Annotated in this window: 48 protein-coding genes (2 of these 48 only partly in view); 24 read left to right on the top strand and 24 right to left on the bottom strand. The window is 68.8% G+C overall.

Annotation, left to right across the window (positions count from 1 at the left end; translation table 11 throughout):
• From ACVCL3_RS12840 to ACVCL3_RS12810, 7 genes are all read right to left on the bottom strand, one after another.
• On the bottom strand, positions 1-1,050 hold the 5' end (the start) of the coding sequence (locus ACVCL3_RS12840) for a hypothetical protein (protein WP_447101492.1). The gene continues 1,926 nt to the left of window position 1, outside the view; 1,050 of the gene's 2,976 nt are visible here — the first part of the coding sequence; the start codon lies at positions 1,048-1,050; its stop codon lies beyond the left edge, outside the window.
• Between the two features lie 221 nt (positions 1,051-1,271).
• Positions 1,272-2,672 (bottom strand): TIGR03013 family XrtA/PEP-CTERM system glycosyltransferase, encoded by a 1,401-nt coding sequence (locus tag ACVCL3_RS12835; RefSeq protein ID WP_447097920.1) that lies wholly within the window; start codon positions 2,670-2,672, stop codon positions 1,272-1,274.
• 307 nt (positions 2,673-2,979) lie between these two features.
• Positions 2,980-3,867, bottom strand: a complete 888-nt coding sequence (locus ACVCL3_RS12830; protein ID WP_395120385.1) for a cytochrome c oxidase subunit 3 — start codon at positions 3,865-3,867, stop codon at positions 2,980-2,982.
• Positions 3,868-3,977: 110 nt separating this feature from the next.
• Positions 3,978-4,109 (bottom strand): hypothetical protein, encoded by a 132-nt coding sequence (locus tag ACVCL3_RS12825; RefSeq protein ID WP_395120386.1) that lies wholly within the window; start codon positions 4,107-4,109, stop codon positions 3,978-3,980.
• Between the two features lie 20 nt (positions 4,110-4,129).
• The gene (gene ctaD, locus ACVCL3_RS12820) at positions 4,130-5,746 is read right to left on the bottom strand and encodes a cytochrome c oxidase subunit I (protein ID WP_395121266.1); all 1,617 of its coding nucleotides are present in this window, start codon (positions 5,744-5,746) and stop codon (positions 4,130-4,132) included.
• Positions 5,747-5,808: 62 nt separating this feature from the next.
• Positions 5,809-6,732: a cytochrome c oxidase subunit II gene (gene coxB / locus ACVCL3_RS12815; protein WP_395120387.1), complete on the bottom strand. Its 924-nt coding sequence runs from the start codon at positions 6,730-6,732 to the stop codon at positions 5,809-5,811.
• A gap of 14 nt (positions 6,733-6,746) precedes the next feature.
• Positions 6,747-7,187 carry a DUF2244 domain-containing protein gene (locus tag ACVCL3_RS12810; RefSeq protein WP_395121268.1) on the bottom strand — a complete coding sequence of 147 codons (441 nt, stop codon included), beginning with the start codon at positions 7,185-7,187 and terminating at the stop codon, positions 6,747-6,749.
• Between the two features lie 295 nt (positions 7,188-7,482).
• Here ACVCL3_RS12810 and putA point away from each other — a divergent pair, with 295 nt between their 5' ends.
• The 6 genes from putA to ACVCL3_RS12780 all read left to right on the top strand — a co-directional run bounded on the left by putA (position 7,483) and on the right by ACVCL3_RS12780 (position 18,509).
• Entirely contained in the window at positions 7,483-10,638 is a 3,156-nt protein-coding gene (gene putA / locus ACVCL3_RS12805) for a bifunctional proline dehydrogenase/L-glutamate gamma-semialdehyde dehydrogenase PutA (RefSeq protein WP_447101491.1), read from the top strand.
• Positions 10,639-10,778: 140 nt separating this feature from the next.
• Entirely contained in the window at positions 10,779-11,870 is a 1,092-nt protein-coding gene (locus tag ACVCL3_RS12800; protein WP_447097917.1) for an AraC family transcriptional regulator, read from the top strand.
• A gap of 115 nt (positions 11,871-11,985) precedes the next feature.
• On the top strand, positions 11,986-13,221 hold the full coding sequence (locus ACVCL3_RS12795) for a parallel beta-helix domain-containing protein (protein ID WP_447101490.1): 1,236 nt from the start codon (positions 11,986-11,988) through the stop codon (positions 13,219-13,221).
• 42 nt (positions 13,222-13,263) lie between these two features.
• Entirely contained in the window at positions 13,264-14,481 is a 1,218-nt protein-coding gene (locus ACVCL3_RS12790) for an SO2930 family diheme c-type cytochrome (protein ID WP_447101489.1), read from the top strand.
• Between the two features lie 61 nt (positions 14,482-14,542).
• Positions 14,543-17,035 (top strand): TonB-dependent receptor, encoded by a 2,493-nt coding sequence (locus tag ACVCL3_RS12785; RefSeq protein WP_447101488.1) that lies wholly within the window; start codon positions 14,543-14,545, stop codon positions 17,033-17,035.
• A 58-nt stretch (positions 17,036-17,093) separates the two neighbouring features.
• Positions 17,094-18,509: a coniferyl aldehyde dehydrogenase gene (locus tag ACVCL3_RS12780; protein WP_447101487.1), complete on the top strand. Its 1,416-nt coding sequence runs from the start codon at positions 17,094-17,096 to the stop codon at positions 18,507-18,509.
• Positions 18,510-18,581: 72 nt separating this feature from the next.
• Here ACVCL3_RS12780 and ACVCL3_RS12775 read toward each other — a convergent pair whose 3' ends face one another.
• Positions 18,582-20,078: an OmpP1/FadL family transporter gene (locus tag ACVCL3_RS12775; RefSeq protein ID WP_447101486.1), complete on the bottom strand. Its 1,497-nt coding sequence runs from the start codon at positions 20,076-20,078 to the stop codon at positions 18,582-18,584.
• Between the two features lie 243 nt (positions 20,079-20,321).
• Between ACVCL3_RS12775 and ACVCL3_RS12770 the strand changes: the two genes are divergently transcribed.
• On the top strand, positions 20,322-20,615 hold the full coding sequence (locus tag ACVCL3_RS12770) for a YcgL domain-containing protein (protein WP_447097911.1): 294 nt from the start codon (positions 20,322-20,324) through the stop codon (positions 20,613-20,615).
• A gap of 71 nt (positions 20,616-20,686) precedes the next feature.
• Positions 20,687-24,121, top strand: coding sequence for an ankyrin repeat domain-containing protein (locus ACVCL3_RS12765; protein WP_447101485.1), 3,435 nt, complete (start codon positions 20,687-20,689; stop codon positions 24,119-24,121).
• A gap of 13 nt (positions 24,122-24,134) precedes the next feature.
• Here the strand turns inward: ACVCL3_RS12765 and ACVCL3_RS12760 are convergent, their stop codons facing one another.
• From ACVCL3_RS12760 to bioD, 5 genes are all read right to left on the bottom strand, one after another.
• Entirely contained in the window at positions 24,135-25,961 is a 1,827-nt protein-coding gene (locus tag ACVCL3_RS12760; RefSeq protein WP_447097909.1) for a monovalent cation:proton antiporter-2 (CPA2) family protein, read from the bottom strand.
• 157 nt (positions 25,962-26,118) lie between these two features.
• Positions 26,119-27,177: an STAS-like domain-containing protein gene (locus tag ACVCL3_RS12755; RefSeq protein WP_447101484.1), complete on the bottom strand. Its 1,059-nt coding sequence runs from the start codon at positions 27,175-27,177 to the stop codon at positions 26,119-26,121.
• 108 nt (positions 27,178-27,285) lie between these two features.
• Positions 27,286-29,496 (bottom strand): peptidyl-dipeptidase Dcp, encoded by a 2,211-nt coding sequence (gene dcp / locus ACVCL3_RS12750; RefSeq protein WP_447101483.1) that lies wholly within the window; start codon positions 29,494-29,496, stop codon positions 27,286-27,288.
• Positions 29,497-29,622: 126 nt separating this feature from the next.
• A complete protein-coding gene (locus ACVCL3_RS12745; RefSeq protein WP_395120400.1) occupies positions 29,623-29,970 on the bottom strand; it encodes a hypothetical protein in 348 nt (115 codons plus the stop codon).
• Between the two features lie 63 nt (positions 29,971-30,033).
• Positions 30,034-30,726, bottom strand: coding sequence for a dethiobiotin synthase (gene bioD / locus ACVCL3_RS12740; protein WP_395120401.1), 693 nt, complete (start codon positions 30,724-30,726; stop codon positions 30,034-30,036).
• Positions 30,727-30,782: 56 nt separating this feature from the next.
• On the opposite strand from bioD, the gene ACVCL3_RS12735 reads away from it, so the two are divergent.
• From ACVCL3_RS12735 to ACVCL3_RS12725, 3 genes are all read left to right on the top strand, one after another.
• A complete protein-coding gene (locus tag ACVCL3_RS12735; protein ID WP_395120402.1) occupies positions 30,783-31,274 on the top strand; it encodes a GAF domain-containing protein in 492 nt (163 codons plus the stop codon).
• Positions 31,275-31,455: 181 nt separating this feature from the next.
• On the top strand, positions 31,456-31,929 hold the full coding sequence (locus ACVCL3_RS12730) for a prepilin-type N-terminal cleavage/methylation domain-containing protein (RefSeq protein WP_447101482.1): 474 nt from the start codon (positions 31,456-31,458) through the stop codon (positions 31,927-31,929).
• An 8-nt stretch (positions 31,930-31,937) separates the two neighbouring features.
• Complete coding sequence (locus ACVCL3_RS12725; protein ID WP_447101481.1) at positions 31,938-34,643, top strand: putative bifunctional diguanylate cyclase/phosphodiesterase; 2,706 nt, start codon at positions 31,938-31,940, stop codon at positions 34,641-34,643.
• Between the two features lie 35 nt (positions 34,644-34,678).
• On the opposite strand, the gene yihA is transcribed toward ACVCL3_RS12725, so the two are convergent.
• On the bottom strand, positions 34,679-35,329 hold the full coding sequence (gene yihA, locus ACVCL3_RS12720) for a ribosome biogenesis GTP-binding protein YihA/YsxC (protein WP_447101480.1): 651 nt from the start codon (positions 35,327-35,329) through the stop codon (positions 34,679-34,681).
• 112 nt (positions 35,330-35,441) lie between these two features.
• Between yihA and ACVCL3_RS12715 the strand changes: the two genes are divergently transcribed.
• The 5 genes from ACVCL3_RS12715 to ACVCL3_RS12695 all read left to right on the top strand — a co-directional run bounded on the left by ACVCL3_RS12715 (position 35,442) and on the right by ACVCL3_RS12695 (position 39,178).
• The gene (locus ACVCL3_RS12715; protein WP_447101479.1) at positions 35,442-36,200 is read left to right on the top strand and encodes a c-type cytochrome; all 759 of its coding nucleotides are present in this window, start codon (positions 35,442-35,444) and stop codon (positions 36,198-36,200) included.
• Between the two features lie 44 nt (positions 36,201-36,244).
• Positions 36,245-37,129, top strand: a complete 885-nt coding sequence (locus ACVCL3_RS12710) for a thiol:disulfide interchange protein DsbA/DsbL (RefSeq protein WP_447101478.1) — start codon at positions 36,245-36,247, stop codon at positions 37,127-37,129.
• Between the two features lie 33 nt (positions 37,130-37,162).
• On the top strand, positions 37,163-37,813 hold the full coding sequence (locus ACVCL3_RS12705; RefSeq protein WP_447097902.1) for a thiol:disulfide interchange protein DsbA/DsbL: 651 nt from the start codon (positions 37,163-37,165) through the stop codon (positions 37,811-37,813).
• 139 nt (positions 37,814-37,952) lie between these two features.
• Complete coding sequence (locus tag ACVCL3_RS12700) at positions 37,953-38,765, top strand: endonuclease/exonuclease/phosphatase family protein (protein WP_447101477.1); 813 nt, start codon at positions 37,953-37,955, stop codon at positions 38,763-38,765.
• Positions 38,762-39,178 (top strand): hypothetical protein, encoded by a 417-nt coding sequence (locus ACVCL3_RS12695; RefSeq protein WP_447101476.1) that lies wholly within the window; start codon positions 38,762-38,764, stop codon positions 39,176-39,178. The genes ACVCL3_RS12700 and ACVCL3_RS12695 overlap by 4 nt, the downstream gene beginning before the upstream one ends.
• On the opposite strand, the gene ACVCL3_RS12690 is transcribed toward ACVCL3_RS12695, so the two are convergent.
• On the bottom strand, positions 39,080-40,687 hold the full coding sequence (locus ACVCL3_RS12690; protein WP_447101475.1) for a glycoside hydrolase family 17 protein: 1,608 nt from the start codon (positions 40,685-40,687) through the stop codon (positions 39,080-39,082). The genes ACVCL3_RS12695 and ACVCL3_RS12690 overlap by 99 nt on opposite strands.
• A gap of 128 nt (positions 40,688-40,815) precedes the next feature.
• Here ACVCL3_RS12690 and ACVCL3_RS12685 point away from each other — a divergent pair, with 128 nt between their 5' ends.
• Positions 40,816-42,852, top strand: a complete 2,037-nt coding sequence (locus ACVCL3_RS12685; RefSeq protein WP_447101474.1) for a transglycosylase SLT domain-containing protein — start codon at positions 40,816-40,818, stop codon at positions 42,850-42,852.
• 16 nt (positions 42,853-42,868) lie between these two features.
• Here ACVCL3_RS12685 and ACVCL3_RS12680 read toward each other — a convergent pair whose 3' ends face one another.
• The 3 genes from ACVCL3_RS12680 to hemB form a co-directional block, all read right to left on the bottom strand.
• Positions 42,869-44,440, bottom strand: coding sequence for a sulfotransferase (locus ACVCL3_RS12680; protein WP_447101473.1), 1,572 nt, complete (start codon positions 44,438-44,440; stop codon positions 42,869-42,871).
• Between the two features lie 202 nt (positions 44,441-44,642).
• Positions 44,643-45,278, bottom strand: coding sequence for a hypothetical protein (locus ACVCL3_RS12675; protein WP_447097897.1), 636 nt, complete (start codon positions 45,276-45,278; stop codon positions 44,643-44,645).
• Positions 45,279-45,359: 81 nt separating this feature from the next.
• Positions 45,360-46,349, bottom strand: coding sequence for a porphobilinogen synthase (gene hemB, locus ACVCL3_RS12670; RefSeq protein WP_447101472.1), 990 nt, complete (start codon positions 46,347-46,349; stop codon positions 45,360-45,362).
• Between the two features lie 158 nt (positions 46,350-46,507).
• Here hemB and glk point away from each other — a divergent pair, with 158 nt between their 5' ends.
• From glk to ACVCL3_RS12655, 3 genes are all read left to right on the top strand, one after another.
• Positions 46,508-47,545, top strand: a complete 1,038-nt coding sequence (gene glk, locus ACVCL3_RS12665) for a glucokinase (protein ID WP_395120417.1) — start codon at positions 46,508-46,510, stop codon at positions 47,543-47,545.
• On the top strand, positions 47,532-48,215 hold the full coding sequence (locus ACVCL3_RS12660; RefSeq protein WP_395120418.1) for an HAD family hydrolase: 684 nt from the start codon (positions 47,532-47,534) through the stop codon (positions 48,213-48,215). The genes glk and ACVCL3_RS12660 overlap by 14 nt, the downstream gene beginning before the upstream one ends.
• 109 nt (positions 48,216-48,324) lie before the next feature.
• On the top strand, positions 48,325-48,642 hold the full coding sequence (locus ACVCL3_RS12655) for a hypothetical protein (protein ID WP_395120419.1): 318 nt from the start codon (positions 48,325-48,327) through the stop codon (positions 48,640-48,642).
• A 183-nt stretch (positions 48,643-48,825) separates the two neighbouring features.
• Here the strand turns inward: ACVCL3_RS12655 and ACVCL3_RS12650 are convergent, their stop codons facing one another.
• From ACVCL3_RS12650 to secB, 4 genes are all read right to left on the bottom strand, one after another.
• Positions 48,826-49,392: a hypothetical protein gene (locus ACVCL3_RS12650; protein ID WP_447097894.1), complete on the bottom strand. Its 567-nt coding sequence runs from the start codon at positions 49,390-49,392 to the stop codon at positions 48,826-48,828.
• 49 nt (positions 49,393-49,441) lie between these two features.
• Positions 49,442-52,468 (bottom strand): DEAD/DEAH box helicase, encoded by a 3,027-nt coding sequence (locus ACVCL3_RS12645; RefSeq protein WP_447101471.1) that lies wholly within the window; start codon positions 52,466-52,468, stop codon positions 49,442-49,444.
• Between the two features lie 94 nt (positions 52,469-52,562).
• On the bottom strand, positions 52,563-53,588 hold the full coding sequence (locus ACVCL3_RS12640) for an NAD(P)H-dependent glycerol-3-phosphate dehydrogenase (protein ID WP_395120424.1): 1,026 nt from the start codon (positions 53,586-53,588) through the stop codon (positions 52,563-52,565).
• Between the two features lie 9 nt (positions 53,589-53,597).
• Entirely contained in the window at positions 53,598-54,101 is a 504-nt protein-coding gene (secB, locus tag ACVCL3_RS12635) for a protein-export chaperone SecB (protein WP_395120425.1), read from the bottom strand.
• A 312-nt stretch (positions 54,102-54,413) separates the two neighbouring features.
• Here secB and rpmB point away from each other — a divergent pair, with 312 nt between their 5' ends.
• The 4 genes from rpmB (at position 54,414) to ACVCL3_RS12615 (ending at position 55,967) form a co-directional block, all read left to right on the top strand.
• Positions 54,414-54,650, top strand: a complete 237-nt coding sequence (rpmB, locus tag ACVCL3_RS12630; protein WP_136258932.1) for a 50S ribosomal protein L28 — start codon at positions 54,414-54,416, stop codon at positions 54,648-54,650.
• A 10-nt stretch (positions 54,651-54,660) separates the two neighbouring features.
• Complete coding sequence (gene rpmG / locus ACVCL3_RS12625; protein WP_136258933.1) at positions 54,661-54,828, top strand: 50S ribosomal protein L33; 168 nt, start codon at positions 54,661-54,663, stop codon at positions 54,826-54,828.
• Between the two features lie 187 nt (positions 54,829-55,015).
• Positions 55,016-55,564: a DUF4166 domain-containing protein gene (locus ACVCL3_RS12620; RefSeq protein ID WP_447097892.1), complete on the top strand. Its 549-nt coding sequence runs from the start codon at positions 55,016-55,018 to the stop codon at positions 55,562-55,564.
• Positions 55,554-55,967, top strand: coding sequence for a thiol-disulfide oxidoreductase DCC family protein (locus ACVCL3_RS12615; RefSeq protein ID WP_447097891.1), 414 nt, complete (start codon positions 55,554-55,556; stop codon positions 55,965-55,967). The genes ACVCL3_RS12620 and ACVCL3_RS12615 overlap by 11 nt, the downstream gene beginning before the upstream one ends.
• Here the strand turns inward: ACVCL3_RS12615 and ACVCL3_RS12610 are convergent.
• The gene (locus ACVCL3_RS12610; RefSeq protein ID WP_447101470.1) at positions 55,957-57,069 is read right to left on the bottom strand and encodes a saccharopine dehydrogenase family protein; all 1,113 of its coding nucleotides are present in this window, start codon (positions 57,067-57,069) and stop codon (positions 55,957-55,959) included. The two genes, ACVCL3_RS12615 and ACVCL3_RS12610, sit on opposite strands and share 11 nt — an antisense overlap.
• Before the next feature lie 232 nt (positions 57,070-57,301).
• Positions 57,302-57,545 carry the end of a DesA family fatty acid desaturase gene (locus ACVCL3_RS12605; RefSeq protein WP_447097889.1) on the bottom strand. 950 nt of this gene lie beyond the right edge of the window, so 244 of the gene's 1,194 nt are visible here — the last part of the coding sequence; its start codon lies off the right edge, out of view — the gene reads right to left on this strand; its stop codon occupies positions 57,302-57,304.

Here is a 57,545-nt window from a genome sequence, read left to right as displayed (position 1 = left end):
GGTCAGCAGGTCGTAGACCCAGTCATAGCCCAGGCCGTAACCCACGCCGTAGAAGCGGATGCCGTAACCGCTGTCGGTGCACGGGTCCCAGCCGTTGCTGCCCGGGTAGGGCATCGACATCTTCATCAGGATGTCGACCGCCTTGGCGCCGTAGGGTGCCGCGGCCGCCGCATTGCTGGACTTCAGCACCTGGTAGCACATGCCTTCGGCCAGCAGCGCCGGCAGATAGGATTCGCCCTGGTAGCCCGAGCCGAGGTTCGGCTTGTCGGGGTACTGGTTGCCGGTGGGATACGCCACCGTGCCGCCGATGTAGGAATCGCAGGTGGCTTTCAGCGCCGTCCATTGCGGCGTGTTCGCCGCCGCGCGCTGGCGCAGCGCGGTCAGCGTGGAGGAGTCCAGAAGCAGCCGTGGATGCGCCGCCAGCGTCACGGCTTGCGGTCGCACCGGCACAGCGCTGAACGCAGCCGCCCGCGGCGCGCCCTGCACCGCGGAGGAATCGCGGCCGATCGACCCGGTCAGCCCGGCTGGCACGCCGACCGCATGCCTTGCAGCGGTGCTGCGGGAGGAGGCACCGGTGGCCGCCACCAGCGGCTGCACACCGACAACGCCACCGACAACGCGGGGGACCGGACGGGGCGTCGCTTCGGTCGTGGTCGCGCGGGCGCGCGGCGCGTTCGCCGGCGGCGCCACCGCGGCAGCATCGACCCGGGTCGCGCGTCGGCTCGTCGCCGCCGCGATGGTGGGGGAGACCCTGGCGTCAGCGGCATTTCCGAGCTTCTCCGCGGCAAGCGGCGAAGGCCTGGCGGGGGCCGCCGGCAGCCTGGCTGGCGCCGGCGCGGCGGCCATCGGACGGTAGGTCAGCGGTCGCGGTTCGTCATCGCGCGCCAGCAGCAGCGATACCGCAGTGAACAGCAGCATCAGCATCACGCCGCCACCGAGCAGCGCGGTACGCGTGCGTTGCGCGCGCAATGATGACGGAGCGGGCATCTCGCCGCTGCCCCGGGTCGGTGCTGCAGGCCTGTTCGGCGCAATCTGATCGGTGCGGGACATGGGGGGAATCCATAGGTAGGCCGATGCCAACGACCCAGCCTCGCCAAGCCGGCGGCTTGAGCTGGGTAGCTGATTATCCTGAATGCCCCGTGCCCGGAAAGCGTATCACCACACAATGCGGCGTCATAGCTGGCCCGGCAGCCATGACGCGCCAACCACGCCGCAGGTCCGGAAGACGGGTTCAAGCTTGCCGGGCCGGCCGGCCCGGAGGGAACCGCCAATCAGCGTGCGCCGCGGCGGAACAGCACCACTTCGACCGTCTGGAACAGGATCAGCAGGTCGAACAGCAGGTTGTGGTTCTTGACGTAGTACAGATCGTACTTGAGCTTTTCCTCGGCATCGGCCTCGGACGCGCCATACGGATAACGCAGCTGCGCCCAGCCGGCCAGACCGGGCTTGAGGCAATGACGCAGATCGTAGTAGCGGATCTTCTGGCCAAGGTCGATCACGAATTGCGGCCGCTCGGGCCGCGGGCCGATGAAGCTCATCTCGCCCTTGAGCACGTTCCACAACTGTGGCAGCTCGTCCAGGCGCACCTTGCGCGTGAAGCGGCCCACCCGGGTCACCCGGTCGTCGTCCTTGTTCGCCCAGCGCGCGATGCCGTCCAGCTCCGCGTCGGTGCGCATGCTGCGGAACTTGATCAGCTGGAACGTCTTGCCGCGTGCGCCGACGCGCTCCTGCCGGTAGAGAATGGGCTGGCCGGCACCGGACTCGATGCGGATGGCCAGCGCCACCAGCAGCATCAGCGGCCAGGTCAGCAGCAGCACCAGCGTGGCGATCAGCAGATCCGAGCAGCGCTTGCTGAAGCGGCGCAGCGGAGTGGCATCGAAGCCGCCGGAGAACACCAGCCAGGAGGGATCGGTCAGCGACAGCTGCACGCGGCCGGACTCGCGTTCGAAGAAGGTCGCCAGGTCGGTCACGTCGATGCCGTTCTGACGGCACTCCAGCAGGTCGCGCATGGGCAGCCCGCCGCGCCGGTCGTCCACGCCGACCACGATCTCGTCCACCTGGCGATGCAGCGCCCAGTCCACCAGCGAACCCTCGGGGCGCACCAGGGACATCGCGCCGACCTGCACCTCCTCGCCCTCGCGCGGCACGAAACCGAGCACGTTGAAGCCGATCCGGTCGGCGTGGCGGCGCATGCGCGTCTGGATCTGCGAGGCACGCTTGCCTGCACCCAGGATCAGCACCCGGCGCTGGAACACCACCGCGTCCACCAGGCGCAGGAACACCAGCCGGAAGCCCATCATCAGGGCGAAGGACAGCAGCAGCGCGATGGTCAGCACGCCGCGGCCGACATAGGCCTGCGGCAGCAGGTAATACATGATGAAGACGCCCACGCCACCGAGCACGAAACCCACGCTCTGGCGCGCCAGCACGCCGAACCAGCTCGTTCGCATGTGCGACTGGTAGTGACCCAGGGCGACCATCGCCAGCAGCATGATCACGGCGAACGCCAGCGAGCGCTCGGGCATGTGGTGGGAGAACTGGGCCAGATCGGCAGGCCGATTGAAATAACGCAGGTACATGGCCGCGTTGAGCGAAAAGCCCAGCAGCACCATGTCCACAGCCGCCAGCAGCAATAGCCAGCGGTTGGCTTTACGACGCAGAAAGCGAAACATCTCCATCCCCCCAACCCTTGCCACTCCAACCAGCATGGCGAACCGACGGCACCGCTTGGCGCTCGCCCCCGCCTGGCGGCGGGCCTGCACCTATACACTAAACTTGTACCGGATACAACCACATCCGTCACAAATTGATGGGTGACCGGCTACGATTCGGCAGGTTCGGCAGGCAGACAGCACGGCATGCCGGCGGCCACCGCAGGGGGGCACACCACGCCAGGCTCCATACCCGCACACATTCCGGCGCCCGGAAACGAACCGGCCCGCCAGTGGCGGGCCGGTGCAAGCGAGTGCAGACCGACGCTCAGAGGATGTAGACGAACATGAACAAGCCCAGCCACACCACGTCGACGAAGTGCCAGTACCAGGCCACCGCCTCGAAGCCGAAGTGATGGTCCTTGCTGAAGTGGCCCTTCAGCACGCGCAGCCAGATCACCGCCAGCATGATCGTGCCCAGGGTCACGTGCAGGCCATGGAAGCCGGTCAGCATGAAGAAGGTCGAGCCGTAGACGCCGCTGCCCAGGGTGAGGTTGAGCTCGTGGTAGGCCTCGATGTACTCGTGCGCCTGGAAGTACAGGAAGGTGGCGCCCAGCAGCACGGTCAGGCCCAGGAACAGCAGAATCCGGCCGCGATGCCCGGCGCGCAGGGCGTGGTGGGCGATCGTCACGGTGACGCTGGAGGTCAGCAGGATCAGCGTGTTCAGCAACGGCAGCCCCCACGCAGGCACCGTTTCGAACGCCCCGCCGATCTTCGCCGGACCATTGCCGCCGTTGGCACCCCAGGCCGCGGTGTAGTCGCTCCACAGGAACTGGTGGGTCAATACGCCATGGCCTTCGCCACCGAGCCACGGCACCGAGAACATGCGGATGTAGAACAGCGCACCGAAGAACGCACCGAAGAACATCACCTCGGAGAAGATGAACCACATCATCCCCATGCGGAACGAGGTATCGACCTGGTGGTTGTAGTCGCCGGCCAGCGATTCGCGGATGACCGAACGGAACCAGCCGAAGAACATCCCCAGCACGCCGATCACGCCGAGGACGAACACCGATTTGCCGAAACCGGTCGCACCCGGCTCGGCGTTGAGCCAGTGCCCGGCACCGAACATGAAGATGAACATGACGACCGCGGCGACGATCGGCCAGTAGCTCTTGGCCGGTACAAAGTAAACGTCGTGTTGCTGACCCATGCTGAGACCCCGTGGATTTCTCTTGATGACTCTGCCCCGCCATGCCGCTCGGGGACCTGCCTGCCGGTCGTGCCGACCCGGGTGATTGAAGTGGAAAGGTGCTGGCGCGGTTATTTCATCAGCAGGATCTGCAGGAACGCCAGCAGATAGAAGCCGATCACTACCGCGACCAGGATCTTCACCGTGCGGCGCACGCCGCGGCGCTGGTCCGCGGCGTGGATGTCGTCAACCGGCTGTGTCATTTCCACGGCTTCCCCGCCGATCAGGCGTGCACGTTGCCGTGCGCCAGCTCTTCGTCATGGATCACCGGCGGCACCGAGAAGGTATGGTGCGGCGCCGGCGAAGGCACGGTCCATTCCAGTCCCTTGGCGCCTTCCCACACGCGGTCGGTGGCCTTCTTCCTGGAGAAGAACACGCAGTGGATCACCACGCCGAGGAAGATCAGCTGCGAGGCACCGAACAGGAAGCCACCGATCGAGCTGACCATGTTGAAGTTGGCGAACGCCACGTTGTAATCGGGGATGCGCCGCGGCATGCCGGCCAGGCCGAGGAAGTGCTGCGGGAAGAACAGCACGTTCACGAACACCACGCTGCACCAGAAGTGCACCTTGCCCCAGAACTCGCTGTACATGTTGCCGGCCCACTTCGGCAGCCAGTAGTAGGCCGCCGCAATGATCGCGAACAATGCGCCGGTCACCAGCACGTAGTGGAAATGCGCCACCACGAAATAGGTGTCCTGGTACTGGAAGTCGGCCGGCACCAGGGCCAGCATCAGGCCGGAGAAGCCGCCGATGGTGAACAGGATGATGAACGCGATGGCGAACAGCATCGGGGTCTCGAAGGTCATCGAGCCGCCCCACATGGTGGCCACCCAGTTGAACACCTTCACGCCGGTAGGCACCGCGATCAGCATGGTGGCGTACATGAAGAACAGGTCCGCGCCCAGCGGCAGGCCCACCGCGAACATGTGGTGCGCCCACACGATGAACGACAGGAACGCGATGCAGGCGAGCGCGAACACCATCGCCTTGTAGCCGAAGATCGGCTTGCGCGCGAAGGTGGGCACGATCTCCGAGATGATCCCGAACGCCGGCAGGATCATGATGTAGACCTCGGGGTGGCCGAAGAACCAGAACACGTGCTGGTACAGCACGGGGTCGCCGCCGCCGCCCGGATTGAAGAAGCTGGTGCCGAAGTACTTGTCGGTCAGCAGCATGGTCACCGCGCCGGCCAGCACCGGCATCACGGCGATCAGCAGGAACGCGGTGATCAGCCAGCTCCACACGAACACCGGCATCTTCAGCAGGTCCATGCCCGGCGCGCGCATGTTGAGGATGGTGGCGATGATGTTGATCGCGCCCATGATCGAGCTGATGCCCATCAGATGGATGGCGAACACCACGTAGGCCAGCGAATCGCTCTGCAGCGACAGCGGCGGATACATCGTCCAGCCGCCGGCCGGCGCGCCGCCCGGCGAGAACAGCGTGGACAGCATCAGCAGGAAGGCGAACGGAAGAATCCAGAACGACAGGTTGTTCATGCGCGGCAGCGCCATGTCCGGCGCGCCCACCATCAGCGGGATCATCCAGTTACCCAGGCCCACGAACGCCGGCATGATCGCGCCGAAGATCATGATCAGGCCGTGCATGGTGGTCAGCTCGTTGAAGAAGTACGGCTGCACCAGCTGCAGGCCGGGCTTGAACAACTCGGCGCGGATGGTCATCGCGAAACTGCCGCCGATGAAGAACATCGTCAGCGCGAAGATCAGGTACAGCGTACCGATGTCCTTGTGATTGGTGGACATGCACCAGCGTTGGAAGAAACTCTTCGGCGCGCCGTGGTGATCATCGTGCTGATCATGGGTGGCTGCGTAGGACATGGCCATGCACCTCTAACCTGTAATGGAATGCGACTGCAACGAAAACGCGGATGGGGTCGGGCTCAGCCCGGCGGAGTGGTCGCCGCGGCAGTGGCCGCCGTGCCCGCGTCAATCGGCGCGGGGGGCGGCAGGGACTTGCCGGAAGCGGCTTCCTGCTCGGCCAGCCACTTGGCGAAGTCCGCCTTCGACTTGGCCACCACCACGATCGGCATGAAGCCGTGGTCCTGGCCGCACAGCTCGGCGCACTGGCCGCGGTACGTGCCCGGCTCCTTGATGTTGGTCCAGGCCGCGTTGACAATGCCGGGGATCGCGTCGAGCTTCCAGCCCAGCGCCGGCACCCACCACGAATGGATCACGTCGCCGCCGGTGATGATGAAGCGGATCTTGGTGTCGACCGGCACCACCAGCGGCTTGTCGACGTTGAGCAGGTAGGTCTGCTCGTCGCCCACCTTGACCGCATACGGGTCCATGCCCGAATCGAGCTGGCGGGTGTCGTCGCTCTGCTTGTCCAGCCTGGACATGAAGCCGACCTTGTCGATCGGCTTGCCCATGTAGCTGACGTAGTCGTAGCGCCACTTCCACTGGTAGCCGGTGACCTTCACCGTCATCTGCGAGCCGGTGGTATCGGCCCAGCTGGTGAGGCCGCCGGTGGCGAGGTAGGCCAGGGTGATCAGGATCAGCACCGGAATCGTGGTCCAGACCACTTCCAGCACGGTGTTGTGCGCCCACTTCTCGGCCACCGCGCCGCGCGATTTGCGGAAGCGGAACATCGCGACGAACATGGCGCCGAACACCAGCACGCCGATCACCACGCAAACCCACAGCGAGATGTTGTTCAGATCGTAGGGGACGTGCGACCAGGTGCTCGCGCCGCGCTCCATGTTCAGCTGCCATGGATGCGGATTCGCCTGCACGGCACCGCCGAACGTCGCAAGGGCAAGGCCCGCCGTCGCCATGATTGATCGCCTGATCCCGCCAGATGTCATGTCTTGCACCTTTGTCATTGCTGTTTGCGCCACGTTCCGGTCGAGCCGGCCAGCAGCACCCTGAGTCGCTTCGCCAGCTCGACGCGTTCCGTTGCCGCCAGAAACGCGCCGATCTCCAGATCGCGGCCGTGCGATGTCAACACCAGGCGTCCATTGCCGGTATCCAGCCGCACGCGCACCCAGCAAGACTGGAAGCGAGTGCAACGCCGGCCCGGCAGCGACTGCACCTCCAGCGACGATTCGTCGAGAGTGATGCGCTCGCAGCGGTCGCCGGCCCGCCAGGCCACGCTCAACGCGATGGCCATGGCGGCGGATTCCACCAGGGCAAACAGCGGAGCAAACACGTTCCCCTGCCACGCCCCCAGTTCTGCCGTTGTCAGCGCCAATGCCACCAGAACCACGATCAGTCGACGCAGGCCGCGGCGGCTGAGCGAGCGATTGGGCTTGAGCCACATCGTCACGCAGGGCAAGCCGGCGCTGGCTGGTCGAAGCACGATCATGGAGATCCGGCGTGCCTGGAACTGCCGGAATGATAGGCCGCGGCGGCGCAGTGGGCAAGAATGTCGCACCCGATTGACTTCGATCAACGCGACCCGTCACCTCGACAGGCACCGCAAGCCATTCGCGCCCGTGCGGCAGATCACCCTGCCCGAGGCGGATTTTCGCGCGTGGCGGCGCGTCCCCACGGCCGGGCACGAAGCGTACAATCGCGGGTTTATTCCATCCCCCACGACCGGCACCGACACGACCGTGACCTCACCCATCCTGAGTCCCGAGCTGCCCGCTCGAACCACACCCGCGCGCGCGCGCATCACTGCTGCCTGGCTGCGCGACGAGACCGAAGCGGTCAACGACCTGCTCGACCAGGCTGCGCTGCCGGCGGAGGAACGCGAACAGGTAGTCGACCGCGCTGCCGCGCTGGTCACCCGCGTGCGTGCGCGGGCGAAGGACCAGAGCGTGGTCGAGTCCTTCATGCGCCAGTACGACCTGTCCAGCGAGGAAGGCATCCTGCTGATGTGCGTGGCCGAGGCGCTGCTGCGCATCCCGGACAAGACCACCACCGACAAGCTGATCCGCGACAAGCTCGGCGACGCCAACTGGCGCAAGCATCTGGGCCGCAGCGAATCGCTGCTGGTCAACGCCTCCACCTGGGGCCTGCTGCTCACCGGCCGGCTGGTCAACCTGGCCGACGGCAGCGGCGACGATTTCAACGGCGCACTGCGCCGGCTGGTCGCCCGCGTGGGCGACCCCGCGATCCGCGCGGCGGTGCGCCAGGCCATGCGCATCATGGGCCACCAGTTCGTGATGGGCCGCGATATCGAGGAGGCGCTCGACCGCAGCCTGAAGAAGGAGAACGCGGTGTTCCGCTACTCCTTCGACATGCTGGGCGAGTCGGCGTTGACCGCAGACACCGCCGAGCGCTACCAGCAGGATTACCGCAACGCGATCGCCGCGCTGGGCGCGCGCGGCCCGTATGCGAACCACACCGACGCGCCGTCGATCTCGGTGAAATTGTCGGCGCTGTTCCCGCGCTACGAAGTGGCCCAGCGCGCACGGGCGCACCAGGCGCTCACCGAAAAGCTGCTGGAGCTGTCGCAGCTGGCGATGAAGCACGGCATCGCGCTGTCGGTCGACGCCGAGGAGGCCGACCGGCTGGAGTTGTCGCTGGACGTGATCGGCGATGTCTTCGCGCACCCCTCGCTGGAAGGCTGGAACGGCCTGGGCATCGTGGTGCAGGCGTACGCCAAGCGCACGCCGTTCGTGATCGACTGGCTGGTGGAGACAGCACTGGCCAGCGGCCGGCGCTGGTACGTGCGGCTGGTCAAGGGTGCCTACTGGGACGCCGAGATCAAGAAGGCGCAGGAGCAGGGCCTGGGCGGCTACCCGGTGTTCACCCGCAAGCCGAATACCGACGTCTCCTATCTGGCCTGCGCGCGGCGCCTGTTCAACGCGGGCGGCAACCTGATCTATCCGCAGTTCGCCACCCACAACGCGCACACCATCGCCGCCGTGCACCACATCGCGCAGGGCCGGCCGTTCGAGTTCCAGCGCCTGCACGGCATGGGCAGCGACCTGTATGCCGAGGTGATCGGCAAGCAGAGCTTCAACGTGCCCTGCCGCGTGTATGCGCCGGTCGGCTCGCACGAGGACCTGCTGCCCTACCTGGTGCGCCGCCTGCTCGAGAACGGCGCCAACACCAGCTTCGTCAACCGCGTGGTGGACGAGGACGTGCCCGCGCGCGAGCTCGTGGCCGACCCCTGCGAGACGGTGCGCGCGTTCGATCACATCCCGCACCCGCGCATCCCGCTGCCGGCCAATCTCTACGGTGAACTTCGGAAGAATTCCATGGGCGTCAACTTTGCCAACGACAACGAACTGAACGACCTCGCCGCCGCGGTCAACGCGCAGCAGGGCCCGTGGGCCGCCGGCCCGTTGGTGCCCGGCGCCAGTAGCCAGGGCCCCACGGTGCAGGTCACCGATCCGTCCGACCGCCGCCGCATCATCGGCAGCTACCTCAGCGCCGACCAGGCCACCGTCGATCGGGCGATGGCCAACGCGGCGGCGGCGCAGGACCGCTGGAACAACCTGCCGGTGGCCAATCGCGCCGCCATGCTCGAATTCGCCGCCGACCAGCTGGAGGCGCGCCGCGCCGAGTTCATCGCGCTGTGCGTGCGCGAGGCAGGCAAGAGCCTGCCCGACGCGATCGCCGAAGTGCGCGAGGCGGCCGACTTCCTGCGCTACTACGCCACCATGGCGCGCCGCCTGTTTGCCGAACCCGAGCAACTGCCCGGCCCCACCGGCGAGAGCAACCAGTTGTACCTGGGCGGTCGCGGCGTGTTCGTGGGCATCAGCCCGTGGAACTTCCCGCTGGCGATCTTCATCGGCCAGGTCAGCGCCGCACTGGCGGCGGGCAACACGGTGATCGCCAAGCCGGCCGAACAGACCAGCCTGATCGGCCATCTCGCCACGCAGCTGCTGCACGAGGCCGGCGTGCCGAAGGAGGTGCTGCAGTTCGTCCCGGGTGACGGCCCCACGGTGGGCGCCGCGCTCACCCGCGACCCGCGCGTGGCCGGCGTGGTGTTCACCGGCGCCACCGAAACCGCGTGGGCGATCAACCGCGCGCTGGCGGCGCGCGACGCGCAGATCGCCGTGCTGGTGGCCGAGACCGGCGGCCAGAACGCGATGATCGCCGACTCCTCCGCGCTGCCCGAGCAGATCGTCAAGGACGTGATCGCCTCGGCCTTCCAGTCCGCCGGCCAGCGCTGCTCGGCGGCACGCGTGCTGTACATCCAGGAAGACATCGCCGACAAGGTGATCGACATGCTCGCCGGCGCGATGGCCGAGCTGAAGGTGGGCGACCCGGGCCTGCTGTCGACCGACGTCGGCCCGGTCATCGATGAGGATGCCAAGGCGATCCTGGTGGCCCACGCCGAACGCATGGACAAGGAGGCGAAGAAGATCGCCGAAGCGCCGATGGACCCGGCCGCCACCGCGCACGGCACCTTCTTCGCGCCGCGCGCCTACGAGATTCCCTCGCTGTCGGTGCTCAAGCGCGAGGTGTTCGGCCCGGTGCTGCACCTGATCCGCTTCAAGGCCAGCGAGCTGAAGAACGTCGTCGACGAGATCAACAGCACCGGCTACGGCCTCACCCTCGGCGTGCACAGCCGGATCGACGCCACCGTGCACTACATCAGCCAGCACGCCCGCGTCGGCAACTGCTACGTCAACCGCAACCAGATCGGCGCGGTGGTCGGCGTGCAGCCGTTCGGCGGCGAAGGCCTGTCCGGCACCGGTCCCAAGGCCGGCGGTCCGCACTACCTGCTGCGCTTCGCCGGCGAACGCACGCTGACCATCAACACCACGGCATCGGGCGGCAACGCCTCGCTGCTGACGATCGGGGAGTAGCAGCCGGGGCTGGGAGCGCGCAAGCGTTCGCCGGACGCTTGCGCCCGCTTGTGCGGCGCGCAAGCGGGCGCCGCCCCCGCCATGTTAGAAAGTCCGGACTGCAGGCCGTCGCGGCCTGCCTGCGTCGGAGCATCGGCACCATGGCACGACCCGCCGGCATGATCGGCCTGCATTCCTCCGCGGCGACGGCAGCGGCGACGGACGATCCGCGCTACACCGCCGCGGAGTTCCCGACCAACAAGCTGTTGTACCTGACCCAGCTCGCCGATGCCTGCGGCATCGACTGCCGCGGCTGGTTCGCCGGTCTGGCGCTCAGCCGCACGCAGCTGGCGGACCCTGCGCTGCGCGTGTCGTATCGCCAGGCTTCCGGTTTCGTGCGGCGAGCGCTGGCGGCACTGCGCGCGGCGGGGGTGGCGGACGCCGGCCTGCGCATCGGCCGCGAAGGCACCGTCGGCGGCTTCGGCCTGCTCGGGTTGGCGATGATGACCTCGCGCACCTTCGGCGAGGCGATGCAGGCGGGCATCGCGCACCACAAGATCTGCGGCTGCCTGCTCGACCTCTCGTTCGAGGCGGTGGACGAGCGCACCGTGGCGATGGTGGCCCTGCCGCTGTTCGAGGACGGCGAACTGCTGCCGTTCTTCTGCGAAGAGCTGTTTGCAAGTTCGACCCTGATCGCGCGCGAGCTGGTCGGCCCGGAGCTGCGTCCGCAGCGGCTGGAGCTGGCCTATCCGCGACCGGCCTACGCCGACGAATACGATGCCCTGTTCGGCTGCGAGTCGCGCTTCGACGCACCGCGTTGCCGGCTGCTGATCGACGTGCAGTGGCTGCCCCATCCGCTGCCCGGCTACAACCCGCTGACCGCGAAGCAGGCGCTGGCGTTGTGCGCGCAGCAACGCACGCCTGACGGTGGCGAGCCGCATCAGGAGATCGTCGCCGCGGTGGAGCGCCTGCTGCGCAGCCGCCTGGCGCAGCAACCCAGGCTCGACGAAGTCGCGCGCACATTGAACCTGAGCGAGCGCTCGCTGCGCCGCAAGCTGGCCGAGAGCGGGCGGATCTTCCGCGAGATCCATGATCGTGTGCGCGCCGAGCGCGCGCTGCAGCTGCTGCAGGCGGGCGCGTTGAGCGTGGCCGACGTCGGCAGCGCAGTGGGCTTCAGCGACCCGCGTGAATTCCGGCGCGCGTTCAAGCGCTGGACGGGCATGCCGCCGCAGGAGGCGCGGCGCCCGCGCTGATCAATCCGGCCGCTTTTCCCCCCGTCGGCTGGCCGCTTTGCCCTCCCCACGGGCGGCGGAATGGGCGAGAGTCGGAGTCATCGCGACGCCGGCACTTCCACGGGGGAATCCAACCATGCGCACACTGCTCATCACCATTGCACTGGCCGCGACGCTGGCCGGTTGCGGCAAGCACGAGACGCCGTCGCAAACCGCCGCCGACAACGGTTTCGAGGCCAAGCTGCAGGAGCAGCTGCTGGACGCCAAGCCCGGCAGCGTGATCGAGATCCCCGCCGGCCACTACCACCTCAAGCGCGGGCTGAGCCTGCGCACCGACGGCGTCACCATCCGCGGTGCCGGCATGGACAAGACCGTGCTCTCGTTCAAGGGCCAGGTGGTCGGCCCCGAGGGCCTGCTGGTCAATGCCAGCGATTTCACCATCGAGAACCTGGCGATCGAGGACACCAAGGGTGATGCGCTGAAGATCAACCAGGGCAGCAACATCACCATCCACGGCGTGCGCGTGGAGTGGACCGACGGCCCGAAGACCACCAACGGCGCCTACGGCCTGTACCCGGTGAAGACGCAGAACGTGCTGATCGAGGACTCGGTGGTGATCGGTGCCTCCGATGCCGGCATCTACGTCGGCCAGTCGGACAACATCATCGTGCGCAACAACCGCGCCGAACACAACGTGGCCGGCATCGAGGTGGAGAACTCCACCCGCGCCGACGTCTACGGCAACACCACCACGCAGAACACCGGCGGCATCCTGGTGTTCAACATGCCCAACCTGTCCAAGGAAGGCCACAGCACGCGGGTGTTCAGGAACAAGGTAATCGCCAACAACCTGGACAACTTCGCTGCCAAGGGCGCGGCGGTGGCCAGCGTGCCGGCGGGTTCGGGCGTGGTGATCAACTCCAACGACAAGGTGGAGATCTTCGACAACGACATCGCCGACAACCGGACCGCCAACATCATCATCGCCAGCTACTTCTCCACCAACTACTACAACACCCGCGGCGTGGCGGCGAACTACAACCCGTACCCGAAGGCGATCTACGTGCACGACAACCGCCTCAAGGGCGGTGGCGATTCACCGGACGGGCTCAAGCTGAAGGCGCTGAAGACCGCGATGTACGGCCTCGGCGGCAACTTCCCCGACGTGTTGTGGGATGGCTACGTCGACACGAAGAACCTGGTCGACGGCCTGCCGCCGGCGAACGACCGCATCTGCATCCGGGGCGTCAACGGCGTGATCAACGCCGACGGCCCGCACGACTACAAGAACCCCAGCAAGGACATGAAGCCGTACGGATGCACGCTGCCCAGCCTGCCCCCGGTGACCTTGAATCCCGAGCCGAAGGTCTGAGGAATGTTCCGGGTATTTTCGGTCTCCGCAGGAGCGCGCCCTGTGCGCGATGCTCTCCGTCACGCCACCCGAAGGCATCGCGCACAAGGTGCGCTCCTGCAGGGTTTCGCGCTGCTGCTGCTCGCGTTGCTGCTGGCCGGCTGCCAGCGCGGCATGCAGCCGGTGGCATTCCATGCCGAAGGCCGCCCGGCCAGGCTCAGCGACTGGCACGTGGTCGAGGTGCATGACGGCAAGCTGCAACTCAACGACGGCGTGGTGCCGTACGACCTCAACACGCCGCTGTTCACCGATTACGCGCACAAGCTGCGCACGATCTGGATGCCCAGGGGCGTCAGCGGCAAGTACCAGCCGGTGGACACGCTCGACTTTCCGGTCGGCACGGTGATCAGCAAGACGTTCTATTACCCCAGACCCGATAAAGGCCGCACCGCCGACGGCAAGTTCAGCGACGTGGCGCGCACCGCGGACTACTCGCGCGACTTCGCCGGCCAAGGCCTGGCGATGGCCAACGTGCGACTGATCGAGACGCGCATCCTGGTGCATCGCCAGAACGGCTGGGAAGCGATCCCCTACGTGTGGAACGACGCGCAGACCGAGGCCACGCTGGCGCGCACCGGCGCGGTGCTGCCGCTGACCCTGGTCGCCGCCAGCGCGCAGGACGGCATCCCGGCACGCGAGAATTTCAACTATGTGGTGCCCGACGAAAGCCAGTGCGCCAGCTGCCACGCGCAGGACTGGATCGATCGCAAGGTGCATCCGATCGGCCCCAAGGCACGGCACATCAACAAGAACTACCCGTATGCCGACGGCGAGCACAACCAGCTCGAGCATCTGGTCAAGGTCGGCTATCTCACCGGCGTGCCGGCGCTGGCCACGGTGCCGCGCGACGTCGATGCCAGCGATCCGAAGGCGCCGCTGGATGCACGCGCCCGCGCCTGGCTGGACATCAACTGCGGGCACTGCCACAACCCGAACGGCGCGGCCAACACCACCGGCCTGTCGCTGATCCACGGCACCCCGGAGAACCACGAGCTGGGCATCTGCAAGCCGCCCACCGCGGCCGGCCAGGGTACCGGCAACCATTTCTTCGACATCGTGCCGGGCCAGCCGGATGCTTCGATCATCCCGTACCGGCTGGCCTCGACCGAGCCCGGCACGATGATGCCGGAGATCGGCCGCAGCACGGCCGACCACGAAGCCATCGCGCTGATCAAGGCGTGGATCGCGGCCATGCCCGGTACCTGCACTGTGCTGCACTGAGCCGACAAACGACCGCCGCGGCGCATCGATCGCGGCCATTCCATGCAACGGGGAGCACGGCATGAACCTTCGTCAACGTCCACTTTCGACCGCGCTGCGCGGCTTGCTGTTCGGCGGCACGGCACTGCTGCTGTGCGCGCCGCTGGCGGCGCAGACGAACACGAGCGCCGACGGCACCGCACCTGCCTCGGCCACGACCACCGCGGCGAACGCGGACCGGCCCACCGAGCTTGGCGCCATCACCGTCACCGCGCAGAGCCGCAGCCAGCAGATGCAGTCGGTGCCGATCGCGCTGCAGATCGTCACCGCCCGGCAGATCGACACGCTCGCGGCCACCGACCTGAGCAAGATGAGCCTGTTCGTGCCGGGCCTGGTAGTCAGCGCCAACCAGCCGACCCAGCCCAACTACCAGTTGCGCGGCATCAGCACCGACGACTTCGGCGTGGGCACCGAGTCGGCGGTCGGCGTCTATATCGATGGTGTCTATGCCGCGCGTTCCGGCGGCGCCCTGCTGGCGTTCAACGACATCCAGCGCATCGAGGTGCTGAAGGGCCCGCAAGGCACCCTGTTCGGCCGCAATGCCGCCGCCGGCGCCATCTCGATCGTCACCAACGAACCCAGCGACAAGCTGGAAGGCAAGGCGCGCGTGCGCCTGGGCAACTACGGCAAGCGCTACGGCGACTTCCTGCTGAACCTGCCGCTCAACGCGGACATGGCGCTGCGCTTCAGCCTGTTCGACAACCAGAGCCACGGCTGGGCCCGCGACGCGGCCACCGGCAAGCGCTACGGCCAGGACAACGATCGCGGCGCGCGCGGCGTCTACCGCTGGAACATCACGCCGAACACCCGCGTGCTGTGGTCGTGGGATCACGAGGAGCTCAGGCAGCCGCCGCAGCCCGCCTTCGGCCTGATCCCGTCGTCGGCGTGGTCGGTGCGGCCGGACCCGAACGCGGGCGTGCTGAGCCCGCCGTACCCGGCCGACCCGGCGCAGTACCTCGACCCGCTGCACGCGCCGCTGTACAACGACGCGGTGGGCGGGGCCGAGACGCGGCGGTTCGACGGCTCCACCCTGATCGTCGACCACAGCTTCAGCTGGGGCAGCCTCACCTCGACCACGGCTTGGCGCCGTTTCGATACCCTGAACCTGGGCGACTACGACGGCACCAACCAGCGCACCACCTACCTCGACACCGCCAACATCGAGCACAACAACAGCTGGTACCAGGAGTTCAAGTTCGCCGGCAGCACCGACCTGGTCGACTGGGTCGCCGGCACCAGCTGGTACGACGAGCAGGCGCGCCAGACCAGCCGCACCGACGTGTTCACCGACAGCATCGACACCCTGGCGCTGAACGTGGGCGGCGCCGGCTACGCCGACACCTTCGCCGGTTTCGATGCGCTGCTGAAACAGTTCGGCCTGCCCTACACGGTGCTGGGCGATCCCTGGCGCGAACAGATCGACAACCACGGCCGCTTCAAGGCCTACGCGCTGTTCGGCGACGTGATCTGGCACCTGGGCGACAAGCTCAACCTCACCACCGGCGTGCGCTACACCCGCGACCAGAAGCGCTTCTCGTGGTTCAACCCGCAGCGCAGCGCGCCGGAGCTGGACCAGACCATCGACGCGCTCGACGCGATGGGCCTGCTCGCGCTGGCCGGCGTCAACCCCGAGGCGTTCCGCCAGAACCTGATCTTCAACCCCGCCACCGGCGCGCCGGTGGGCGTGCTGGTGCAGAGCTCGAACACCTGGAACGATCTCAGCCCGCGCGTGGTGCTGGACTACGCCTTCACCCCTGACGTGATGGTCTACGGCTCGGTCACCAAGGGCTACAAGGCCGGCGGCTACAACAGCGTGCAGGTCGGCTCGCACTTCGCACCGGAGAAGGTCATCAACTACGAGGCCGGCATCAAGACGCGGTTCCCCGGGCCGAACCTGCTGCTCAACGCCAGCACCTACTACTACCGCTACGACAACCGGCAGTCGCTCACGCTCGACCCCAACAGCACCGGCTCCGGCGTGCCGCGCTACCTGGTGGCAAGCACCGACCAGCAGGCCAACGGCGTCGAGGTGGAGCTGCAGTGGCAGCCGAACACGGCGTTCCGGCTGGGCGTCAACGGCGCGTACATCGACGCCACCTACCGCAACGCCACCGCGCCCTCCGGCGCCAGCCTGGACGGCCAGCCCACCGGCGAGCCGAAGTATTCGTTCGCCACGCACCTGGCCTACACCTGGCACGTGGCGCACGGCGCGCTGCAGTTCGACCTCAGCCACGCCTATCGCGGCCGGTCGCGCTGCAACAACGACTCGCAGCTGCAGGGCACCTGCCAGATCAGCCCCAACTTCCGCGTCGGATCGGCGCGCCAGAGCACCGACGTGCGACTGGGCTGGAGCGCGGCGGACGACCAGTGGGGCGTGGCGCTCTACGGCACCAACGTGTTCGACAAGCGCTACGTCACGGGCGTCAACAACATCACCACCAGCGTGTTCGGCACCCCGTTCGCCAGCGTCACGCCGCCACGGATGTGGGGCGTCGAGCTGCGTGCGCGTTTCTGATCCGGCCGGCGGCGCCCGCCGTTTGCGTGCATGCTGCAGGACCTGCCCCGAGTAGCCCATGACCACCGACCACGTTTCCACGCTCACCGACAGCCTGCGGCAACTGCGCGCCGCGCAGCGGGCCCGGCCGATGCCCGACTGGCCCGCGCGCGCCGCCCGGTTGCGCGCGCTGCGGGCGCTGCTGCGCGAGAACCGCGAGCGCATGGTCGAGGCCATCCATGCCGATTTCGGCTGCCGTCCGCGCGAAGAGACCGAGCTGCTCGAGTTCTTTCCCAGCCTGTCGGCGATCCGCCACGCGCTGGCCCATGGCCGGCGCTGGATGAAGCCGCGCCGGCGGCTGGCGGACTGGCTGTTCCTGCCGGCGCGTACCGAGCTGCGGCCGCAGCCGCGCGGCGTGGTCGGCATCATCGTGCCGTGGAACTACCCGCTCTACCTGGCCGTCGGCCCGCTGGTCGACGCGCTGGTCGCCGGCAACCGCGCGATGGTCAAGATGAGCGAGTTCACCCCGCGCTTCTCGGCGCTGTTCGCCGAACTGGCAAGCCGGCATTTCAAGCCGGATGAAGTCGTGGTGGTCACCGGCGACGCCGAGGTGGCGCAGGCCTTCTCCGCGCTGCCGTTCGACCATCTGCTGTTCACCGGCTCCACCGCGGTCGGCCACCACGTGATGCGCGCGGCGGCGGCCAACCTCACCCCGGTGACGCTGGAGCTGGGCGGCAAGTCGCCGGCGATCATCGGCCCCGGCGCGCGGCTGGAACATGCGGTGGAACGCATCATCGTCGGCAAGCTGCTCAACGCCGGGCAGACCTGCATCGCGCCGGACTACGTGCTGCTGCCGCGCGCGCGCGTGGCCGAATTCATCGGGCTGGCCGGCGAGGCAGTGGCGCGGATGTATCCGCAGCTGCAGCGGAACGCGCAATACGCCAGCATTGTCTCCGATCGCCAGTACCAGCGCCTCGCGGCGCTGCGCGACGAAGCGCGGTCCGCCGGCGCGCACGTGCACGTGCTGGGCGAAGCCACGGAGGATCCGGCGCGCCGGCTGCTGCCGCCGCAATTGCTGACTGAAGTCGACGACGGCATGGCGGTGATGCGCGAGGAGATTTTCGGCCCCCTGCTGCCGCTCGTGCCTTACGACACGCTGGAGGAAGCGATCGACCACGTCGCCGCCCGCCCGCATCCGCTGGCGCTTTACCTGTTCGAGCACGACCGGGGCCGCATCGACCAGGTGTTGGCGCGCACCCATGCCGGCGGCGTCAGCGTCAACGACACGCTCTACCACATCGCCCAGCACGGCCTGCCGTTCGGCGGGGTGGGCGCCTCCGGCATGGGCGGCTATCACGGCGAGGCGGGCTTCCGCACGTTCTCGCACCTCAAGCCGGTGTTCCGCCAGGCGCGCTGGAACGGCGCCGGCCTGCTCAACCCGCCATACGGCGCACGCTTCCGGCGCCTGCTCGACCTGCTGCTGCGGCGCGGCTGAGCATCTCCCCGCGCAAAAAAAACTCCCCGCCGAAGCGGGGAGTTCCGTCGTGCCATTGCCGCGGGTGGAGCCTCAGAACTTGTACATCGCCGAGAAGCTCAGCAGGTTGCCGTAGTCGTCGAAGTTGCCGGTCAGCGTGTCGCCGGTGCTGTTGGTCAGCGAGACGTGCGCGTTGTTGACGAAGATGTGCGCGTACGAGGCGTTGATCTCGAAGTTTTCGCTCGCCTTGTAGCCGATGCCGACGGTGGCCATCTTGCGGGTGGAGTCCGGCACGCGCGGGCTGCGGGTTTCCTCGTAGGTCGGGCTCTTGTCGACCGCGAGGCCGGCGCGCAGGGTCAGCTTGTCGTTGACGTAGTAGTCCCCGCCGACCGAGGCGTATACGGTGTTGCGCCAGTTGTACGGCTCCGACGTCTGCGGCTGCGCGTTGCCGTAGTTCACCGTCAGGTTCTTGAACACGTCCCACTTGGTGTACGCCACGTCGGCGCCGAAGCCGTACTTCTCGGCCTGGTGCCAGTAGCTCGCGCTGGCCACGGCCGGCGTGGTGAAGTCGGCGGTGCCGGTGGTGTGCGAGAACGGCGGGATCGAGCTGGCCAGCGCCGGGTTGGCCAGCAGCAGGTCGTAGCCCGGCGTGGTGGTGAAGTTGCCGGTACCCTGCAGGCGATGGCTGATCTTGGCGCGGTAGTTCAGCGCCAGCTTGTCGTTCGGGGTCAGCTTCCAGAAGCCGCCCAGCTGCCAGCCGTAGCCCCAGTCGTCGCCCTTGATGCGGGCGTAGCCGTCCACGCCCGGAGGCGTGACCGCCGCCACGCCGGCCGCGGCAGCCTGGCCCTGCTGCACGGCCGCCTGGATCATCGCCGCACCCTGCGCCGGCGAAATCTGGCCCGCGGCGATGGCCGCCTGGATCTGCGCGACGCCGGCGGCGGTCTGCGCGCCGATGCCCTGCTGGATGCCCAGGCCCACGGCGTTGAAGTTGACCGCGCTGGTCAGCTCGGCGCTGGTCTTCTGCGCGATGAAGCTGGCGCCCAGGCTGAAGTTGTCGGTGACGTCGAACGATGCCGACAGCGTGGCGTCCAGCGACTGGAACTTGGACTTGATGCCGTGGTAACGGCCGACCCAGTCCTTGTCGTACTCGGTCTGGAAGCCGAACGGCACCGAGAAGCCGCCGCCCACGTGCACGCGGTCGCTGACCTGGGTGGCGAAGAACAACGCCGGCACCGGCAAGGTGGTGCCGGCATCGCCGCCATTGCCGCCGCTGATCGGGCGACCCAGCACGTCATGCGCGCTGCCGTCGAACTTGGCGCTGAAGTTGATGGCGGTGACGTCGGCCTGCAGGTAGGTGCCCTTCAGCTCGGACATCGCGGCCGGGTTGTTGACCACCACCGAGACGTCACCGCCGGCGGTAGCGGAACCCGCAAAGGCGCGGCCCAGGCCCTTGGCGCTGTTCTCCTTGAGCTGGAATGCACTGGCATCCGCGTTCACCGGCGCAACCAGGGCGCCCACGATCGCAATGCTCAGCGCGGCGAGCGCCAGTGGACGGGCAGCGCCCGTGAGGGTACGGAAAGACGTGTGCATCGCTGGCTCCTGCATGATATTGGGTCAACTCGGTTAAGTCGGGCAGACGGACAGGAAAATTCATACGTACGTTTGAACTTCCTGCGCTGGACTTTGCCCTCTCGGACAAGGCGTTGCAAGTGCGCTCGCAACAAGTTACTAACAAGTGAGCTCCGCCCGGCAAACAAACCCGCCCGCCGATCCGCCGGCCGGCGCTGCTACTCTCGCCTCCCCGGCGCTTGCTCCCGCCCCCACGGTGCTGCCATGCAATGCTTCGTCTACGCCAGCCTGTCCAAGGCTGACACTTACCTGTGGCTGGCCGAACGCGACGCGTTCGACGTACTGCCCGAGCCGCTGACGCTGATGTTGGGTGAACTGCGCTTCGTGATGGAGGTGCAACTGACGCTCCAACGCAAACTGCCGGTGGAGGACACTGGCCAAGTGCTGGAGCACCTGCGCACGCAAGGCTGGCATCTGCAATTGCCGCCGCAGGAAACGCTGGCCGCCGCCAACCACCCCGCCTACACGCACTCGCCGCGGGATGATCGGGACGAGTGAATCGCGCATCATGGCGTTCGCGTTAACGCCTGGTTACCGCCTGCACGGTCCACGATTTCTATACTGCCGCCATGACCCAGACCAAATCCCGCCGTCGCCCTCCCTTCCTGCATGCGCTGGCCTGGTTCATTCCCGGCTTGCTGGCCGTGGCACTGGCCAGCTTGACCACCCATCCGCTGACCCTGATCCCGCTGCTGCTGGCCAACGCGCTGACCATGGCGGCCATTTGCCACGCGATCGGTTTCGATCCGGAACCGAGCTTCGCGCGCACCGTGCTGCGCCGCGGCGCCGCGCACCTGGTGATGTTTACCGGCTACACCGTGCTGGTATTCGTGCTGGTGGCCTGGCCGATGCTGCAACTGAGCCACAGCCCCAGCCTCAGCGCCGCCCTGCTGCTGGCCGCCGCGCTGGTGCTGGCGCTGGTCTCGCTGTGGCGACTGTGGCCGGCGTTCGGGCTGGTGTTCGTGTGGGACGACGCCTACCCGCCGCAACGCGACGGTTCATGGATCTTCACCGCCACCCTGCGCAGCATGGCGTTCGGTCGGCACCTGTCGCGCGAGGAGCGCTTCTTCACCCACTTCGTGCCGGCCGCGCTGTGCCTGCTCGCGCTGGCCTTCAGTGCGATCGCGCTGACCGGGCTGGTCGGCATGCTGCCGGAGGAAATGCGCCTGGCGGCGCTGGCGATCTATGCGCTGGTGATCTTGCCGCTGGCCTGCCTGGTGATCGCCAACCGCACCCTGCGCGCGTTGCTGTGCGAACGCCACCCGCCGCGCCGACGCGCCGACGCGAATCCGCTGACCGCTGAATTGCCGCGACCGGTGCTGAGTGAACCGGAGCGCATCGCCGGCACACCCGAACAGGCGGCCGCCTTGCTCGCCGCCGCCCGCGCCGGCGACATCGAACGCGCGCTGGCGCTGCTGGAAGTGGGTGCTGCCTGCGACACTGTGCCGCCGCCGGGTGATCGCGACCAGCGCCCGGTGCTGATGCTGGCGGCGCTGCTGCCCGACACGCGGCTGCTGCGCGCGCTGATCGCCAGCGGCGCCGACGTCAATCGCGCCAGCGGCGGGCTCACCCCGCTGCTGGCGGCCACCCGCGACAGCTGGCACGGCCGCGCCGAAGCGGTGCTGATGCTGCTGGCCAACGGCGCCAGCCCGCTGGCCACCGATGCCGACGGCAACACCCCGCTGCACGGCGCCGTGCTCAGCGCCGACGCCGGCGTGGCGGCGATGCTGCTCGACGCAGCCGCGCCGATCGACGCGCTCAACCAGGCCGGCCTGAGCCCGCTGGCCACCGCCTGCCGTGCCGCCAACTGGCCGCTGGCGAAATTCCTGCTCGACCGCGGCGCCAAGCCGGCCCCGGCCGGCGGCGAACCGGCGCTGGTCGCCGCCGCCACCATCGCCGACGACGACCCCACCGGCGTTGCCCTGTTGCTCAAGCACCGCGCCGCCGTCAACGCACTCGACGCGCGCCAGCGGCACGCCTTGCTCGGCGCCGCCGCCGAAGGCCACGAGCGCATCGCCCGCGCACTGTGCGATGCCGGCGCCGACGTCAGGCTGGCCGACGAGCACGGCGTTACCGCGCTGATGGAAGCCGCGCGCGCCGGCGCCAGCGGCATCGTGCAGCGGCTGGCCGAGGCCAAGGCCAACGTGCTGGCCCGCGACCAGCACGGTCGCGACGCGCTGATCCTGGCCTGCCAGTCGCCGCATGCCGACGTCGCCACCGTCCGCGCCCTGCTCGAACTGGGTGCCGATGCCAAGGCCGCCGGCGGCGACGGCCGCAGCGCACTCGACCACGCCAGCGCCGCCGGGCGCTGGGATCTGGTCGCGCTGCTGGACCCGGACACCGCGCTGCCCGCCAACCTCAGCCACGATCTGCTGGACGAAGGCGCCGACACGCCGCAACACCTGCTCGACGCGCTGCGCTTCGGCCACTGGGCCACCGTCTCCGCCTTCGGCGAGCGGGTGCGCTCCTGGCCGCAAGCCGAGCTGGCCCGGCTCTATCTGGAACTGGCCACGCCCGGGCTGGGCGCGGCGCGGCGCTGGCTGCTGGACCACGGCCTCGCCGCCGAGGCCCGGCTGGAGGCACCGCGCATCGACGAGCCCGACACCGGCGAAGCGCCTACCCAGGCACCGCTGGGACGGCGCCTGTTCGACGCCCTGCTCGAACGCCTGCCCGATGCCACCGAAGCGGTCGACGATCTGATGCAGGCCGGCGCCAGCCCCGCCGGTTGCGGTCTGCTGGCCGCGGCCCTGGTGCGGCTCGAAGGTGCGGCCCAGGCCGCCGCGCTGCCGCTCGGCCTGCTCGAGCGCGGCGCCGACCCGTTCGGCACGGACGCGAACCAGCGCACGCCGCTGCACCTGGCCACCCGCCACGCGCACGGCGACCTGCTGCAGGCACTGCTGGCGCGCGGCTGCGATCCCAACGCCCGTGACGGGGAGCAGCGCACGCCGCTGTTCGCCGCGCTGGAACATGGCGCCGCCGCGCTGCCGCTGGTGCGCAGCCTGATCGCCCACGGCGCCGACCCGGAAGCGGCCGACACCCACGGCGAGACGCCGCTGGGGCTCGCGCTGGAGCATCCCGCGCTGGAGCGCTGGCTGGACTGGCGCGACTGGCCGCTGCCGCAGCGACCGCTGCGCGGCACCGACCTGCCTGCCGCCGCCGCGGTCGGTGCGCTGGCCGCGGTGCAGCGCCTGCTGGAGCTGGGCTTCGCCGTCGACACCCGCGACGAGCAGGGCGCCACCGCGCTGCTGCGCGCCTGCGGTGCCGGTCATCGTGACGTGGCCGCCTGCCTGCTCGACGCCGGTGCCGATCCCAGCCTTCCCGCGCACAGCGGCGTCACCGCCCTGGTCGCCGCGGTCAGCGCACGACGCGAAGCGCTGGTGGCCCTGCTGCTGCAGCGCGAGGTGGCCGTCAACCAGCGCCTGCCGAACGACGCCACCGCCCTGATGGTGGCCGCCGCGCTGGGCTACCCGGACATCGCCGAACAACTGCTGGCCGCCGGCGCCGACGTCAAGGCGGTGGACAGCTCCGGCCGCAACGCATTGCACGCCGCCGCCCAGTTCGGCTTTGAACACAACGACAGCCTGCGCACCCGCCGCCTGTTCGACGGCCTGCTCAAGCACGGCGCCGAGATCAATCACGCCGATCGCGAAGGCAAGACGCCGCTGTTGCTGCTGCTGGGCGCGCAACTGCCGCCGGGCAGCGACGGCGACGCCACCCACCTGGGCGCGCTGGTCCCGCCGCTGCTCGATGCCGGCGCGCACGTCGCGCATGCCGACCAGCGCGGCGTCACCGCGCTGCATGCCTGCGCCATGCACGCGCTGCTCGCCCCGGCCCGCGTGCTGCTCTCGCGTGGCGCCGACCGCCAGGCCACCGACGCCTTCGGCCGCACTGCCGCGGAAGTGGCTCGCCAACTCGGCTTCGTCGACATTGCCCACGAACTGAGCGCGCGCAGCAACCAGGCGATCCCCAGCGTGCGGCAGACGCTGCGGCAACCGGCGGAGTAGCCGCTGGCCGCGTCTATTCGGGACTGTCCGGCGCCACCGGCCCCTTCTCGCGCTGGCGCTCGGCAGTGCGCTCCGCATCGGCCTCGAACAGCCGCTGCAGGTCGACCAGTGCATCGCGGGTGCTCTGCATCAGCTTGGTCTCGTCGTCGTAGACCAGCGCCTGCTTCTGCAGCAGGTCCTCGTCGTAGCGGCGGAAGCGCTCGACACGATCGACCGCCAGCTCGTGCGACAGGCCCAGTGCCTCCAGCGTCTTGCGGGTCATCTTGAGGCTGGAATGGAAGGTCTCGCGCACCGGGTCGTCCACGCCCAGGTCGAGCAGGCGAAACACGTGCTGGCGGTTGCGCGCGCGGGCGACGATCTTCAGGTGCGGATACTGCCGCTTGACCAGGCGCGCGGTGCGCAGGTTCGCCTCCGGGTCGTCGGTGGCCAGCACGAAGACTTCCGCGGTGGCCGCGTGCGCCGCGCGCAGCAGTTCCGGCCGCGCCGGGTCGCCGAAGAACAGATTGATGCTGCCGAAACGGCGCGAGAAATCCACCTGGTCGGCGGAGTGCTCCAGCGCCACGAACGGAATGCCCTGCGCACGCAGCACGCGGGCGATGATCTGGCCGACGCGACCGAAGCCGGCGATGATCACCCGCGGCGGCGCCGTGTCGATGGTGTCGAACTCGCGCGACGGCTGGCGCGGGCGCAGGTCCAGCGCCTTCGCCGCCAACACCACCAGCAGCGGTGTCAGCGCCATGCTCAGGGCGATCACCAGCATCAGCAGGTCGCGTTGCGCGACGCTGAGCAGGCGTTGCTCGGTGGCCAGCCGCAACACCACGAAGGCGAACTCGCCGCCGGCGGCCAGCAGCACCAGCAGGCGCAGCGTGTCCGAGCGATTGAGCCCGCACAGCCAGCGTCCCAGCGGCCACAGCAAGACACTCTTCAGCGCCAGCAGCAGCGCCAGCAGGGTCAGCACCAGGCCGGGGCTATGCCACAGCAGCGACAGGTCCATCGACATGCCGACGCTGATGAAGAACAGCCCCAGCAGCAATCCCTTGAACGGCTCGATGTTCGATTCCATCTCGTGCCGGTATTCGGAATCGGCCAGCAGCACGCCGGCCAGAAATGCGCCCAGGGTGGCCGACAGGCCCGCCAGTTCCATCAGCCATGCCACGCCCATCACCACCAGCAAGGCGGTGGCGGTGGACACCTCGACCGAGTCGGCCTTGGCCACGAAACGGAACACCGCGCGCAACAGGTAGCGGCCGCCGACCACCACCCCGACGATCACCCCGATCGTGCGCAGCACGCCGAGCAGGTCCACATGCGAAGCCGAGGACGCCGCCAGCAGCGGCAAGGCGGCGATCAGCGGAATCGCCACCAGGTCCTGGAACAACAGCACGGCGAACACGTGCCGCCCGTAGGCCGAACCCGCCTCCTTGCGCTCGGCCAGGATCTGCAGGCCGAACGCGGTGGACGACAGCGCCAGGCTGCCGCCAACGACAAAAGCCGCCTTGCCGTTGAGGCCGAACAGCCAGTACGCGACCAGGCCGATCGCCAGGCCACTGGCCAGCACCTGCGCGATGCCGGTGCCGAACACCGAGCGCCGCATCACCCACAGCCGCTGCGGCGACAGCTCCAATCCGATCACGAACAGCATCAGCACCACGCCGAACTCGGCGATGTTCGCCACGCCCGAGGTGTCGTGGATCAGCCCCAGCAGCTGCGGCCCGATCGCCACGCCGGCCAGCAGATAGCCGAGCACCGCGCCGAGGCGAAAGCGCTTGGTCAGCGGCACCGCGATCACCGTGGCGAGCAGGAACACCAGGGCCGTCTGCAGCAGATGATGGCTGTCCACGCGTGATCGGGCTCCAGTCGGGAGTTTCGATTATTTCACGCAGCCGCTGCTCCCGCCGCCTACCTTCGTCACACCGCGGTCGACCGGCGCCCATTCACATCCGGCGAGCCAGAAAAACGCAGCAGCGTGTCGAAGAAGTTCCCGGTGAACGACCGGCTCAAAGCAAAGACAATTGCCCGCCGTCGTAATCACGTGTCACTTCGGCGCGACGGATCATCTGCTGCACTTCCGGAACGGCGTGGACAGGTACCAATTCCACCTCCGGGTGGGCCCGGGCAAACACGCGGAATATCTCGTCGGCAAATGCCTGCCCAATGGTGGTGACATCGCTGAAATCGAGCACCACGTGGCGGAACCTGTCCACGCGTTGCATCAGCCGTTTGGCCTGCGAACGGGAAATCAGGTTCTCATCGCCGACCTGGGCAAGGCGAACCGGAACCACGGTTTTCGCAAACGCGTACTCGTCCGGACCACTGGAAAATTCGTCGAACACCTGCTTGACGGTACGCACGGACCCCGTGGATATGCCCATGGATACGACGGTGCCCTCCTTCGGCATGCCGTCGACATCGAACAACACGTCCTTGCCATGTCCTTCCTCATGGGAGAACACCAGTCCTCCGGACATGATCTGGAAGCGATCGAACATCCGCGAGGTGAAGAACACGCCTTCGCCCGAGTGATTTCGCGGATCCGTGGTGAACTTGCCTTTGGACAACTCCAGCAGCGCCAGGCGTTCGTCCGGCAACTCCAGGGCACGCGCGATTTTCCGGAAAATGCCGACACCATCATCGGCGATCATCATCAACAGCTCGTTATCACGCAATTCCATGTGCACTCCGACGTGCGTGGCCTCGGAGTGGTCAATGGCGTTGTTGATCATTTCCGTTGCACCGTGGTGGGCGATGTCCAGCACGGTGCGCGGCACGTCCCGCAACAAGGGTGACAATTGCGCCGACCAGAGGGTGTCCTCGGTCAGGCCCTCCCGTGGGTATCGCTGCCAAAACCGGCGGTTGTGGCCCATCGTGTAGACGGGTCGGGTCGTCCCGTCCTTGCGCAGGTAGCCCTCGGCCACCAGCTTGCGAACCTGAATGCTGACCCTCGCACCCGATAGACCCAGCTGGGCCGCCACCATGCCGACCAGGTCGCGCGGATGTGTGGCCACTGCTTGCAGCAGGGCGGCATCTATTTCGGCGGAACGACTGGGGCGAGCCATTTCCGGATTCTAAAGTTATGCCACCCTATTTGCTAGTTAAAGGGCGACTACTTGAAAGTCAAAGGGCCTGCTTGCGCAGGCCCTCCAACACTTGACGCTCTAAACGGCCTACTTCTTCGTTGCGTCCTTCAGGCCGCGGTTTTCCAGCATCGGCTCGATGCTCGGGTCCTGGCCGCGCCAGTCCCTGTACATCTTGGCCAGGTCCTCGGTGTTGCCGCGCGAGAGCACCATCTTGCGGAAGCGGTCGCCGTTGGCGCGGGTAAGGCCGCCGTTGTCCTTGAACCCGATGAAGGCGTCGTCGGCCAGCATCTGCGTCCACAGGTAGGCGTAGTAGCCGGCGGCGTAGCCGTTGCCCCAGATGTGCTGGAAATAGCTGGAGCGGTAGCGCGGCGGCACGTAGCTCAAGTCCACGCCGTCCTTCTTCAGCGCGGCGGCCTCGAACTTGTCTGCGTCCTGCACCGGTGCGTCGGCGCCAAGCATGTGCCAGTTCATGTCGAGCATCGCCGCGGCGACCAACTCGGTCATGTTGTAACCCATGTTGAACTTGCCGGCCTTCTTCATCTTGTCGACCAGCGCCTGCGGCATCGGCGCGCCGGTCTTGTAGTTCTTGGCGTAGTTGGCGAACACCTTGGGGTTGGTCGCCCAGTGCTCGTTGAACTGCGACGGGAACTCGACGAAGTCGCGCGCGGTGTTGGTGCCGGACAGGGTGGGGTATTGCTCGTCGGCGAGCATGCCGTGCAACGCGTGGCCGAACTCGTGGAACATGGTGATCACGTCATCGAACGACAGCAGCGCCGGCTGGCCCGCGGCCGGCTTGGTGAAGTTGGCGACGTTGTAGATCACCGGCTTGGTGTCCATCAGCTTCGACTGGCCGACGAAGTTGTCCATCCAGGCGCCGCCGCCCTTGTTGTCGCGCTTGAAGTAGTCGCAGTAGAACAGCGCCATCGACTTGCCGTCGGCGTCGAACACCTCGAACACGCGCACGTCCGGCTGGTACACCGGAATGTCCTTGCGCTCCTTGAAAGTCAGCCCGTAGAGCTGGTTGGCGGCGTAGAACACGCCGTTCTTGAGCACGTTGTCCAGCTCGAAGTAAGGCTTGATCTGGTTTTCGTCGAGGTCGTACTTCGCCTTGCGCACCTGCTCGGCGTAGTGGTTCCAGTCCCACGGCTGCAGCTTGAAGCCGGGCTGCCCGGCGGCCTTCTGGTCCTGGTCGATCTGCGCCTGGATGTCGGCGGCCTCGCGCGTGGCACGCGCCACCGCAGCCGGCGCCAGCTTCTGCATGAAGCCCATCGCGGTGGCCGGTGTCTTGGCCATCTGGTCTTCCAGCTTCCACGCGGCGTAGTTCGGATAGCCGAGCAATGCGGCCTCCTGCGCGCGCAATTGCGCCAGCCGCTCGATCGTCTTGCGGGTGTCGTTGGCGTCGTTCTGCTCGGCGCGGTTCCACGACGCCTCGAACAGCTGCTGGCGGGTGGCACGGTCGGTCAGATCCTGCAGCTCGGGCTGCTGGGTGGTGTTCTGCAGCGGCAACACGTACTTGCCGTCCTGCTTGCGATCGGCCGCGGCGCGACTGGCGGCGGCGATTTCCGCATCGCTCAGGCCGGCCAGCTTGCTCTTGTCGCCGATCACCGGCGCGGCGTCCTTGGTGGCCGCCAGCAGCTTGTTGGTGAACGCGGTGCTGAGGCTGGACTCCTCCTTGTTCATCGCCTTCAGCTTGGTCTTGTCGGCGTCGGACAGCTTGGCGCCGGCATGCACGAAGTTGTCGTAGACCACCTGGACCAGGCGCGCGGATTCCGGATCGAGCTTCAGCGTGTCGCGCTGGTCGTGGACCGCCGCGATGCGCTTGAACAACTTGTCGTTGAGATAGATCGCGTCCTGGTGGGCGGCCAGCCTGGGCGCCTCTTCCTCCTGCACTTTCTGCAGGGTCGGGTTGGTATTCGCCGCGGTGACGCCGTTGAAGACCGCCATCACGCGATCGAGCATCACGCCGGTTTTCTCCAGCGCCACGTAGGTGTTCTCGAACGTGGCCGGCTCGGGGTTGTCGGCGATCTTCTGCACCTCGGCCAGTTGCCGCTTCATGCCCTCCTCGATCGCCGGCTGGTAGTCGGCGTCGGTGATCTTGTCGAACGGCGGCGCCTGGAACGGCAGCGTGCTGGCCTGGAAGAACGGGTTGCTGGTCATGGCATCGGCCGGGGCGGTGACGGAAGCGCTCGCTGTCGACGTGGGCGCAGGCGCGGGCGTGGCATCGGCGCCACCCGGCGATTGCGAGCAGGCGGCGAGGGCGATCGTGGTGGCAATCACGAGCAGGCGGAGTCGAAGCATCAGGTTCCCCAACGTTGGGTGTCCGCGGCGGGACGGGATGGAAATGCAGTCCCCGACTTTACCCATACGGCCGCCGCTTTCCAAACGTTCGCAGGAAACTGCGGACCGCGGATCAGCGAAGCGCCATCACGCCACGCGCAGGTCGCGCAGCTGCCAGCCGCCGCCGATCAGCAGGAACAGCCGATGGCGCAGCACGCTCATCGGCAGGTCGGTGGTCAGCTCCACGTCGGTGCGCAGGTCGGCGACTTTCGCCGTCACCTCGGCGGCCGGATCGGTGTTGCCGAGGCTGGCGTCCACCGCATCCGGGTCGGGCTGCGCCGCGCGCCAGCGCTGGAACAGCTCATCGCTGCGCAAGGCGTGCTGCAGCGCGCCGGCGAAATCATTCGGGCCGGCACCGGCGTAGCTGAAACGCGGGTCCTCGCCGCGGGCGTGGCCGAGGTCGGCGATCGAGAGGTAGTAGCGGTTGCGGGGCATGGCCATTCCCGAAACGGGTCTGCAGCCATTCAAGCACGCACGCCGGTACGCCGGACGTGAAGGTCAGCCGAGCGCCGCCACGGCGGCGTGCAAGCGTCCGGCCGCCTGCGCCGGCGGCATGCCGTGCGGCAGCACGCCCAGGCACGGCGCCGGCAGCAGCTCGCCCAGCGTGGCCAGGTTCTCGGCTTGCGCTTCCATCGCCGGGTCGATGTGGTTGCCGATCCAGCCGATCAGGCGGCAGCCGTCGGCGACGATCGCGCGCGCGCTGAGCTGGGCGTGGTTGAGGCAGCCCAGGCGCAGGCCGACCACCAGGATCACCGGCAACTGCCATTGCCTGGCGATGTCCGAGGCGAACAGCTTGGGCGCCAGCGGCACCAGCCAGCCGCCGACGCCTTCGACCACCACGCGCTGGTGTTCGCTGCGCAGTTGTTCGAAGGCGGCGCGCATCGGCGCCAGCGTGACCTGCCGGTGCTCGCGCGCGGCCGCCAGATGCGGCGACAGCGGATCGCGCAACGCCACCGGGTTGATCCGCTCGTAGGCCAGCGCGGGATCGCTGCCTGCCGCCTGCAGGGCCAGCGCGTCGTCGTTGCGCAGGCCATCGGGCGTCGCCGCGCAACCGCTGGCCACCGGTTTCATGCCGCAACTGCGGTGACCGGCATCGCGCAGGGCGTGCAGCAAGGTGCAGGAAGCATGGGTCTTGCCGATGCCGGTGTCGGTGCCGGCGATGAATACCGCGGCGTGGCGGGAGTCTGTCATCGGGATGTCCGTGGCGAGGGCGCGCATAATACGCCTTTGCCGCCGGATGACTTCGCATGTTCGAGCTCGAGACCCCCACCTTCGCCAGCAAGCAGGAGCACTATGAGCACCTGGTGCAGCAGGCGCGCGGCCTGCTGCAGGGCGAGCCGGACCTGATCGCCAACGCGGCCAATTTCAGCGCGCTGGTCTACCACGGCCTGCCGCAATTGAACTGGGCCGGGTTCTACCTGTTCGACGGCACCGAGCTGGTGGTCGGCCCGTTCCAGGGCAAGCCGGCATGCATCCGCATCGCGCTCGGCCGTGGCGTCTGCGGCACCGCCGCGAGCGAGCGCCAGACCCAGCTGGTGCGCGACGTCAGCACGCACCCCAACCACATCTACTGCGACTCGGCCTCGCAATCGGAGATCGTGGTGCCGCTGGTTCGCCGCGATGGTTCGCTGCTCGGCGTGTGGGACGTCGACAGCCCGGTGACCGATCGCTTCGACGAGGACGACCGCGCCGGCATGGAAGCGCTGTGCGCGGTGTTCATGGATGTCGTCACGCCCTGATCGGTTCGCGATGACCCGGCGCGCGTGACCGCCCGCCGGGCGCGGTCGCGCGCCGCTTGCCCGCCCGTCGTCATGGCGCTCAAGCGCAATCCCCCCGTGCCGCTAACGATGAGGGGCCCGGCGATTTGCCGAATCCCGGCGTTGCCGCTCGGTGCGCCTCGCGAACACTCCACCCGTAGCCATGAACAAGAGACTGCCCACGCCAAGCGCCGGGTTCACGCTGGTCGAGATGATGATTGCAGTCATCATCATGGGGCTGCTCGTCGCCATGGCGATGCCGATCTATGCGCGGTACGGCAACCGCGTCAAGGCGAATGACGTCGCCGCCTTCATGACCACCACCTCGCTGGCGCTGGAGACCTACCACGCCCAGTCGGGGACCTATCCCGCCACTCTGGCCGAGATCGGCATCAGCGAACCGGCGCTCGATCCATGGGGCAACCCGTACCGGTATCTGCCGATCGACACCGACCCGCCGCCCAAAACGGGCCAGGTCCGCCGCGACCGGAACATGAATCCGATCAACACCGACTTCGACCTGTACAGCACCGGACCGGATGGCCGTACGCAGACCCAGTTGACCGGACGCTTCGCGCGCGACGACATCGTGCGCGCGGGCAACGGCAGTTACATCGGCACGGCGCAGGATTTCTAGGCGCGACGATGCGCATTTACCTGCCCGGCAAGGTCAGTCGACGCCTCACCCTGCAGTTTCTCCTGGCCGCACTGATCCCCATGAGCGGCATGGCCTGGTACGTCTACCACGAGGTCAGCGCGCTGCTGCTGGACTCGGCGTACCAGCAACTTCGGGCCGACAGCAAATCGTTCGGCATGAGCCTGATCGAGCTGCTCAACGCCCGCGCGAGCGACCTTCGAAAGCTTCCCGCCGAGCACATCGGCGACGCATCGGCGGCAGCGAAACTCGGTTTCAGCGCGACCTCGCTGCAGCCCTCGCGCGACTTGACGGCGCCACAGCAGGCCCGCCTGGCGCGCGGCAAGAGCATCCTGCGAATGGCCGCCGGCCACCCCGTGCAATTGCTGGTTCCGTCCGCGTCCCGCAGCCAAGTCCTGGTGGGCGAGATCGCGACCGCTCCGCTGTGGCGCAACGACTCCGCACCCGAGCGCTACTGCATCCTCGATGCCGACTACGTCGCCCTGTTCTGCACGCCCGGCCTCGCCCCGCTGGACCGGCACATGCTGGAGTCGGCGCTCGGCAACGGCACCGGCGGCACCGTGCCATGGCATGCCTCGGGCGAGGACCTGCTGGTGGGGCTGTGGCGGCTCAAGTTTCTGCCCGCGCTCGACAGCCCGGGCTTCGTCGTCATGCAGGCCACCTCGCGAGCCGACGCGCTGCGCCGGCTGGAGGATTTCCGCCATCTGTTTCCGATCATCGTGCTGCTGGCGCTGGCCGTCGCCGCGGCGCTCGCCATGCGCCAGATTCGCCACCAGATGAAGCCGCTCGACCAGCTGACCGGACTCACCCGCCGCCTCGCGGCCGGCGACCTGACGGCGCGCCTGCAACTGGCCGGCAACGACGAGTTCGCCGAACTGGGGCGCACGTTCAACGACATGGCGATGAACCTGGAATCGCGGTTCCACATGCTCGCCCTGCTGAGCGACCTCGACCGCGCCATCATCAGCGCCTCGCGCATGGAGCATGTCGCCAGCGAGGTGCTCGGCCACATCCGCAAGGCCATCCCCAGCGACGGCGCCGGCCTGCTGGTGCGCGACGGCGAGGCGGGCTACTACCTGCTGACGCGCGACTCCGCGCACGCGGGCGGTTGCCTGCGCACGGCCACCGCCAGGTTCGGGCTCGACGCGCTGAGCCACGCGCAACCGGCATGCATCCTGTCACCAGCGCATCTGCCGGAGGAGTTCCTGCGACGGCTCGGCTCTGCGCTGCCCGCGCACCTGCTTGCGTTCCCGATCCGCCATGACGACTGCCTGCATCAGGTGCTGCTGCTGGCATACCTGGACTTGCCCGAGCCGATCGACACCGCCGTCCGGGGTGGCCGGGCACTTGCCGACCGCATCGGCATCGCGCTGTCCAGCCTGGCGCAGGAGGAAAGACTCCATCACCAGGCCCATTACGATGCACTGACCGACCTGCCGAACCGGGTGCTGCTGCGCGAGCGCTGCGAACAGGCCATCGAGCGGGCGCAACGCGAGCAGACCGCCGCCGCGCTGATCCTGATCGACCTGGACAACTTCAAGCAGGTCAACGACACGCTCGGCCACGCCAGTGGTGACCAGCTCCTGCTCCAGTGTGCGACGAGCCTCCGGCAGCAGTTGCATCCGGACGACGTGCTGGCCCGCCTGGGCGGCGACGAGTTCGTCGTGCTGGTGCAGGATCTGGTGCGCGGCGAGGAACACGCGACGCTCGACCGCCGGCTGCGTGACTTGCGCGCCGCCTTGGCCGAACCGATCACCGTGAGCGAACACCAGATCAACACGCCCGCCAGCATGGGGATCGCGTTGTACCCGGCGAACGCCAGCCAGTTCGATGAACTGCTGCAGATGGCGGACGCCGCCATGTACAAGTCCAAGCGCGGACAGCCGGGCGGCTTCCAGTTTTACTCGAGCGAGTTCACCCGCACCTCGAAAATCCATTTCGACCTGACCCAGGAACTGCGCAAGGCGGTCGAGAGAAGCGAACTGGTGCTGCACTACCAACCGAAGATCGACGCCCGCACGCGACGGATCGTCGGCGCCGAAGCGCTGGTCCGCTGGCTGTCGCCCACGCGCGGCCTGGTCCTGCCGGCCACCTTCGTGCACCTGCTCGATGAAATGGGCCTGGGCGCATGGCTGGGCGAGTGGGTGCTCGATCGGGCCTGCGCGCAGATGCGGCAATGGCAGGACGACAACCTGGCGGCGATCCCGGTCTCGATCAACATGTCGCCGGTGCAATTCGAACGGACGTCCGTCGTGGAGCGGGTGCAGGCCGCCCTGGGGCGCTACCGGCTCGACGTCGACCGGCTGGAGATCGAGATACTGGAGGCGACCGCCGTCAACGACTCGCACAAGGTGCGGGAATCCCTCGTGGCGTTGCGCGCCGCGGGCATCGGCGTCGCGCTCGACGATTTCGGCACCGGTTACTCCTCGCTGGTCTACCTGACCCGCATCCCGGCCAACGTGCTCAAACTCGACCAGGCCTTCATCCGCGGGCTTTCCGGCGATCCGCGCCAGCAGGAAATCGTCAGGCACATCATCGCGCTGGCCAAGACGCTGGCTTACAGCGTGGTGGCGGAAGGCGTCGAGGAAGAAACCCAGCTCGCGCTGCTCGTCGCCATGGGCTGCGACTACATCCAGGGCTACCTGATCGGTCGCCCGCTGCCACCGGACGAATTCGCCGAGCGCTGGCTGCGCTGACGGCGGCCCCTGCGGGAGCGCCGGCGCGCCGCAGGTCAGGTCGCCGCGCGCGGCTGTCGCAGCAGGTTCGCCACCGCCTCGCGCGCTTCGTCCACGCCGGTGCCGGCGGAGGAGGAAAACACCTGCGCGCTGGCGTGCAGCCCCTCGGCGGCAAATTGCTTGCGCAGGGCGGCCAGCGCCTGCGTGCCGGCACCCCGCGAGAGCTTGTCGGCCTTGGTCAGCAGCACGTGGCAGGGCAGGCCGGTGTCGGCGCAGAACTGCAGCATCAGGCGGTCGAACTCCTTCAGCGGATGGCGGATGTCGACGATCAGCACCAGGCCGCGCAGGCTGCGGCGACGGTGCAGGTAGGCGTCGATCTCCTGCTTCCAGTGTTCGCGCATGTCCAGCGGCACCTTGGCGTAGCCGTAGCCGGGCAGGTCGACCAGGCGCCGGTCGGCGCCGGCTTCCACCGGCGCCGCGGCGGCCTCGCGCGGCGACGGCAGGCTGAAGGCGACCATCTGCTGGGTGCGCCCGGGCGTCTTGGACGTGCGCGCCAGACCCTTGTGATTGGTCAGCGCATTGAGCGCGCTGGACTTGCCGGCGTTGGAGCGGCCGGCGAACGCCACCTCGGCGCCCTCGTCGGCGGGCAACTGGCTGAGGCGGTGCGCGGCGAGCATGAACTGCGCGCCCTGGAGGGGATTCGGCATGGGAGCGGTTTGACCAAGGTAGGATGGCACGGGATAATTCTGCGGTTTCTGCCCACCGCTTCGTTCCGGTGCGCCGTCGGCAGTGTTCGCAAGTCTCTCGGGAGTCAAGTGTATGAGTTTTCGCTCCGCTGGTTTTCGGCCCGCCGCGTTCGGGTCCGCCCTGGCTCTCGCGCTGGCGCTCTCCACTACGGCCGTGATGGCCCAGGAGGCGCCGGCTCCCGCCGCCGCCGCGAGCGCCCCGGCGCCGGCAGCAGCGCCGGCCAGCGTGGCCGAAGCGGCGGTCAAGCCGGGCGACGCCGCCGCCGGCCAGGCCAAGGCCGCGGTCTGCGGCGCCTGCCACGGCATGGACGGCAACTCCGCCGATGCGCAGTACCCCAAACTGGCCGGGCAGAGCGAGCAGTACATCGTGCGCCAGCTGACCGATTTCAAATCCGGCCAGCGCCAGAACCCGATCATGCTGGGCATGGCCACGCCGCTGTCGGTGCAGGACATGCACGACCTCGGCGCCTATTTCGCCAGCCAGAGCTCGCGCCCCGGCGTGGCCGACCAGGCGCTGGTCGAGCAGGGTGAAACGTTGTTCCGCCAGGGTGACAGCACGCGCGGCATCCCGGCCTGCATGGCCTGCCACAGCATCGACGGCCGCGGCAACCCCGGCGCGATGTATCCGCAGCTGGCCGGCCAGCATGCGCAGTACGTGGAGGCCACGCTGAAGGCATGGCACGACGGCGCCAGCTGGGGCACCGATACCCGCTCGCAGATCATGCCCGCGATCGCCGCCAAGCTGGACGCCAGGGACATCGCCGCGCTGGCCAGCTACATCGAAGGCCTGCACCCCGCCGAGAGCAAGCCTGCGGCGGCCGCCACGCCCTGACCGCCCGCGCGGCGCGTCTCCCGTTTCACCGATTCGAGGTGGTCATGTTCAAGCGTCTTCCGATCCTGTGCGCCGCCCTGCTCGCGCTTGCCGCCTGCAGCCATGACAAGGGCGAACCGGCCGCCACGCCGGCCCCCGCCAGCACGGCAGCCGCGACCTCGGTGACGCCGGCCGCCCCGGCCAGCACGCCGGCGCCCGCCAGCACGGCAGCCACCGCCACGGCCACGCCCGCCGGCGACGACAACAGCGCGCCCGCGCCCGCCGAAAGCGCCGCGACCGCCGCCGCCCCGGCCGTGCCCTTCGTCGACAACGGCAAGTGGGTCGAGGGCAAGAACTACTTCCTGATCGACCCGCCGCAGCCGACCAGCCACCCCGGCAAGGTCGAGGTGACCGAGGTGTTCTCCTTCGGCTGTCCGGCCTGCAACGCGTTCCACACCACCGCCGACCAGATCCGCAAGAGCCTGCCCGCCGGCGCGGTGATGAATTACCTGCCCGCGGCGTTCCGCCCGGACGAGAACTGGGTGGTCTACCAGCGCGCGTACTACGCCGCGCAGGCGCTGGGCCTGGCCGAGAAGAGCTACGACGCGATGTTCGACGGCACGTTCAAGACCGGCGAAATTTCCACCTACGACCTCAAGGGCAGCGGGCTGAAGCCGAAGGAGGCCTGGCCCACGATCGAGGACATCGCGCAGTTCTACGCGCAGAAATTCGGTGCGGACCCGAAGGAATTCGTCGCCGTCGCCAACTCGTTCTCGGTCAACACCAAGATGAAGCGCGCCGACGACCTGATCAAGGCGTACGGCATCGACGGCACGCCCTCGATGGTCGTCAACGGCAAGTACCGCTACGGGCCGAGCACGGCCGGCGGCTATGCGCAGACGATCGAGCTGACCCAGTGGCTGGTCGCCAAGGAACAGGCCGGCAAGTAAGCCGCCGGCGCCATCCGCGTGGAGAACGACCCGATGTTCAAGCGATACGCCCGCCTGCCCGTCCTGGCCTTGCTCGCCAGCCTGCTGCTGGCCAGCGCCTGCACCGCGCAGCCCAGCGACCCGGCGCCGTACGCGGAGGGCACCGACTACGTCACCCTGCCCGCCCCGCACCAGCGCTACAGCAGCGAGGGCAAGGTCGAGCTGGTCGAGGTGTTCTCCTACGGCTGCATCCACTGCGCGGAGTTCGCGCCGGATGCCGAGAAGCTGCGCAAGGAGCTGCCGGCCGGGGTCGAGTTCAAGCTGCTGCCGGCGCCGTTCAACCAGCAATGGGTGCCGTTCGCGCGGGCCTATTACGCGGCCAGGCAGCTGGGCGTGGTCGAGCGCACCCACCTGCAGCTGTTCGTGGCCAAGTTCGGCGAGCATTACCCGATCAACTCGATGGACGAGCTGGCCGATTTCTACGCCCGCGAAGGGGTCAACCGCGACGAGTTCATGCGCATCGCGATGGCGCCGGAAACCACCGAGAAGATGAAGCGCGACCTCGACCTGCTGCGCACCTGGCAAGTCGACGGCACGCCGACCCTGGTGGTCGACGGCAAATACGTCGTTGCCACGGTGCGCTCGCACGAGCACATGCTGGCGGTGGCGCTGTGGCTGGCCAAGCGCGAACTGGCCGGCAAGTAGCTCCCGCCAGGCGGCCCTGCGCGGCGGCGGATCGCGCCGCCATCGTCGCGTTCACGCGGCGGCGCGCATGCTGCAGCTCAGGCGGGTGGCCAGGCCGGCTGCTGAAGGCATCCGCTCCCCTCTTCTGCCGCGTGCTGCCATGAACCGTGCCGCCACCCCTGCCACCGCACCTGCCGAGCGTCGCCTGCGCCTGCTCAGCTGCAACATCCTGGCCGGCGCCAGCGTGGCACATTACCGCGACTACCTGACCCGCAGCCTCAACGCGGTGCTGCCCGGCCGCAGCAAGATGGACAACCTCGACCGCCTGGCCGAGGTGCTGGCCGGCTTCGACGTGATCGGCCTGCAGGAAGCCGACGCCGGCAGCCTGCGCTCGGGCTTCCTCAACCAGACCCGTTACCTCGCCGAGACCTCCGGCCTGCCGTTCTGGAGCCACCAGCCCAACCGGCCGGTGGCGCGGCTGGCGCATTCGGCCAACGGCCTGATCAGCCGGCTCGAACCGACCTCAGTGATGGATTACCCGCTGCCCAGCCGCATCCCCGGCCGCGGCGCGCTGCTGGCGCAGTTCGGCGAAGGCGAAGACGCGCTGGCGGTGATGATTGCCCATCTTTCGCTGAGCGCCCCGGCGCGCGCGCGCCAGCTCGGTTTCATCGCCGAGCTGCTGCAGGATTTCCGCCACGCCGTGCTGATGGGCGACCTCAACACCGAACCGGGCAGCGCGGAGATGCGCCAGCTGTTCAACAAGAGCAGCCTGCAGCCGCCGGCGCAGCCCACGCCCACCTTTCCCAGCTGGAAGCCGCGGCGGGCGCTGGACCACATCCTCACCTCCGAGGCGATCCAGCTGGAGAAAACCTGGACGCTGCCGCAGGCGTTCTCCGACCACCTGCCGGTGGCCGCGGAAATCCGCCTGCCCGCCGGCGTCGGCGGCCGCAGCACGAAGCGGAAGCACCGATGACCTCGCTGCCGTGGCGCGCGGCGGCATGGTGGCTGGCGCTGCTGGCAGTGGGCCTGGGCGCCACGGCGCTGCGCTTCGGGCTGATCGAATCCAGCGCGATCGGGCAGCTCTGCGGCAGCGGCCACGGCCCCGCGTGGTGCACGCTGCGCACGTGGCTGGTGCTCGGCTTCCTGCATCACGTCTACGGCACGCTCGCGCTCATCGCGCTGCTGCCGGCGTGGTTGTTGCGGCGCCTGGCGCTGGCCTGGCTGGCCGCGGCGCTGGGCGTGTTCGCCATGCAGTTGTACGGCGCCGAGGCCGGCGCGCTGGCCTTGCTACTGGGCAGCCTGCGCCTGCTGCGCCTGCAGGCGGACGCCCGCGCGCCACGCATGCCAGACCGGCCAGGCAAGCAGCAGGTTCAGCACCAGCCATGACCACGCGGTCGGGTTGAGCCCGGCCTCCTGCGCGACCACGACCACGCCCAGCAGCGGCAGGCACGCGGCAAGGAAGCGCTGTTCCAGCGTGGGCCGCGCCCGCTCGCTCGCGCGGGACAGCCACCCCGCCAGTGCATGGCCCACGCACGGCAGCGCGAACAGGCCCAGCGGAAAATCGCGATAGCGCCCGTCGACCACCAGCAGCAGGCCGTAATACGCCAGCGCGAACAGCCACAGCGTGCGCCAGCCGCCGGGGCCACCCGGCCGCGGCGTGCCGGCCAGTCGCCCGGCAATCCAGCGCGCCAGCCGCAGCGCGGTGAACACGGCCAGCACGCAGGCGGCCAGCGAGATCGTCCACTCCCACGGGTTGCGGCAGGCAAACCACATCTGCCGGCACTGCCAGGCGACGGCGCCGCCGCTGGCCACGCCGGCCAGGCCCAGCGCCAGCCGTTCGCGCCAGCCGCTCCGGCGACGTCGCCATGCGCCGGCCAGCGCGAAGATCACGCCACCGAGCGCCGCGGCCAGCCAGCCCAGCCACCAGCGCGCCATCTCGACCACCGGCCCGGTCATCGCGAATTTTGGCTGCGCCTGCGCGTCGAAAATGCCCCAGTAGCCGCCCACCGTGCCTTCCTGCGTGCGCTTCCACGGCTGGTCGAACGCCTCGATCACGTTGTACGGCAGGCCGGTTTCCTCCGCGTAGCGCAGGAAGTCGCGCAGGTAGCGCGCCTCGTCCACCACGCTGGCGCTGGCCGCCTGGCGCGGGCGGCCGGCGCTGGGCCAGCCGGTCTCGCCGATCATCACGCGCCGCCCCGGAAACGCCGCGCCCACCTTCGCGTACACCGCCGCCACGTGCTGCACCGCCCGCTCCGGCGGCACCGGCTGGTCTTCCCAGTACGGCAGGATGTGGATGGTGAGGTAATCCACGGAGGCAGCCAGCTCGGGATGGCGCAACCAGAACTCCCACACGTCGGCATAGGTCACCGGCTCGGGCACCGCCTCGCGCACACGCGCCAAATCGGCCGCCAGCTGCGCCGACGACAGCTCGCCGCGCAGCAGCACCTCGTTGCCGACGATCACCGCACGCACCACGTCCGGGTAGGCGCGCGCCGTGGCGATGCCGAGGCGGATCTGTTCGGCATTGGCCTCGGGATCATGTCCCAGCCAGATGCCCAGCAGCACCTTCATGCCGTAGCGCCGGGCGATCCGCGGTACCGCGCTGAGGCCCTGCCCCTGCGAGTAGGTGCGCACGCAATCGAAGCGCTGCGACAGCGCGCGCAAGTCCGCGTCGACGCGCTCGGCGCTGACGAAGGCCGAGGCATCCAGCGGCGACTCGCCCGCCAGCCGGAACGGTGCATACGACACGCAGGCGATGCGCGAGGTGGGCGCATCGGGCAACGCCACCGGCCGGCCGATCGCCCACCAGCCGTACAGCGATGCCAGGGCTGCCAGCAGCAAGGCCAGCCACGCCAGAGGCTCCCGACGGACAACAGGCGCAGCTTCGGATGACATGCGGCAAACCGTGGATGGCGACGAATCAGCGTGCCAGCTTAGCAGGGCGCGCCATGTGTTCACCCGGTCCACACAAGCGGCCGCGGGCGTTCCACTACACTGCAGGCAGATCGAATCGCGGAGTACGCATGCCTGCTTTCACCTCTCCCCGGCTGGCACGCGCGGGCGGCCTGCTGCTGGCCGGTGCCTGCCTGTTCATCGGCCTTGCGCAGGCCACCGAGCCGACGCCGGCGCAACGCGCCACGTTCAAGCAGGCCTATGCGGCGGCCCAGCAGGGCGACGACTGGCGCGCGCTCGCCGGCACGCTGCACGACTACCCGCTGTATCCCTACCTGCAGGCGGCGGCGCTGGAGCACGACATCCGCACCGTCGACCGCGCCACCGTCGAGGCCTACCTCGCGCAGTATCCGGACTGGCTGCCCGCCGCCGACCTGCGCCGCAGCTTCCTGCGCGAGCTGGCGCGGCGGCAGGATTGGAGCGGTTTTCTCGCCCTGTACCAGGCGGGCCTTGGCGACACGCTGAGCTGCGACGCGCTGCAAGCCAGGCTCGCGCAAGGTGCCACGCTGGATTTCGATCGCGATCTCGCCGCGCTGTGGTCGCAGCCGAACCTGCCCGACGCCTGCGACCCGGTGCTCGATGCCGCGCAGCGCCAGGGCCTGCTCACCGCCGCAAGGTTGTGGACGCGCATCGACCGCGCCGCCGACGCCGGGCAGGCCGGCACCATCGCCAGCCTGGCGAGCTGGTTGCCCGCCGCCCAGCAGGCCGACGCGCAGCAGCTGGCGCTGGCCTTGCGCGACCCGGCCGCGGCGCTGGCCAAGGCCCTGCAGTGGAGCGACACGCCGCGCGCGCGGCAGGCCGCGACGCTGGCGCTGGTGCGACAGGCGCGGCGCGACGTGGACCGCGCCGACGACGCGTGGCGGCAGTTGCAGCCGCATTTGACGTTCGACACCGCGCAGCGCAACGACATCCTGCGCGCGCTGGCGCTGTTCCACGCCACCGACTTCGACGACGACGCGCTCGCCCGTCTCGTCGCGCTGCCCGCCGCCGCGCAGGACGACAGCACCCGCGAATGGCGCGCGCGAGTGGCGCTGGCGCGGATGAACTGGCCGGCCGTGTTGGCGGCGATCGCGGCGATGCCGCCGTCGCTGCAGCAGGGCGACGAATGGCAGTACTTCCGCGCCCGTGCGCTCGCCGCCACCGGCGATGCCGCAGCCGCGCAACGGCAATACGCCGCGCTGGCCGGACAGGCCACCTACTTCGGCTTCCTCGCCGCCGACCGCCTGCATCAGGACTACGCCATCTGCCCGCTGAGCCTGGCCGACGATCCGCAGCGCGAGCAGCAGTTGCTGGCCCGCCCCGCCCTGCAGCGTGCGTTCGAATTGTTCGCGGTGGACCTGCCGCGACTGGCCCGGCGCGAATGGAACCGCGCGCTGCAAGGCACCGACGCGGCCACCCAGCGCCTCGCCGCCGACCTGGCCAACCGGCGTGGCTGGTACGACCGCGCGGTGTTCACGCTCAGCAGCGGCGACGCGCTGCGCCTGTACGACCTGCGTTTCCCGCTGGCCAGCCAGGACGGCCTGGTGCCGCAGGCCGAGCAGGCCGGCATCTATCCGGCATGGGCGTACGCGATCCTGCGCGCCGAGAGCGCGTGGATGAGCGACGCGCGTTCCGGCGCCGACGCCCGCGGCCTGATGCAGCTGCTGCCGGCCACGGGCGCGCTGGTGGCGCGTGCCGCCGGCCTGCCATGGAACGGCGCTGCCAGCCTGTACGACCCGGTGGTGAACATCGCGCTGGGCACGCGCTACCTGGCGCAGATGGCGCAGCGTTTCGACGGCTCGACCTGGCTCTCCAGCGCGGCCTACAACGCCGGGCCGAACCGCGTCGACGTGTGGCTGGCCGAACGCGGCACGCTGGCGCCGGACCTGTTCGTCGCCACCATCCCGTACAAGGAAACCCGCGAATACGTGGCCCGCGTGATGGCCTTCAGCGTGATCTACGACTGGCGCCTCAACCAGGCGGTGGTGCCACTGGCGCGGCGCATGGGCGCGATCGGCCAGCCGCTCGCAACCCCGGGCCCGGGCACGCCGCGTCGCGTGGTGCAGTGCCCGGCGGAGGCGCCGGCGGGCAGCGCTTCGACGTCGGCACCGGTGTCGAGCACACGCTGATCGCCGCCCTCGCCATTCACGCGTCGGCGGTGCGCATCCCCAGCAACGCGCGCAACCGCTTCAGCTCCACGCCGTAGGCGACGCAGCGCTCGCTGTCCCGGCGCATCAACGCGTCCACGCTGCCGGCATGGCGCTCGCCGCCGCCATGCACGTCCACGCAGGCTGGCGCGAACGGCAACGCGCAGAACGCCAGCAGGCGACGTACCTGCAACGCCGGTTCGGCACGCCATGCCTCGTAGTGGTGTTCGAGAAAGCGGCCGGGAAACAGCTGCCGCCAGTGCCGGCACAACGCGTCGTAATCGCTCCAGTAGCCGGTGACGTGGTCGAGGTCGTAGCTGAACTCGTGACGGTCGAGGAACAACTGCCGGTAGCAGGCGAAACAGGTTTCCAGCGCGCGGCGGCGGCTGTCGACCACGCGCGCGCCCGGCAGCATCGCGAGGATCGCCCCGACCAGCCGCCAGTTGCCCGGCGTGCGGTCGACCAGGCAGGCCTTGCGTCCGCGTGCCGCTTCGGCGCGGGCGAGGTAATCCCGGCCCAGTCGCTGCCAGTCCGCCGGCGTGGCCTGCGTCATCCACTGCACGCGCGGCTGCTGCCGGCGTTGCGTTTCGGCCTTGAGCACCTCTTCGACCGCATCCGATTCGTCGACCACCGCCACCGCCGGATGCGCGGCCAGCACCTGCGCGGTCAGCAGCGACCCGGCCTGCGGCATGCCGACCACGAACACCATGCCCTCGCCCAGCCGCGCGTCGATGGCGTCCGTCCGCCGCGTCTCGAACACCCGGCGCATCGCCTGCGCCTGCGCGCGGGACTTGGCCGGCTTCCAGGCCAGCGCGCGGTACATCTGCGCATTGGCCTTGCGCAGCGCGCGAAATGCGCCGGCGTAGTCGCCCTGGTCCTCCAGCGCGCGGGTCAACGCAAAACCCAGGCACACCCGCGCGCGCTGACTGGCCAGCGGCGAACGCAGCAGTTGTTCCAGATGCGCGACGTCGGCCGCGCCGAACGACGCCGTCTCCAGATCGGCGAGGCCGACCCAGGCATCGGCCAGGTCCGGCTGCAGGCGCAGCACCGCACGATAACTGTCGCCGGCCGGACCCAACGCACCCAGGCTCGCCTGCGCCTGCGCCAGCAGCATCCGCGCCGGCACGTGGCCGGGCTCGGCATCCAGCGCGCGATGCAAGGCGGTGATCGCCCCGGCCGGACGCTGCTGCAGCATGTACATCTTGCCGAGGTTGAACCACGCCGGCGCAAAGTCCGGCGCCTTGGCACAGCATCGCTCCAGGCCAGCCATTGCCGCCGCAGGCTCGCCGGCGGCGAACAGCGCCGTGGCCAGGTTCATGCGCACCAGCGGATCGTCCGGCAGCAACGCCCGCGCCCGCTGCAGGAAGGCCACCGCCGTCACGTAATCGCCGCGCACGTGCCGCACCAGCCCCTGCATGCGCAAGGCCTCGGCACAATCGGGCAGCATCGCCAGCACGCCATCGAGCGCCGCCTCGGCAGCCGGCAGGTCGTGCGCATCCAGCGCTGCGGAAGCACGCGCGAGCAACGCCCGCGCCGCCGCCGGCAAGCCGGCGGCACGGTCGCTCGTCAACGGATGATCCTGCAACGCCCCCATCCTCGTTCGCCCCTGTGGCCGCTGTGCAGCCCCATGGGTCAGCTTACGCGAGGGCAGGCACCGCATCAAAGAGCGAACGCAACCCTGCTGTCGCGAGCGACCGAAAGTCCATGTTCCGACGCCCCCTGACATGCCGGAAATCGAAAGCAGCTCGCCATGGCCGCTTTTGCCTCAACGGTCATCCACCAACCATCAGGCAGGGCAGCCTTCGCAGGTCACCCGAGCGATCCAGCAACAGGCATTGCATACGCGTTCGTCTGAACAAGCCATCACGAGACACATAGTGGATCGAGAAAACCAGATCGCCGTCGGTTGTCCAACGCGCATCATTCGGGCCACCGCGGAGGGAATACTTCCGCGTGGCGACAACTTCGCCATCGCGGTGCTGCTCCACGCGAAAAATGGCACCGGCACCGCTCCCCAGATGGTTCAATCCGGTGAGCACGATCAGCCCGAACGGCATCTTCACGATGCCGCGCACGTTTCCCTTGAGTACCGGATGCACCGTACCGCCCACATCGCGAAACACGAGTTCTCCGCCCCACTCGCCGCGATCCGCTCCAAGCAGTTGGCCGCCAAACGCGGCAAGGACATAGTCAGGCTCCTGGAGAAAGCGATCGGTATGCGTACCCGTCTCGTCGATCCCGGTTGTCTCCACCAGATAACCAGGAACAGACGCGGCACCCGCCGGGGCAGGTGCCACCGCCGCATGCGTGTTCGCCGGCCCGCGTATACGGACGGTTACGCGCCCCCAGACCGCGAGCGCCGTGCACAAGCAGAACACGGCAATCAACAGCACCGCCAGAGAGGCCATCAGGTATTTTCCGCGACCCGTCATGGCAAGCCCGATTCGTCGTTTCCGGAGACGTTCCTCAGCGGAGGAAAGGCAAGCCCGCTACTCGTGCAACCACCGCGCCGCATCCACCGCGTAATAGGTGAGGATCGCATCCGCACCGGCGCGCTTGAACGCGGTCAGCGATTCGAGCACCACCGCCTTTTCGTCCAGCCAGCCGTTCTGCGCGGCGGCCTTGAGCATCGAGTATTCGCCGCTGACCTGGTAGACGAAGGTGGGTGCGCCGAAGGCGTCCTTCACCCGGCGCAGCACGTCGAGGTACGGCAGGCCCGGTTTCACCATCACCATGTCGGCGCCTTCGAGCAGGTCCAGCTCGACCTCGCGCAGGGCCTCGTCGCTGTTGCCCACGTCCATCTGGTAGGTGTGCTTGTTGCCCTTGCCGAGGTTGGCCGAGGAACCGACCGCATCGCGGAACGGGCCGTAGAACGCGGAGGCATATTTCGCCGAGTAGGCGAGGATGCGGGTGTGGATGTGGCCGGCCGCTTCCAGCGCATCGCGGATGGCGCCGACGCGGCCGTCCATCATGTCCGACGGCGCCACGATATCCATGCCCGCCGCGGCCTGCGCCAGCGACATCTTCACCAGCGCCTCGACGGTGGGCTCGTTCATCACGTAACCGTGCTCGTCGATCAGGCCGTCCTGGCCGTGGGTGGTGTACGGGTCGAGCGCGACGTCGCCGATCAGGCCCAGCTCGGGATACTTCGCCTTCAGCGCGCGGGTGGCGCGGTGCATCAGGTTGTCGGGGTTCCACGCCTCGGCGGCGTCGAGCGATTTCACCCCGGCGCCGGGCGAGGGGAACAGGGCCAGCGCGGGAATGCCCAGGCGCACGCATTCGCCGGCCAGCTTCAGCAGTTCGTCGATCGAGAGCCGATCCACGCCGGGCATCGACGGCACCGCTTCGCGCCGACGCTCACCCTCGATCACGAAGGCGACCATGATCAGGTCGCTCGGCAGCAAGGTGTGCTCGCGCATCAGCGCGCGAGAGAAGGCGTCGCGGCGCATGCGGCGCATGCGGGTGGCGGGAAAGCTCATGGCGGTACTCGCAAGTCGGCAGCCCTCTATTTTACGCCTTTGCCCCGCACGCAGCCGCGGCCCGCCGGCATCGCCATTCCGGCGCGTACGGATGCAAAACGCTGGACTACGCGGCACAACGGCGGCACGCTTGCTGTTCCGTTTCCGCAGGAAGCTACATGAGCCCGTCCCGCAGCGTACCCACCCTGCTCGTCGATCTGGGTGGCACCAACGTCCGCTTCGGCGTGGCCGACACCTCGCGCGAGCGCCCGCTGCTGGCCGACAGCATCCGGCGCTATCGGGTTGCCGAGCACGATTCGCTGGTGGCCACCGCCCGGCAGTACCTCGACGAAACGGGGCTGACGGTGAAGCGCGCCATCGTCGCCGCGGCCGGACGCATCGTCGACGGCGAGACGGTGAAGGTCACCAACAATCCGTGGGCGATCTCGGCCCACCAGACCGCCGAGGCGCTGGGCCTGGAGCATGTGCACCTGGTCAACGACTTCGCCGCGCAGAGCATGGCGGTGACGCTGCTGCACGGCGACGACCTGGTCGACGTGGGCACGGTGCCGCGGCCGGTGGTCGGTGCCGAGGACGAACAGACTTTTGCCATCGTCGGCCCCGGTACCGGCCTGGGCGTGGGCGGCCTGCTGGTGCGCGGCGGTCACTGCAGCGTGCTGCAGACCGAAGGCGGCCACGCCGGCTTCGCCGCGCACACGCCGGAGGACATCGCGATCCTCGACTACCTCAACCACAAGTACGGCCGCGTCTCCAACGAACGGCTGATCTGCGGCCAGGGCCTGGTGAACCTGTACGACGCGATCTGCCACATGGTCGGCGCACAACCGGCCGACCTGAAGCCCGAAGACATCACCGCCCGGGCCAAGGCCGACAGCTGCCCGCTGTGCACGCGCACGGTGGAAACCTTCGCCGGCATCTTCGGCAGCGTGGCCGGCGACCTGGTGCTCACGCTCGGCGCGTGGGACGGCGTCTACCTCACCGGCGGACTGATCCCGGTGCTGCTGCCGTGGCTGGAGCGCGGGCGCTTCCGCGAGCGCTTCGAAGCCAAGGGCCGCTTCCGCGACATCATGGAAAAAGTACCGACCCAGGCGATCATGAACCCGGAACCGGGGCTGCTCGGCGGCGCCGCGCTGGCCGTGCTGGACTCGGGCCGGCCATTGCTGCCGCGGCGCGAGAGCAGCCATGCCACGGCGTGACGGCGCCTTCCTGTTCGATCTGGACGGCACCCTGATCGACAGCGTCTACCAGCACGTGCTGGCGTGGAAGCAGGCGCTGGACGCCGAGGGGCTGGACATTTCGGTGTGGCGGATCCATCGCAAGATCGGCATGAGCGGCGGCCTGTTCGCCAACATGCTGTTGCGCGAGACGACTTTGCCGATCACTGCCGAGCGACTGGATCGCATGCGCGAGCATCATGCCGAGGCGTTCAACCGCATGCATGCGCAGGGCGCGGTGCGGCCGCTGCCCGGCGCGCGCGAATTGCTCGACTACCTCGGCGCGCAGGACATCCCGTGGGCAATCGCCACCAGCGGGCGGATGGAAACGGCCCGGCACAACCTGGAGGCGCTCGGCATCGATCCGTCGAAGGTGCCGGTGGTCACGCGCGACCAGGTGCGCCATGCCAAGCCCGACCCGGATTTGTTCATGGAAGCGGCCGAGCGGCTCGGCGTGGACATCCGCCAATCGCTGGTGATCGGCGACAGCGTGTGGGACATGCTTGCCGCGCAACGCGCCCGCACGCTGGGCGTGGGCGTGCTCTCCGGCGGCTACGGCCAGGCCGAGCTGCAGCAGTCCGGTGCATTCCGCGTGTACGAGGACCCCGCCGACCTGCTGCGCCACATCGACGAAGTGGCGGCGCGCGATTGAGCCGGCCGCGCTTCACTGAACCGGCGCGGCGCGCATCATGAAAAGTTAATCACCGGCAACAAGTCGGGCGCTAGGCTGAACCGGCCTCGCCCTCTTCCGGAGCCGTCCCATGCGTCGCCTCATCGCCAGCCTCCCGCTCGCCCTGCTGCTCGCCGCCTGCTCGCCCGCGCCCACGCCGCCAGCCCCTGGCGAAGCACAGACGGCGCCCGCCAACCCCGCCCTGGGCTCGCCGGAATGGCTGGCCTGGGTCGACCAGTCGCTCGCCATCAGCGACAAGGGCCACGGCCCCGACCCCGGTTCCCCCGAGTGGAACCAGGCCGTGCAGCGCAAACTGGGCGAGGAAGCCCCGCAATCCACCCCGGGCTCGCCGCAATGGCAGCAGTCGGTCGACGCGCTGCTGCGCACGCGGCTGCCGCCGGGGTCGTGAATACAGAGGCGCGCAGCGAGTTGCAGGCCACCGAGGCCAGCGGCGATGCGGGCGCAATCGCCAAAGCCAAGGAGCTGCTCATGGGGCGCGCCCGGTCGAAGGGACGATGGATACCGCTCAACCCTCGCCGACACCCGGCCCCGACACGTTGCCGTCGGCGAATACCGACGAGCGCGGCGGGTTTCAGCCACGCAGGCGATCCATCGTCACGTTGCCGGTGCTGCCCGCCTTGCGCGTGAAGCGAAACCGGAACGCCAGCCTGATCGGCACGAATTCGACCTTGATCACCGGACCGTCGCAACCCGGCGCCTGCGCAGCGTCGTATCCCTGCGGGTAGGTGCATCGCCGGGACCGGGCGAAGCGCCACGACGACGTCGCCTGCCTGGCGCTGCGCATCAATTCGGCGGCAACGTCGCCGATCCTCGCCGGGCAACCGGGCAGGCCCGTCAGTGGTGCGCTGGCATAAACGAGGCCGTCTCGATCAATCGACACCTCCAGGCAGACGACCACCTCACCGCGTGGCGCGTCCGCCGTCGCGGGGTAATTGGGCAACTGCAGCGGCGCCAGGGGCTCGCCGATGACGAAGCCCTGGTTTTCGGACATGGCATAACTCTCGGCGTTGGCCGGGATGAAGGTTTCCACGCTGGAACCGCGAACCTCACCGACATCCTGATGGGCGCAGCCAGCGAGCCACGACGCCAAGATGATGAAGAACGCACTGCGCCACGTGCGGAGGGTCCGATGTTTCACGATTTCTTCCTTGTCATCGCGTTGACTGGCGGGGCGTTCCGGACGCTGGCTACGAAACCGACTCCGGCGCCAGCAGCGCATCCAGGTCAGCTTCGTCGAAGCGCAGTTTCTCGCGGCTGCCGCCGCCTTCGAGCACGGCGTCGGCAAGTTCGGCCTTGCGCAGTTTCAGTTCCTCGATGCGCTCTTCCACCGTGCCGCTGGTGATCAGGCGGAACACGAACACCGGCTTGTCCTGGCCGATGCGGTGTGCGCGGTCGCTGGCCTGCGCCTCGGCGGCGGGGTTCCACCACGGGTCGTAGTGGATCACGGTATCGGCGGCGGTGAGGTTCAGGCCCACGCCGCCGGCCTTCAGCGAGAGCAGGAACAGCGGCACCTCGCCGTCCTGGAAGCGCTGCACCGGCTCGGCGCGGTCGCGGGTGTCGCCGGTGAGGGTGACGTAGCGGATGCGCCGGCGGTCGAGCTCGGCGGCGATCAGTTTCAGCATGCCGGTGAACTGCGAGAACAGCAGCACCTTGCGGCCCTCGTCCAGCAGCGCGGGCAGCATGTCCATCAACAGCTCGAACTTGGCCGATTCGCGCACGCCGCGCGCCGCCTCGAGTTTCACCAGGCGCGGGTCGCAGCACACCTGGCGCAGCTTGAGCAGCGCATCGAGCACCACGATGCCCGAATGCGCGATGCCGCGCTGGGCGATCACCTCGCGCAGCTCCTCGGTCAGCGACAGGCGCAGACCTTCATACAGTTCGCGCTGGCGGCCTTCCAGCACCACGCGGCGGGTGATCTCGGTCTTCGGCGGCAGTTCCTTCGCCACCTGCGCCTTGGTCCGGCGCAGGATGAAGGGCGCCAGGCGCAGGTTCAGGCGTTGCTGGCACTCCTCGTCGCGTTGCTTCTCGATCGGCACGCGGTAGTGGCGGCGGAACGCGCCTTCGTCGCCGAGCAGGCCGGGCACGGCCAGGTCGATCTGCGACCAGAGTTCGCCCAGGTGATTTTCCAGCGGGGTGCCGGTGAGACACAGGTAGCGTGGCGTGCGCAGGCTGAGCAGCGCGCGGCGTGCCTGCGTGCGCGGGTTCTTCACCTGCTGGGCCTCGTCCAGCACGATCAGCGCGAACGGCTGCTGGCGCAGCGCGGCGACATCGCGCGGCAGCAGGGCGTAGCTGGTCAGCACGATGTCCTGCGCGCCGAGCTGATCGAATTCTTCCGCGCGCTGCGGGCCATGCAAGGTCAGCACCTTGAGCATCGGCGCGAAGCGGGCGATCTCCGACTGCCAATTGGGAATCAGGCTGGTGGGCACCACGATCAGCGCGGGCTGGGTCAGCGCCCCGCCGTGCTTGAGCGACAGCAGATGGGTGATCAACTGCAAGGTCTTGCCCAGGCCCATGTCGTCGGCCAGCACGCCGCCGACGCCGGCCTCGGCCAGCGCGTTCAACCAGCGCAGGCCTTCGCGCTGGTAGGGCCGCAGTTCGGCGGCAAGCCCTTCGGGCACGGCATCGCTGGCGCGCGCGGCGGCGTCACGCAGGCGTGCGGCGAAACCGAGCAGCGGCTCGGCTGCCTGCAACGTGCCGCCAGCGGGCATGGCGGCGGCCAGTTCCTCCAGTCGGCCGGCCTGCACGCGCGGCAGGTGCAGTGACTTGCGCGGCTTCTCCAGGTATTCGGCCAACGGCGCCAGCAGGCCGCGCAGTTCGCGCAGGCGCACCGGTACGCGCCGGCGCGCATCGACCGGGGCGTACCACACCGCATCGTCGGGCTCATTCGCCGCCGGGCTGAGGGTCAACTGGTGCTCGGCCAGCGCTTGCGCCACGGCGGGCAAAAGGTTGTGGCGCTGGCCATCGACCTCGATGCCGATCTCCAGGTCGAAGGCGTGGTCGTCGACGTCCTCGGCCGCCTGGCCATACCAGCGAACCGGCCCTTCGAGCACCTCGAACGGGAAGCTGGGCGCGTACTCGACGAGGAAATTTTCTTCCTCGAGCTTGGGGCGCAACGCCAGCCAGCGCGCCGGCGTGTTGACCTCCAGTGCGCCGGCATAACCGGCGCCGGGGAACAGCCAGACGTCTTCGGGCAGGGTTTCGGCCACGTCCCACGGCAGCCCCTCGGTATCCACGCCGGGGGTGAGCCCGACGCGTTCGAGCTGCTCCATCGCGGTGAGTTCCTCGGCACGGCGGCGGGTGATCTCGACCAGTTGGCCATTGCGCACGCGGCGCACCAGCGGCTCGCCGCCGCGGCCGGGCAAACGCTCCCCGGCGTAATCGAAGGCCAGCCGCGCATAGCCCAGCGGCGGCGTGCCGGCCGCCAGCCGCGCGTGGCGGGTCAGCGCATGCAGGATCAGCACCGGCTTGGGCGCCAGCTGCGAGCGCTTGAGATCGCCGAACACCTGCGGCAGCGGCACGCGCGTGGCCAGCCGGCTGTTCGGCAGCTTGTTGCGCAGGCGGCGGCCATGCTCGTGTTTCAGCGGCGGCAGCTCCAGCCACTGGGTTTCCTCGGCCGGCGCATCGAACAGGCCCAGGGTCGCGCGCTCGGCGTCCAGGTACCACAGCGCGTCGACGCGCAGCAGGCGCTGGCTGTTGGGCAGCAGCGGCAGCAGGCGCTGGCTGCCGTCGGCCTCCATCTGCCAGTGCCAATTGAGCGGGTGCGACTTGCCGCGCGACAGGCGCAGGCCGGCCAAGCCGCCGAGAAAGCACGGCGCGGTATCGAGCACCTCGGCCAGCAGGCTGTCGCCGACGTGGCCGCCAAGGCGGGCATAGCTGCGGCTCTTGCGCACGCTCAGCGGCAGGCCCAGCACGCTGGCGGCCAGGCGCTGCTCGTGCGGCTGCAGCGGGGTCTGCACCAGGTGGCGGCTGTCCAGCGGCACCGGGCGGCTGTAGCGACCGTGCTCGACCACGCTGAGCAGTACCGGCGCCACGTCGACGCGGGCGAACGCCGCGCCCTCCTCGGGCACCACTTCGACGAAGAAGCCGAGTACGCCACCGTCCTCACTCGCCGCGGGTTTGGGCGCAGCCAGCAGCCGCCGCCAGGCCGGCGGCAAGGTGTCGTCGTCGCCAGCCGGGGGGCCGGCGACGCGCTGCTTCTCGTCCGATTGCGGCATCCGCATGCGTTCCGTAGCAACGACCAAATGCTTGAGCTTAGCAGCGCGAGTGCCGGATGCGGCGACGGCCGCGGCACCCGCCGCCGGTCCTGCGTCAGTCGTTGCCGAACAGCCCGTGCGGATATTCCGGCTTCTGCTCGCGCGCCATCAGTGCCTTGAGCCCTTCGGCCGGGGTGACCTCGCCGTGCAACACGGCGCGCACGCCGGCGCTGATCGGCAGGTCCAGGCCATGCTTGGCGGCCAGCCGCGCCACTTCGTCGGCGGTGAGGATGCTCTCCACCACCTGGCCGATCCGGCGCACCGCTTCGTCGATCGCCACGCCCTGGCCCAACGCCAGGCCGAGCCGGCGATTGCGCGAGAGGTCGCCGGTGCAGGTCAGCACCAGGTCGCCGAGGCCGGACAGGCCGATCAGCGTTTCCGGCCGTGCGCCCAGCGCCACGCCCAGGCGCAGCATCTCGTTCATGCCGCGGGTGATCAGGCCGGCGCGGGCGTTGAGGCCCAGGTTCATGCCGTCGGCGATGCCGGTGGCGACGGCCAGCACGTTCTTCATCGCGCCGCCGAGCTCGGCGCCGAGCACGTCGCCGCCGGAGTACGCGCGCAGGTTGGGCGCATGCAGCAGGCCGGCGAGTTGTTGCGCGAAGGCATCGTCGTCCGAATGCACGGTGACCGCGCTGGGCAAACCGGTGGCCACCTCCCTGGCGAAGGACGGCCCGGTGATGACCGCCGCCGGCCGGCCCGGCAACTTTTCCGCCACCAGTTCGTGCAGGAAACGCCCGGTACCGGGTTCGAAGCCCTTGGTCGCCCAGGCGATCGCGGTGCCCGCGTCGAGCAGCGGCGCCAGTGCGTCGAGCATCGCGGCGAACGCATGGCTGGGCACCACGATCAGCACGATATCGGCGCCGCGCACGGCCGCGCCGAGATCCGCCTCGTAACCCAACGCCTCCGGCATAGTGACGCCTGGCAGGTAGCGCGCATTGCTGCGTTGCTGCGCCATCTGCGCCAGCGCGTCGGCATCGCGGCCCCATAGTCGGGTGGGTACGCCGTTGCGGGCGCCGAGCGCGGCCAGAGCCGTGCCCCAGGAGCCCGCGCCGAGCACGGTCAGCTTCGGCTTGTCAGGCATGCCCGAAGCTCAGCTGTTGAGCATCACCGGGGCTTCGTCGCCACCGGCACCACGGCGCAACTGTTCGGCGAACAGCGCGTCGAAATTGATCGGCTGCAACAGGAACGGCGGGAAGCCGCCTTCGAGCACCATCGAGGAAATCACCTGGCGCGCATACGGGAACAGCAGGTTCGGGCAATAGCTGCCCAGGATGCCGGCCTTGTCGGTGTCGCCGAAACCGGCGATGCCGAACACGCCCGCCTGCTCCACTTCCGCCAGGTACGCCGTGCGCTGGCCGACCGTGCAGGTCAGGGTCAGACTGAGCACCACTTCATACAGGTCGTTGCCCAGATCGCTGGCCTTCTGGCCCAGGTTCAGCTGCACCTGCGGCTGCGCGTTCTCGTCGATCTCCTGGAAGATCTGCGGCGCGTTGGGCGCCTCGAAGGAAACGTCCTTCACGTAGATCTTCTGCATCACCAGCTGCGGCTGGCTGGCCTGGCCGTTGGCCTGGTCGTTGTTGATCTCTTGTGCCATCGGGTGGTCCTCTCAAAGACGGGCGGTCAAGCAAAGAGGCTGATTGTTCCATACATCCCCGTCTGGCGCACCCATCCGCACCCTTGAACGGGCGTCCGAGGATTGCGCCCAACCGCTTGTTTCTGCGACAATGCGCGGCTCGCCTCATGTCGGCCCGGTTCTCCGGGTGGTCCGCCACGCAATGCGGACCCACGCGACCGGGCCATGCAACACCTCCGGCATTGCGTGGCGCACCGCGTCGCTGGGCCGATGCCGCCCTGGCCAACGGGTGGCAATCACGGCTTCAACCGAAGCCATTCTTGGGAGGTCGTCATGGCCCGTGTATGTCAAGTCACCGGAAAGGGTGTGCAGAGCGGCAACAATGTCTCGCACGCCAACAACAAGACCCGCCGCCGCTGGTTGCCCAACCTGCATGAGCGTCGCTTCTGGGTCCCCAGCGAAAGCCGCTGGATCAAGCTGCGCGTTTCCAACCACGCCCTGCGCACGATCGACAAGAATGGCATCGAGGCCGTGATTGCCGACATGCGTGCCCGCGGCGAAAAGGTCTGAGGAGCACACCATGGCCAACAAATCGCAAGACAAGATCCGCCTGATTTCTTCGGCCGGCACCGGCCACTTCTACACCACGCAGAAGAACAAGAAGAACACCCCGGAAAAGTTCGAGTTCAAGAAGTACGATCCGGTGGTGCGCAAGCACGTGATCTACAAGGAAGGCAAGATCAAGTGAGGTCATGGCGCATTCGCGCGTAGCGCGAGTGCCCTTGCCATGACGTCATCCCTGCGAAGGCAGGGATCGCTCTTGCTCTTGCGCTCTCCACAGCATCCGCAACAGCGATCTTGACTCCTCCAGGAAAACCCGCCGCCCGGCGGGTTTTCCTTTTGCCCGAAGCCCGCCTATCGCGCATCATCGGGCCATGACATTCCCCGCCCTGTTCCCCACCCTGCTTGGCGATGACGCCTGGCGCGCCTTGCCCGCGGCCGTGCAGGCGATGCACGGCGCCGCACCGCTGCTGCGCGCGAGCGGCGTGGCCGACGTCGATGGCGCCGGCCACTTCCCCGCGCGCTGCCTGCGCCGGCTGCTCGGCCTGCCCGCGCCCGGCCCGCAGCAGGCACTGGCGCTGACGATCGAGCGCCACGGCAACCGCGAAGTATGGACGCGCCGGTTCACCGGCCGACGCATGCAGTCCAGGCTCGACCGCCACGCCGGCTCGCCGCTGCTGCACGAACATCTCGGGCCGGCCACGCTGCGCTTCGCGCTGCGCCGCGACGGCGACGCGATCGACTGGCAACTGCGGGGCGTGAGCCTGTTCGGCCTGCGGTTGCCGCGCTCCTTCTGCGGCACGGTGCGGTCGCGCAGCGGTGCGCACGACGGGCGCTACGCCTTCGACATCGACGTGCGCCTGCCGTTGCTCGGTCGGCTCGTCGCCTACCGCGGCTGGCTGGAGATCGACCGTGTCACCTGAAGGCGAACACCCCGTCATCGTCTTCGATGGCGTCTGCGTGCTGTGCAGCCGCTGGGTGGATTTCATCCTGCGTCACGACCGTACCGGCCGCTTCCGGCTGGCGGCGATGCAGGGGCAACATGGTCGCGCCCTGCTGGTGGCGCACGGCTTGTCGCCGGACGACCCGGTGTCGTTCCTGCTGGTCGAGCAGGATCGGGGTTACCGCGACACGGACGCCATTGTCCGCGTGCTTCGCCACTTGGGCGGGCCGTGGCGCCCGGCAAGCGCGATGCTGCGCATGGTTCCACGCCGCTGGCGCGACGGCGCCTACCGCTGGCTCGCCCGCCACCGATACCGCCTGTTCGGTCGGCGCGCACAATGCCGCCTGCGCGAGCCGGACCAGGCGTGGCGCTTCATCGACTGAGCACCTCGACGCCGGTGCGCAACGCGAATCCCTCGAAGCCGGCGACGATCTGATCGAGCGCAAGCAATCCCATGCAGGGCATGGCGCCCTTCTCGGCCAGCAGACCATCCGCCCAGCGCCGCGCAAACACGATCGCCGGCGTCACCGGCACCTGCGGGCCATCGCCCGCGTCGGCATCCAGCCACCAGCACAGGTGCAGCGGCCGGCCTTGCTCGTCGGTGCCACGCAACTCCACCACCATGCCGCCGACATCAGTGCCCAGGCGCACGAACCATTCGCTCATGCGCCGCAGTGCGGGCGCGTGGCGCGCGAGATCGCGGATCAGGCCCAGTCGCACCAGTACGCCCATGCCCCAGGTCGCCCATTGCAGCAAGGGCAGTTCGAGGCCGGCGCGGAAGACCACCGAACGCGCCTGCGGATAACGCGCGTGAAACAGTTCGAGATCCGGAACATCGCAGACGCCGACGCGGCGATGGCCGAACGGGAACCATTGGCGCCGGCTGTCCATCCAGCCATGCACCGTGTCCCAGCGGCCCTCGCGCCAGACGCGGATCGGCCGCCCGCAATAGCCGAGGATGGAGGCCACCGTAGCATTGCCGCGCGGCGTGCGGTTGCCGGGATTGATCGCGTGTTCGATGGCGTCGAGCCGGCCGAAGCGGGGCAACAGCGCATCGACCGCCGCTGAACTCAGCGCCGGCACGCTGGACGCACCGCTGACCAGCAGCCGGCCCGCACACCGTGCGCGCTCGTTTAGCCGGGAAAAGCCGCAGACAAAATCACGGCCATCGGCGAGGTCGATGTAATCACTGCCGGCGTCGATGCACGCTTCCGCGACACGATAATCCTGCCCCTGGAACGGGCCGGCGGCGTGGATCACCAGATGCGGTTCGAGCGCGGCCAGCGCCGCCGGAAAGTCCGCACTCGCCGTATCCAGTGCATGGACGCGCACACGCGCATCGCCGATCGCCGCGCGCAATGCCTCCAGCGACGCCTTGTGGCGTCCAGCCAGCAACAGTTCGAAACGTGCGTCGTGCGCAAGCCGCGTCGCGATGCGCGAACCGAACACGCCGGTCGCGCCAAGCACCACCACCCTCGGGGTCATTCCGTACCTCCCTGTCGATGCGCAAGGGTTCGAGCTTGCCATGCGCCGCCCGAACGGAGAAACCGGGGCACACGAAGCCCCGGCTCTTCGGGGCAACCTCGCCCCCCGGCCGGAGGCTGCCCTGAAAGCGTCCACCATGTGTCCGGTCTAAACACAGAGTCGGGGGTTCCCTCAAGGCAAACGAAAAGCCCGCCATCGAGGCGGGCCTGGTTCGGGTCGATGCCGCCGGCGCTCAGGCCGTGGCGACCGTGTAGCCCTTGAGCCGCTGGGCGAACTCCTGCAGCGCGCGGATGCCGCTTTCCTCGGCCTCGTGGATCCACTGCTGCAAACCCTTCAGCGCCTGGTCGGCACCGCGCTGTTCCATCAGCGCCGCAAGGCGGCTGCGGAACTCGACCACGGTCTTCAGTGTGGGGCGCTTGGCCAGCATCGCCTGCATGCGGTCGCGGCCCTCGCTGTCGAGCCAACGGCCGCCGTCG

This window comes from Rhodanobacter sp. UC4437_H4 (genome assembly GCF_052978425.1).
Note: the sequence above shows the minus strand (reverse complement) of the source record. Positions and strands in the feature narration are given on the sequence as shown.

What these genes read in the sequence shown, in the direction of transcription:
- ACVCL3_RS12835 (WP_447097920.1), bottom strand. Translation starts at nt 2,672, where the DNA reads ATGTTTCGCTTTCTGCGTCGTAAAGCCAACCGCTGGCTATTGCTGCTG.
- ACVCL3_RS12830 (WP_395120385.1), bottom strand. Translation starts at nt 3,867, where the DNA reads ATGGGTCAGCAACACGACGTTTACTTTGTACCGGCCAAGAGCTACTGG.
- ACVCL3_RS12825 (WP_395120386.1), bottom strand. Translation starts at nt 4,109, where the DNA reads ATGACACAGCCGGTTGACGACATCCACGCCGCGGACCAGCGCCGCGGC.
- ctaD (WP_395121266.1), bottom strand. Translation starts at nt 5,746, where the DNA reads ATGTCCTACGCAGCCACCCATGATCAGCACGATGATCACCACGGCGCG.
- coxB (WP_395120387.1), bottom strand. Translation starts at nt 6,732, where the DNA reads ATGACATCTGGCGGGATCAGGCGATCAATCATGGCGACGGCGGGCCTT.
- ACVCL3_RS12810 (WP_395121268.1), bottom strand. Translation starts at nt 7,187, where the DNA reads ATGTGGCTCAAGCCCAATCGCTCGCTCAGCCGCCGCGGCCTGCGTCGA.
- ACVCL3_RS12800 (WP_447097917.1), top strand. Translation starts at nt 10,779, where the DNA reads ATGGCACGACCCGCCGGCATGATCGGCCTGCATTCCTCCGCGGCGACG.
- ACVCL3_RS12795 (WP_447101490.1), top strand. Translation starts at nt 11,986, where the DNA reads ATGCGCACACTGCTCATCACCATTGCACTGGCCGCGACGCTGGCCGGT.
- ACVCL3_RS12785 (WP_447101488.1), top strand. Translation starts at nt 14,543, where the DNA reads ATGAACCTTCGTCAACGTCCACTTTCGACCGCGCTGCGCGGCTTGCTG.
- ACVCL3_RS12780 (WP_447101487.1), top strand. Translation starts at nt 17,094, where the DNA reads ATGACCACCGACCACGTTTCCACGCTCACCGACAGCCTGCGGCAACTG.
- ACVCL3_RS12775 (WP_447101486.1), bottom strand. Translation starts at nt 20,078, where the DNA reads ATGCACACGTCTTTCCGTACCCTCACGGGCGCTGCCCGTCCACTGGCG.
- ACVCL3_RS12770 (WP_447097911.1), top strand. Translation starts at nt 20,322, where the DNA reads ATGCAATGCTTCGTCTACGCCAGCCTGTCCAAGGCTGACACTTACCTG.
- ACVCL3_RS12765 (WP_447101485.1), top strand. Translation starts at nt 20,687, where the DNA reads ATGACCCAGACCAAATCCCGCCGTCGCCCTCCCTTCCTGCATGCGCTG.
- ACVCL3_RS12755 (WP_447101484.1), bottom strand. Translation starts at nt 27,177, where the DNA reads ATGGCTCGCCCCAGTCGTTCCGCCGAAATAGATGCCGCCCTGCTGCAA.
- dcp (WP_447101483.1), bottom strand. Translation starts at nt 29,496, where the DNA reads ATGCTTCGACTCCGCCTGCTCGTGATTGCCACCACGATCGCCCTCGCC.
- ACVCL3_RS12745 (WP_395120400.1), bottom strand. Translation starts at nt 29,970, where the DNA reads ATGCCCCGCAACCGCTACTACCTCTCGATCGCCGACCTCGGCCACGCC.
- bioD (WP_395120401.1), bottom strand. Translation starts at nt 30,726, where the DNA reads ATGACAGACTCCCGCCACGCCGCGGTATTCATCGCCGGCACCGACACC.
- ACVCL3_RS12735 (WP_395120402.1), top strand. Translation starts at nt 30,783, where the DNA reads ATGTTCGAGCTCGAGACCCCCACCTTCGCCAGCAAGCAGGAGCACTAT.
- ACVCL3_RS12730 (WP_447101482.1), top strand. Translation starts at nt 31,456, where the DNA reads ATGAACAAGAGACTGCCCACGCCAAGCGCCGGGTTCACGCTGGTCGAG.
- ACVCL3_RS12725 (WP_447101481.1), top strand. Translation starts at nt 31,938, where the DNA reads ATGCGCATTTACCTGCCCGGCAAGGTCAGTCGACGCCTCACCCTGCAG.
- yihA (WP_447101480.1), bottom strand. Translation starts at nt 35,329, where the DNA reads ATGCCGAATCCCCTCCAGGGCGCGCAGTTCATGCTCGCCGCGCACCGC.
- ACVCL3_RS12715 (WP_447101479.1), top strand. Translation starts at nt 35,442, where the DNA reads ATGAGTTTTCGCTCCGCTGGTTTTCGGCCCGCCGCGTTCGGGTCCGCC.
- ACVCL3_RS12710 (WP_447101478.1), top strand. Translation starts at nt 36,245, where the DNA reads ATGTTCAAGCGTCTTCCGATCCTGTGCGCCGCCCTGCTCGCGCTTGCC.
- ACVCL3_RS12705 (WP_447097902.1), top strand. Translation starts at nt 37,163, where the DNA reads ATGTTCAAGCGATACGCCCGCCTGCCCGTCCTGGCCTTGCTCGCCAGC.
- ACVCL3_RS12700 (WP_447101477.1), top strand. Translation starts at nt 37,953, where the DNA reads ATGAACCGTGCCGCCACCCCTGCCACCGCACCTGCCGAGCGTCGCCTG.
- ACVCL3_RS12695 (WP_447101476.1), top strand. Translation starts at nt 38,762, where the DNA reads ATGACCTCGCTGCCGTGGCGCGCGGCGGCATGGTGGCTGGCGCTGCTG.
- ACVCL3_RS12690 (WP_447101475.1), bottom strand. Translation starts at nt 40,687, where the DNA reads ATGTCATCCGAAGCTGCGCCTGTTGTCCGTCGGGAGCCTCTGGCGTGG.
- ACVCL3_RS12685 (WP_447101474.1), top strand. Translation starts at nt 40,816, where the DNA reads ATGCCTGCTTTCACCTCTCCCCGGCTGGCACGCGCGGGCGGCCTGCTG.
- ACVCL3_RS12675 (WP_447097897.1), bottom strand. Translation starts at nt 45,278, where the DNA reads ATGGCCTCTCTGGCGGTGCTGTTGATTGCCGTGTTCTGCTTGTGCACG.
- hemB (WP_447101472.1), bottom strand. Translation starts at nt 46,349, where the DNA reads ATGAGCTTTCCCGCCACCCGCATGCGCCGCATGCGCCGCGACGCCTTC.
- glk (WP_395120417.1), top strand. Translation starts at nt 46,508, where the DNA reads ATGAGCCCGTCCCGCAGCGTACCCACCCTGCTCGTCGATCTGGGTGGC.
- ACVCL3_RS12660 (WP_395120418.1), top strand. Translation starts at nt 47,532, where the DNA reads ATGCCACGGCGTGACGGCGCCTTCCTGTTCGATCTGGACGGCACCCTG.
- ACVCL3_RS12655 (WP_395120419.1), top strand. Translation starts at nt 48,325, where the DNA reads ATGCGTCGCCTCATCGCCAGCCTCCCGCTCGCCCTGCTGCTCGCCGCC.
- ACVCL3_RS12645 (WP_447101471.1), bottom strand. Translation starts at nt 52,468, where the DNA reads ATGCCGCAATCGGACGAGAAGCAGCGCGTCGCCGGCCCCCCGGCTGGC.
- ACVCL3_RS12640 (WP_395120424.1), bottom strand. Translation starts at nt 53,588, where the DNA reads ATGCCTGACAAGCCGAAGCTGACCGTGCTCGGCGCGGGCTCCTGGGGC.
- secB (WP_395120425.1), bottom strand. Translation starts at nt 54,101, where the DNA reads ATGGCACAAGAGATCAACAACGACCAGGCCAACGGCCAGGCCAGCCAG.
- rpmB (WP_136258932.1), top strand. Translation starts at nt 54,414, where the DNA reads ATGGCCCGTGTATGTCAAGTCACCGGAAAGGGTGTGCAGAGCGGCAAC.
- rpmG (WP_136258933.1), top strand. Translation starts at nt 54,661, where the DNA reads ATGGCCAACAAATCGCAAGACAAGATCCGCCTGATTTCTTCGGCCGGC.
- ACVCL3_RS12620 (WP_447097892.1), top strand. Translation starts at nt 55,016, where the DNA reads ATGACATTCCCCGCCCTGTTCCCCACCCTGCTTGGCGATGACGCCTGG.
- ACVCL3_RS12610 (WP_447101470.1), bottom strand. Translation starts at nt 57,069, where the DNA reads ATGACCCCGAGGGTGGTGGTGCTTGGCGCGACCGGCGTGTTCGGTTCG.